We start from the raw sequence: 57,671 nt of genomic DNA, 5'->3' as shown, positions 1-57,671 counted from the left end.
TCGCCGCGTACGGGGGTGCCGAGCTTCTGGCCCACCTGTTGGACGAGGTTGTGCATGGCGAGCGACATGACCTCCGCGTCGACCTCCTGCGAAGCCACCACGGCCAGGTGCGTGCCCTGGCCGGCGGAGGTGATGAACAGCCAAAGGTCGGCCAGTTCGACGATCACCTGGTGCACGACACCGCCGTCGAAAAGCTGGCCCACCCCCCGGGCAAGGCTCTGCTGCCCTGTGGAGATGGCGGCCAGCCGCTCGGCGTCCGCGCGGTCGATGGTCCGCGAGTGGCTCACGACCAGGCCGTCGTCGGACAGCAGGACCGCGTTCCTCGTCTCGGCCACCGAGTCCACCAGGCCGTCGAGCAGCCAGTCGAGGTCCTGGTGGGTGGCGGTAGTTCGTGTCATGACCGGTCTTCTTCTCTCGTGAGTGGCCGCGGTGCGGTGGGATCGGTGGGTGCAGGCGGCGCGCCGGTCGAACGGGCGGCGCGTGACCGGCGCTGGAACGCGCCGATCGTCGCCCCGGCCCGGCGCGGGACGGGACGCAGCAACGGGTCGTCCTGCCAGCGCGGCGGCCGGGCGGGCGCCGGGCGGGTGGCGGGGTCGACGCGCAGTTCGTCGGCCAGGCTGGCCTGGCGGACCCGGCGCGGCAGCGGGGTCTCGGCAGCGTCCGGAGACGGGAAGCCGGGCAGGGTGCCGCTGTCGGTGCCGGGGGCGGTGCCTGTGCCGTATCCGCCATCGGTGCCGGCGGCGGAGCCGGTGCCGTATCCGCCATCGGTGCCGGCGGCGGTCCCGGTGCCGTATCCGCCATCGGTGCCGGCGGCGGTCCCGGTGCCGTATCCGCTGTGGGGCTGCAGCGGCGTCACGTACTGCCCCGTGAAGGCGGAGTGTTCCGTCCCGGCGGGTGCGTCGGCCGCGCCGGGCGCATCGTAACGGCTCTCGGCCCGAGGGTCGGACGGCTGCGGTGCCGCGGCATACAAGTTCACGGCGTGGAACGTGTCCGCGTGCGTGTACGCGTCCGGTGTCGCAGCGAAGGCCTGGGTGGTGTCACCGGGTTCCGTGTACGGGTCGGTGTGCCCCGCGAACGGCGGTTCCTGAGGCGCCGCTCGTGAGCTGAGCAGCGCGCTGACCCTGGCCATGGCCTCCCCCTGCCTGCGCGGCGGCAGCGCGTCACCGGGGCCGGTGGGTTCCGCTGCCGGCCCGGCCCCGGGAGCAGCCGCCGCGGCGGCGGGCACACCCACCGGACCTTGCTGCGGGGCGGGGACGGTCAGTTCGCCGGGGACCAGGACGACCACTCGGGTGCCGCCGTACGCGGAGGACCGGAACTCGACGCGCAGACCGTAATGGGCGGCGATCCGCGCGATCACATGCAGACCCAGGCGGATGTCCTCGGAGTGGGCGAGGATGTCGAGCCTGGGCGGTCGGCCCATCAGTTCGTTGGCCGCGGCCAGTTGGTCCTCGTCCATCCCGAGGCCGCGGTCCTCGACCTCGATGGCCAGACCACGGCCCACCACGGCCACCCTGACCTCGACGGGGCTCGGCGGGCGGGAGAAGCTGAGCGCGTTCTCCATCAGTTCGGCCAGGACGTGCGAGACCGGGCCGACGGCCCGTGGTGCCAGCCAGTGGCTGCCGTCAATCTCGAGCAGCACCCGCTGGTAGTCCTGCACCTCGCCCTGGGCCGCTCGCATCACGTCGAGCAGCGCCACCGGATTGCGCCAGCGCCGGTGCGGTGTGCCGCCCGCGAGGATGACCAGGTTCTCCTCGTAGCGCCGCAGCCGGGCGGTCAGGTGGTCGAGGTCGAAGAGGCCGTCGAGCACCTCGGAGTCCTCGTGCCGGCGCTCCATCTCGTCCAGCTTCTTGAGCTGCTGCCCGATCAGTTGCTGGGTTCGCCGGGCGATGCGCTGCAGCAGTCGCTCGAACCCTCGGTGCTGGTCCGCCTGCTTCACGGCCGCCTGCAAGGCGCTGGTGCGTGCGAGGTTGAGGGCGTCACCGAGCCGGGTGAGCTCGTCGGACACCCGGCTGCCGGACTCCTGCCGGATGGCGCGTGCCTCGGTCTCGACGTCGATGCGTTCGCCCTGGGCGAGTCGCTCGACGACATCGGGCAGGACCTTCTCCAGCACCTCCGCCTGTTCCTGCAGACCGCTGATGCGTCGCCGGAGGCTGCGGGTGAGGCGCCAGGTGGTCCAGATGACGGCGACCACGGCTGCCAGGCCCACGACGGTGGTGAGCACCATCTGGAACAGCAGTGACATGACACTGCCCTTGCCCTCTTCGACCACCAGCGCGGTCCGGTGCTCGAGGAGCTTCTCCAGTTCGGGCGTGAGCGCGTCCATCGCACCGCGCCAGGTCTTGCGCTCGGCTCCGAGACGTACGTGGCCGCGCGCGTCGGGTTCGGCCGGCCGCAGGACCGTCTGTTCCACGCGGGTCTTGGCCTTCCACGCCGGGCCGGCGGTGATGCGCTGCCACATGGCCAGTTCGTCGTCCGGCAGGTAGGGCGCGACCTTCGTGGAGTGCAGGAAGGACTGCCCGGCGACGGCCTGCCGGACCTGCTGGAGGTCCTCCGTGCCGAGTTCGCCGCTGCCCCAGCCGCGGGCCAGCAGCGCGTCCGAGCGGGAGATCATCTCCTTGGCCCAGAACAGGTCGACGAGCGGCTGGGAGAGCGTGGTGATCCTGCCGTTGTCCACATGGCTGAGTGCCGTGAAGAGTTGGAGGTCGACGGCGATCAGGTCCGTGTAGTAGCGGTACACGGCCTCCTGCTGGTCCCGGTCGCCGTCGTCCACCAGGGAACGCTGGGCGGGCAGTTGGCCGATCGCCTCACGCGCCTCGGCGACCGCGTCCCGCACCTCGGCCGGGGCGTCGTCGGCGGAGGTCACGTCGTCGGACAGTGAGCGGAAGGTGGCCACCGCCTCGTCGGTCGACTCCCGCTGTCGTGCCAGCGCCTGGGGCGCTCCTTGCTGCCCGGCGAGCACTTCGGCGCTGAGCCGCCGCTCCTCCTGCAGGTTGTAGTACACGACGTTGGACGGCTTGCCCGCCTTCTCGGCCAACAGGCCCTGGGCCGCCTGGCGCTGGAAGTCCAGGAACGTCTGGCCGCTGGTGACGGACCACAGGGCGACCAGTGCGATCCCGGGGACGAAGGCGAGAACGAGGAGAGCGGTCCGCAAGGACATGGACGTCGAGCCGGTCCGCCGTGACGCGCGCGTGCGCAGGGCATGCTCCCTTGACGAGTGCCGGCCGCCCGGCCGGTCAGATCTGTTCAGAACTACAACGCGTGAATATTAATCACACTGCGAAAGCGACAAGAAGGCGGCCCCACACGAGCAACACAAGTCGCTCACATCTCCGTCGCCCCGCACCGCGAATCAGGTGTCAGTGGCACATGCGAGGGTGTCGGTATGAACAGGACACCTGACGGGCGGACGGTCCCGCCCCCGCACGCCGGCGAGCGGGACATGCTGGAGAGCTGGCTGGACTTCCACCGTGCAACTCTGGCGATGAAATGCGCCGGGCTCGACGACGACCAGGTGCGTCGCACCTCCGTGACGGCATCGTCGCTGACCCTGCTGGGTCTGGTCCAGCACATGGCCGAGATCGAACGCAACTGGTTCCAGCGGGTCTTCGCCGCACAGGACGTCCCGCCGGTCTACGGGGCCGAGGGGGACGCCGGTTTCGCCCTCGTACCGGACCGCGGTCTCGACGAGGCGCTGGCGACATGGCGGACGGAGGTGGAGCGGGGCCGCGAACTGACCGCCGACGCCTCGCTCGACGCCCCCGGCAGACTCTCGAAGGAGAACGCGGCCGTGGTCGGCGACGACCATGTGTCCCTGCGCTGGATCCTGGTCCACATGATCGAGGAGTACGCGCGCCACAACGGCCACGCGGACCTGCTCAGGGAGAGCATCGACGGCGTCGCGGGCCCGTAGGGCGTCATGGGCCGCGGAGCGTCACCGCCCCTGTCGTGCGCCGCGGAGCCGGCCGTGAACACCACGGTCCGCCGCGCCGTCAGCGGACCGCCACCGTCCACCGCTTCGTCACCGGACCGCCACCGTCCGCCGCGCCGTCAGCGGACCACCACCGTCCACCGCTTCGTCAGCGGACCACCACCGTCCACCGCTTCGTCAGCGGACCACCACCGTCCGCTGCGCCGAGAAGTCGCCCCACTTGCCGTCCGGCAGCTTCGCCCGCAGTTTGAGGCTGTAGCGGGTGCCGGGCGCGTCGGTCACGGTCATGGTGTACGCGGCCCTCCCCACGGGCGGCTCCGCGCCCCACACGATCGTGGTCGCCAACTCGCCGTTCAGGAACAGCTGGTGCTCCTTGACCGGCGCTCCGGTCTCCGGCGGGGTCCATGTCAGCTCCACGGCGCCCTTGCGCGCGGTCGCCTCGAGGCCAAGGGGAGCGGTGCCCGGGCTGTCGTCACCCGGAGCCGCGGGGGTCGTGAGGTCGACGGAGTCGCTGTCGGGCGAGGAGTTCTCCGAGGCGTCCCGCGCCCGTACGGTGAAGGTGTAGACGGTGCCGGGCCGCAGCCCGGTGACGCGTGCGGTGGTCGCGGCGCCGCCCACGCTGTGGATGCGGGAGTCCTCCTGGTAGATGTCGTACGAGGTGACACCCGTGTCGTCGGAGGCCGGCCGCCAGGTCAGGGTCACCGCCGTGCCGCCGTCCACGCGGCCCTCGAGCTGACCGGGCCGGGTGGGTGCCCTGCGGTCGTCGGGTGCGGGGGCCGGCGTGGTCACGGATGCCACCGCGCTCGGCTCCGACAGATTCCCGGCCGCGTCCCGCGCCCGCACCGTGAAGCTGTACGCGGTGCGGGGGGTCAGCCCGTCGATGTCGACCATGTGCCTGCTTCCCGGCAGGGACTTGACCTTGGTGCCCTTGCGGTAGACCTCGTACCCCGTGACGCCCTTGTCGTCGGTCGAGACGTCCCACATGACGTGCACGGACGTGGCGCTGCCTGCCTGTGCGGTCACATTGGACGGAGTCGACGGCGGCCTGCCGTCCTTCCTCTCACCCCCGCAGGCGGTCAGGAGCGTGAGGGCGGTGAGCAGGATCGCGGCCGAACGGGCCGACGCGGTGATGGTGGGGGGACGGTGCACGGTCGGGCCTCCGCGTAGCGACGACGGGCATTGGTCCAGACCTGTATGACACAGTCCGGTGCTCCCCACAAGGGACCGAGTGCCGCGCGACGACGCGCGGGGACGTACTCCCCCGCGTACCTTGGCTGCACCTGATGACTTCCTTATGGCTTCTTGAAGAAGCCCCGACATGACGGCCCTCGCGGCCGTACCGGCCTACGATCTCGAACAACCCCCCACCGTGGCACCGGTGGGCGCGCGACAGCGCCCCACCGGTACCACGAGTTTCGAAGTCGTCCTCCCGAGGTGCCGTACGCATGGGTTCCCACAGAGCCACCCGCCCCCACGCCGGTTCACACGCTCGCCCCAGGGGCGGGCGGGCCCGCAGCGCCGTGCTGGCGCTGGGCGTCATCACGGTCACCGCCGGAGTCGGGGCCACGCTGGCCGGCGACTGGGACAAGGACGGCGCGGCGGGCAGGGTCGAGACCGACGCCGCCGGCGATCTGCCCACCACGGGCGACGAGGATTCAGCGGCGGGCGGTGCGTCACCGCTCGCGACACCCACCGGCATTCCCGGTGCGACCGCCTCGCCGAGCCCGGGCGCCACCACCTCCGCCGCGCCGAAGCGGAAGCAGACGCTGAGCCCGGCGGACGCGTCGAGGACCGCGGCACGGGCGGCGACGCAGAAGGCCGGCGGCGGCACCAGCGGCGGTACGGGAGGTTCCGGGACCGGGTCCGGGTCCGGGTCCGGCGGGCCGGCTTCCGGGACGACAGGCGGTTCGGGCGGCTCCGACACCGACGATCCGAGCAGTCCGGAGGCCCAGGTGCTCGCGCTCGTCAACCAGGAGCGCGCGTCGGCCGGCTGCTCACCGCTGAAGGCGAACGCGAACCTCACTCAGGCGGCCGACGACTACAGCGACGTCATGGCCCGCAGCGGCGTCATGTCGCACACTGGCCCCGACGGCTCCACGATGACGAGCCGCGTCGAGGCCGCGGGATACCGGTGGTCGACGCTCGGCGAGAACATCGCCAGGGGCCAGTCGGACGCGGCCGCCGTGATGAAGGCGTGGATGAACAGCCCCGGCCACCGCGCCAACATACTCAACTGCTCGTTCACGGAACTCGGCGTCGGCGTCCACTTCGGCGACGGCGGCCCGTGGTGGACCCAGAACTTCGGCGCCGGCCGCTGAAGGGCACACCGCTGAGGGCCTTCCCCGGCACCTGATCAGCCGTCCGGCGCGCGAGCCCATGTCAGCGTCCCACGGCCTGGGGCTCGCCGTCCTGGGCCCGCGCCCGGCGGAACGTCCGGCCGCGCCCGGCGCCGACCGCCAGTGCCCGGCGCACGATCCGGGTCAAGTGCCCCTCGCGCCCCGGGCACCGTTCACGCCAGCGCGAACGACACCCGCACCCGCGCCCCGCCCATCGGCGAGCGGCCGATCTCCAGCTCCCCGTCGGCGGTCCCCGCCGCCCTGGCCACGATGTCGAGGCCGAGCCCGGTGCCGCCCGCTCCGCCCACGCTGACGCCCCGCGTGAGCGCCGCGCCGGGGTCGTCGATGCCGGGCCCGGCGTCGTCCACGACCAGCGACACGTGCCGTGGGCCGCGTTCCACCCGTACGGCGAACGCGGTGCCCTGCGGCGTGTGCCGGAAGACGTTGCCGATCAGGGCGTCCACGACGGCCGCGAGGTCGTCCTCCGGGAAACGCACGGGTGTCGGGCGCGGCGTGGAGGAGCGTTCGCAGAGTCTGCCCTGCTGCGTGGCCAGCACCGACCAGAACTCGAGCCGCATCGCCACGACCTCGGCCACGTCACAGGGCCGCGTCGCCGTCTGGCCGGTGGCCGGGCCGGCGGCGAGCGGGGTACGGGCGGCGGCGATGATCGAGTCGAGTTCGCTCTCCAGTTGCGCCACGGCCGCGGTGACCCGGCGGGCGCTCGGAGTCGTACCCATCAGGTCCGCTTCGAGGTACAGGGCGGTCAGCGGGGTGCGCAGGCGGTGCGAGAGGTCGGCGACCATCTCGCGTTCGATTGCGAGCAGTTCCACGACACGGTCGGCCATGGTGTTGAACGCGGCCCCCGCCTCCTGCAGTTCCGGTGGTCCGTCCGGTTCCACCCGTACGTCGAGATCCCCGGAACCGAGCGCGAGCGAGGCGCGCTTCAGGCTCTGCGAGGAGCGGACCACCCGGCCGCCCAGCCGGTCGGCGACCAGCACCGAGCCGCCCACGAGTCCGAGGGCCAGCAGCGACATGACACCCCAGGACGCCCATACGCCGCGGGTCAGGTCCGCGCCGGGTACGAACGCCTCGACGACCGCGACCCGGTCCTCCGGCAGTACGACGGGCTGGAGGTAGACCCACCCCTCCGCGGTGTCCAGGGCGAGCGTCTCCCGCTTGCGCACGGCGCGGTCGAGCGCCTCCCGCGGGGCGTGCGGGGTGCCGACGAACCCGCCGTCCGGCAGACGCACGGCCAGCTGGTCGCGGAAGTCCAGCTCCGCGACGGCCTGCTGGACATCGCCCCGCCTCGTGGTGAGGGCAAGGACCGGGGACAGCGCCGACGCACGCTGCTCGGCGGCCGTCGTCACCCGGTCTCGCGCCTGGTCACGGACCAGCAGGGCGAGGGGGATGAGGAAGGACAGCGCCACCATGGACGTCACGGCCAGCGCGATCCCGGCGAGGGCACGTCTCATGAGGGTGATGCGACCAGTTTGATGCCTATACCGCGCACTGTGTGCAGATAGCGCGGATCCGACGGCCTTTCGCCCAACTTGCGTCGCAGGGCGGAGAGATGGACGTCCACGGTCTGATCCTCCAGATAGGGCTGCTGCCACACCTCCGCGAGGATCCGCTTGCGCGACATGACATGGTCCGCGTTCGCCGCGAGATAGGCCAGCAGGTCGAACTCCCGCCGGGTCAGTGCCAGCTCCCGGTCGCCCAGGAACGCCGTGCGGGCGAGCGGGTCGATCCTGAGGTCCCCGACCTGCACGACCGGCTGCCGGTCGGCCCCCTCCGCCACCGGGGCGGACCGGCGCAGCACGGCGGCGAGCCGGGCGGCGAGCTGACCACCGGAGAAGGGCTTGACCATGTAGTCGTCGGCCCCCGCGTTGAGCAGCCTGATGATCTCCGTGTCGTCGTCCCGGGCGGTGGCGACCAGGACCGGCACCCGTGAGATGCCGCGAATCATCCGAAGCACGTCGAGCCCGTCCAGATCGGGCAGTCCGAGGTCGAGCACCACGATGTCCGGCAGGCACTGGGTGACTTCGCGCAGCGCCTCGAAGCCCTGGTGGGCGGTCTTCACCGCGTATCCGTGCCCGGTGAGGACCTCGATCAGCGCGGCCCGGATGACTGGGTCGTCCTCGACGACAAGTACGGAGGCCATGAGCAGGCACGTTAGCCGGTCCGTCAGTATGGTGTCGTGTCCCGCCTCCCGCGTTATCTGCTCATCTGGCTCTCGTGCACCGCGGCCAGCGTCACGGCCGTGATGCTCACGGTCCATTTCGTGGTGGGTTCGACCAGACCGACGGCGCCCGTCGCGCAGTCGGCGCCGAAGGACTTCACGCCCTCGCCGCAGTCGTCGTCGCCCGCGGTCGACCCGTCCCCCTCCCCCAGTGCCACCCCGAGGCCCAGCACGCGCCCGCCGTCGCCCACACCGTCGAGGACGACCGGGAAGCCGCGTACGGCGACGCCGACGCCCGCGTCCCGTACGACCCTTCGCCCGCCGGACGAGGCGCCCACCGCGGGCCTGGAGGGGAACCAGGGCTGCGAGGAGGGCGGCTCGGGGGTGCAGACGATCTCCTCGCAGGGCGGCAAGGCGACCGTGCGCTACGGGAGCGGCGGGGTGTGCCTGATCTCCGCGGTGCCGAACCAGGGCTTCACGGTCTCAACGTCCCAGACCGCCCCGGAGACGCTGACGGTCACGTTCTCGGCCGCCCGCCACCGCTCGGAGATCACCGCGACGACCGAGCCCTCGGACCGGGCGAGCGTACGGGAGACGTCGTTCTAGCGCCCCTCCCGGCAAGCTGTGCCCTGTCGCGCCGCCCGCACGCACCCGCTCCCCCATAGCCTTCGGGCACGGGAGGTGCCCCCGGCACCGGACGACGCTACTTCACGGGCGGACATTGCCGGTCGCGGCAGTAGGTGCCGGGGAGACGTCGTTCCCGGCGGGGAAAGGTCCGGCCAGCAGCTCGGGGAGCCGGCGCATGTCGTCGAAGACGACGGTGCCGGGGCCCTCCAGGCGCGCCGCCGGCGTCAGGCCGCCGCAGTAGCCGAAGGCGCGCATACCGGCCGCGCGGGCGGCCCTGACCCCGTACACGCTGTCCTCGACCACCGCGCACCGGGCGGGGTCGGCGCCCATGGAACGGGCGGCGTGCAGGAACAGGTCAGGGGCCGGTTTGCCCCGGGTCACGTCGGCGGCGCTGAAGATCCGGCCCTCGAAGTGGTCGCTCAGCGCCGTGAGCCGCAGGCTGCGCCGGATGCCGTCGTGGTCCCCGTTGGACGCCACACAGACCGGTGCGGCGAGGCCGGCCAGCGCCTCCGCGACGCCGTCGACCGCGGTCAGCTCGGCCGCGATGGCGGCGTCGTAGAGATGCTCGTACCGCTGCTGCCAGCCCTTCTCCAGACGTCGCCCGAGGCGCTCCTCGATCACCGCCGTGCAGACCTCCGCGGACGAGCCCACGAACCGCTCGATGATCTCGGCCTCGGTGAACGCGGCTCCGAGATCGGCCGTGACGATCGCGTCGATCTTCACGCATATCCGCTCGCTGTCGACGAGAACGCCGTCGCAGTCGAAGATCACAAGGTCGAGGCTCTCGGCGGTCATGGGCGGCAGCCTAGTGCCGTGACCGGCGAGGTCTGCCCGTGAAGGAGCGTCGTCCGGAGCGAGGGGCACGTCCCGCGCCGGAGGCTGCCGGGGAGGGCGTGCCGGGCGGCGCGACGGGGAAGGCATGGAGGGGCACAGGGACGTCACCCGATGCGTGTGCCGGTCCCCGTCACCCGTACCCGCTTGTCGCCCTCGCGCAGTTCCACGGTCAGCGTCCCCGGCCGGCCCATGTCGGCGCCCTGGTGGAGGGTGAGCACCGACGCCTCGGCGATCAGGCCCAGTTCGCGGGCGTACGCGCCGAACGCTCCGGCCGCCGCGCCCGTCGCCGGGTCCTCTACGACACCACCCACCGGGAACGGGTCCCGCACATGGAAGACGTCCGCCGACTCGCGCCACACCAACTGCACGGTGGTCAGATCGAGTCGGCGCATCAGGGCCTCGAGACGGTCGAAGTCGTACGCCAGATCCGCCAGCCGCTCACGGGTCGCGGCGCCGAGCACCAGGTGCCGGGCACCGGCGAAGGCGATACGGGGCGGCAGCGCGGGATCCAGGTCGGCGGCCGGCCAGTCGAGCGCCGCCAGCGCCTCCGCCAGGTCCGCGTCCGTGACGTCCTCGGTGTGCGGCTCGACCGTGGTCAGCGTCGCCCGCACCACTCCGTCCTCCTCGCTGACCGTCACCGGCACCGTCCCGGCAGGCGTCGCGAAGACCAGGTCGCCGGTGCCGATGCGCTCGCCGAGAGCGATGGCGGTCGCCACGGTGGCGTGCCCGCAGAACGACACCTCCGCCTTGGGGCTGAAGAAGCGGATGGTGAAGGTCCGTCCCGCCTCTCCTTCGAGCCCTTCCGGCGGCGCCGTCAGGAACGCGGACTCGCTGTATCCGAGCTCAGCGGCGATGGCGAGCATGTCGCTGTCGCTCAGCCCGGCGGCGTCGAGGACGACCCCGGCGCGGTTGCCTCCCTCGGGGTCGGTGGAGAAGGCGGTGTAGCGCAGAACCTCGTTCTTCGTTGTCATGATCACCGGAACGCCGGGCCGGCGGGAGTTGTTCCCGCCGAGGCCGGCCCACCGCACGGCCCCCTGGTCGTCAACTGCCGTGCCACGCACGTCCGTTCCGGGCGAACGGCGTGCCGCACCCTGGCGGCGGTCCCGCCCTCGCTCCTCGGGCCGGGGGTTCATGGAACGCCCCTGGAGCCCTGTGGTCGGACCACAGAGCAGGTGTGACATACCCTCGGAGCTTACGAGGAGCAGGTCTGGAAGGTGGGGCGATGGCAGCCGAGTGGCGTCCCGTGCGGCAGTCACGGACACATGAGCTCGTACTGGAGAGCATCGAGGAACGGGTGCTGTCCGGCGAGCTGAAGGCCGGCGACCGGTTGCCGCCCGAGCGCGAACTGGCACCCGTGCTGGGAGTGAGCAGGTCCGCGCTGCGCGAGGCCCTTCGGGTCATGGAGACGATCGGCGTACTGACCGCGCAGGTCGGCCGCGGCCCCGACTCCGGGGCCCGGATCGTCCGCAATCCCGACGACGCCCTGGGCCGGCTGCTCCGCCTGCACCTGGCGCTCGGGAGCTACGACCTTCAGGACGTGCTCGAGGCCCGCGTCGTGCTCGAGCGGTCGAGCTTCGAGGCGGCGGCCCGCTCCGCGTCCGAGGAGGATCTCGCGGAGGCCGGACAGATCCTCGACCGGATGCAGCGGGACGACGTCGATGTGGCGGAGTTCAACGAACTGGACACCCGCTTCCATGTCCAGATTGCGCGCAGCTCAGGCAATCAGCTGATCTCCACACTCACCTCCGCGGTCAGGGAGTCCGTGCGCACACTGATCCTGGACGCGGAGGAGGCGGACGAGGACTGGCCGGCCAGCGCCGCCGCGCTCAATGCAGAGCACACGGAGTTGCTGCGACTGGTCCGCGAGGGCGAGGGGGCCAGGGCTGCCGAGCTCGCCGAGCGCCACATCCGCGGCTTCCACGGCAAGCTCGTCACGGAGTCGGAGTCGGAGTCGGAGTCAGAGACGGAGTTGAAGCCCGACTCCGACTCCGACTCCGATTCCCGGTCGGAGACCGCGGAGGGGCCGGGAACGGAGTAGCGCCGCCCCCGGCCCGCGCCTCCCCTACGGCAGCATCCAGGACAGCACCGGCAGCGACTGCAGGTAGACCAGGGCACAGAGCAGTGCGAGCATCCCGAGGCTGTATCCGGCGACCTTGCGCAGCAGGATCCGTTCGCTGCCCGGCTGCTCGACCGCGGTCGCCGCGATCGTCAGGTTCTGCGGGCTGACCAGCTTGCCGACGACGCCGCCGGAGGTGTTGGCCGCCACGAGCAGCTGCGGATCGATGCCGGCCTTCTGTCCGGCGGTCTGCTGAAGCGTGGCGAAGAGAGCGTTGGCCGAGGTGTCGGAGCCGGTGACGGCCGTGCCGAGCCAGCCGAGCGTGGGCGAGAGCAGGGCGAACAGGCCACCGGCCGCCGCCAGCCAGGTGCCGACGGCCACGGTCTGGCCGGACTGGTTCATGACGTAGCTCAGGGAGAGCACGGTGGCCACGGTCGCGATGGCGACGCGCATGTTCTTGACGGTGCGCCCGGCTGCGGCGAGGGCCATTCCGCCGGTCATCGGGAAGCGGTCGCTGGACGTGAGGCGGTAGATGAGCGTGACCACGATTCCGGAGAGGATCAGCAGGGTGCCGGGATTGCCGAGCACCTCCAGCCTGTAGACCGCGCTGCCGGCCGGCGATCCGTCGGGGGCGAGCAGGTTTCCGTACAGACCGGGCCACTGGATCTCGAGGTTCGACGCGCCGAGCGCCGCGGGTGCGTCGATGCCGCCGGTCTTCAGCTTGGCGAGCCCGAAGATCGCGATGACCAGCAGATACGGCAGCACGGCGAGGCCCACCCGACGGGCTGTGAGGGGCTCCGGCTCCACCTGGGAGCGCTGGTCCTCCGGGGTGGTGGGGTGCCAGAACCGCAGCATCAGGACGGCGGCGGCGAAGCCGGCGAGGGCGGCCACGACATCGGTGAGCTCGTACGCGAAGTGGGCCGAGCACCAGAACTGCGCGACGGCGAACACCGCGCCGGTGACCAGGGCGATCGGCCACAGCTGGCGCAGTCCACGGGTGCCGTCGACCAGGAACAGCAGCAGCAGCGGGACGAACAGGGCGAGCACCGGACTCTGCCGGCCGACGACCGCGGCGATCTCGTCCGCCGGGATGCCGGTGAGGTTGCCCGCGGTGGTGATCGGGATGGCCATGGCTCCGAAGGCCACGGGCGCGGTGTTGGCGACGAGCACGGTGACGGCGGCGCGCAGGGGCGGCAGGCCGAGGGCCATGAGCATCGCGGCGGTGATGGCGACCGGGGCGCCGAATCCGGCGAGTGCCTCGAGGAGTCCGCCGAAGCAGAAGGCGATGAGCATGGCCTGGACCCGCAGGTCCCCGCGGCCGACCGCGCTGAACGAGCGCCGCAGGTCCTCGAACCGCTTGCTGATGACGGTGAGTTCGTAGAACCAGATGGCCGCGACGACGATCAGCATGACCGGGAAGAGCCCGAAGACCAGGCCCTGGCCGGCGGACAGGGCGGCCTGGCCGACCGGCATGCCCATGGCGAACACCGCCACCAGGAGCGCGGTGAGCAGTGCGCCGAGTGCGGACTGGAGCGCCGGCCGCTTGGCGACCATGAGCAGCACGAAGAAGGCTGCCAGGGGCACGAGGCCGAGGAGGGCCGTGGCCGCGAGACTGCCTCCGACGGCCTGGACGTCGGGTGTGTAGCCGGCGAGCGCGGCTGGGGATGCTGGGGCCACGGGAGTTCTCCTCATCGAGCGTAAGAGCGCAGTCAGTAGCGCACTGGCCCCGGCCGTATGTCAATAAGGTCTGACCAAAGTGTTGTCTACCGATGAACAATTCCCTGATGCACGCTAGTATGGTCCGACCTTACGAAAGTGGAGGCCTTCCCGTGCGCATCGGACTCTTCGCCACCTGCCTGGGAGACACGCTCTTCCCTGACGCGGTGAAGGCCACCGCACTGCTGCTCAGCCGCCTCGGCCACGAACTGGTCTTCCCGCCGGGACAGACCTGCTGCGGGCAGATGCATGTGAACACCGGCTACCAGCGCGAGCCCGTCCCCCTGGTGCGGACCTTCGCCGAGCAGTTCGGCGACAGCTCCATCGAGGCCGTCGTCATGCCCTCCGGATCGTGCGCCGGTTCCGTACGGCATCAGCACGGGCTGGTCGCCGAGCGGTACGGGGACGCGGCGCTGCGGTCGGCCGTCGCCGGCGTCAGCGCCAAGACCTACGAGCTGTCCGAACTGCTGGTCGACGTACTCGGCGTCGTGGACGTCGGCGCGCACTTCCCGCACCGGGTCACGTACCACCCCACCTGCCACTCACTGCGCATGCTGCGCGTCGGCGACAAGCCGCTGCGGCTGCTGCGCGCCGTCGACGGCATCGACCTCGTGGAGCTGCCGGAGGCGGACGCCTGCTGCGGCTTCGGCGGCACCTTCGCCCTGAAGAACGCCGAGACGTCGTCGGCGATGCTCGCCGACAAGGTCGCGGCGGTGACCGGCACCGGCGCGGCCGTCTGCACCGCGGGGGACTCCTCCTGCCTCATGCACATCGGGGGCGGGCTCTCCCGTATCAAGGCCGGGGCCACGACCCTGCACCTCGCCCAGATCCTCGCCGCCACCCGTACCTCGCCCCACCCCCTGACGGAGGTCGCACGATGAGCCGCAGCACCTTTCTCGGCATGCCCTCCGCGCCACCGCGCGCTCCGTACGGCGAGGGGAACCTCCGCGGGGAGCGGAAGTTCCCCGCGGCCGCGCACGGTGAGCTGCGCAACGAGCAGCTGCGCGGAAACCTGCACCGGGCCACCCACACCATCCGCGCCAAGCGGATCGCCGTCACGTCCGAGGTCGACGACTGGGAGCAGTTGCGGGACGCGGGCTCCGCGATCAAGACGGACACGATGAACCGGCTGCCGGAACTGCTCGAGCAGTTGGAGGAGAAGGTCACGGAGGCCGGCGGCACGGTCCACTGGGCGCGGGACGCGGCCGAGGCCAACGCGATCGTGACCCGCCTGGTCGCGGCCACCGGCAGCGAGGAGGTCATCAAGGTCAAGTCGATGGCCACGCAGGAGATCGGCCTCAACGAGCACCTGGCGGAACACGGCATCACCGCCCACGAGACCGACCTCGCCGAGCTGATCGTGCAGCTCGCGGACGACAAACCGTCGCACATCCTGGTGCCGGCCATCCACCGCAACAGGGACGAGATCCGCGACATCTTCCTCAAGGAGATTCCCGGCGTCGACCCGGAGCTCGACTCCGTACCGGCTCATCTCGCGGCGGCCGCACGGGCGTATCTGCGCGAGAAGTTCATGACCATTAGGGTCGCCGTGTCCGGGGCGAACTTCGGCATCGCGGAGACCGGCACCCTCTCCGTCGTCGAGTCCGAGGGCAACGGCCGGATGTGCCTGACCCTGCCGGACACCCTGATCACCGTCATGGGCATCGAGAAGGTGCTGCCGCGCTACCAGGACCTGGAGGTCTTCTTCCAGCTCCTGCCGCGTTCCTCCACCGGCGAGCGCATGAACCCGTACACCTCGCTGTGGACGGGCGTCACACCCGACGACGGCCCGCAGGACTTCCACCTGGTGCTGCTCGACAACGGCCGCACCGCCGCGCTCGCCGACGCCGTCGGCCGCGAAGCACTCAACTGCATCCGCTGCTCGGCCTGCCTGAACGTCTGCCCCGTGTACGAGCGGGCCGGCGGGCACGCCTACGGGTCGACGTATCCCGGCCCGATCGGGGCCGTGCTCACCCCGCAGCTGGCCGGCATGCACGAGGCGAAGAACGACCCCAACTCCTCCCTGCCGTACGCCTCCACGCTCTGCGGGGCCTGCTTCGACGCCTGCCCGGTGAAGATCGACATCCCGTCGCTGCTGGTGGAACTGCGGCATCAGCACACCGAGCAGACGGGCAGGACGGTGGAGAAGGCCGCCATGAAGGCCGCCGCCGGGGTGATGGCCAGGCCCAAGCTCTACACCGCCGCGCAGAAGGCCGCGGGACTGGGCCGGATCGCCGCCGGACGGGACGGGAAGATCTCGCATCTGCCGCCGCCGTTCAGCGGGTGGAGCGACAGCCGGGACACCCCGGCACCGCCCAAGGAGACGTTCCGGACGTGGCTGGCCTCGGCCGAGGGCGTGAACGCGCTGCGCACGGCGGCAAAGGACGCGCGGGACCGGGCCGAGCAGGGCCCCGGCGGCGAGAACGACTCGAACGAGGAGCAGCGATGAACGCACGGGAGACGGTCCTCGGCCGCGTACGGGACGCCCTGACGCTCGCCCCGAAGCCACCCGTCACGGTGCCGAGGGCCTACCGCACCGGCAGCACCCTGCCCGACGGGGAACGCCTCGCGCTGTTCACCGACCGCCTGGTGGACTACAAGGCGCGGGTCCACCCGTGCACCGCGGCCGACACCGCGGACACCCTCGCACGGGTGCTGCGGGAGCGGGGGGCCCGCACCGTCGGCGTACCGGCGGGGCTCGACCGGTCGTGGCTCGCCGCCTTCGACGGCACGGTCCAGGAGGACTCCGCCGACATCCCGGCACCCGGCCTCGACACGCTGGATGGCGTGGTGACGGCATCCGCCGCGGCGTGCGCGGAGACCGGCACCATCTTCCTCGACGGCTCGGCCGACCAGGGCCGACGGGCCCTGTCCCTCGTACCGGACCTGCATGTCTGCGTGGTCGACCTGTCCGTGGTCGAGGTCGGCGTACCGGACGCACTGGCCCGCCTGGTGCCGACGCGGCCCACGACCATGATCAGCGGCCCGTCCGCGACCTCCGACATCGAGCTGGAACGCGTCGAGGGGGTCCACGGTCCGCGCACGCTCGACGTGGTGATCAGGACGGACGCGTAGGGTCTTTCGTTCGGACCGTGCAGGCCCGCCGAGGACACCACCCCGGATTGACATCGCCGGCGCGTCAATCGTGACGATCAAGGTGTTGGCGCCGGTGGCGGCCCCGCTGCGAAGCTGGCCGCCTCGAGCCGGTGGCAAGGACCTGGGGGTTTTCCGTGGACGTCTTCCGTACGCAGGACGGGCCGGTGCGCGGGCGGCCCGTAGCCGACGGTGTGGTGGCGGTGCTCGGAATGCCTTACGCCGCACCGCCGTTCGGCCCCGGCCGGTTCGGGGAGCCGCGGCCCGCCGAACCCTGGCGGGAGGTGCGGGAGTGCACGCGCTTCGGGCCCGTCGCTCCGCAGTCGGCGCAGTTGCCGGGGGCGCCGTCGTGGACGCCCGGCGACAAGGACGTACTGACCCTCAACGTATGGGCGCCGCACGGCGCTTCGGCACTGCCCGTGCTGGTGTGGATCCACGGCGGGGCGTACGTCTTCGGCTCGTCCGCGCAGCCCGATTTCGACGGCACCGTCCTGGCGCGTGACGGCCGGCTGGTCGTGGTGACGGTCAACTACCGGCTCGGGTTCGAGGGCTTCGGGCACGTGCCCTCGGCTCCCCACAACCGCGGCCTGCTCGACCAGGTCGCCGCGCTGCGCTGGGTGCGGGACAACATCGCCGCGTTCGGCGGCGACCCGGACAACGTCACCCTGGCCGGGCAGTCCGCCGGCGCGACCTCCGTCGCCTGCCTGATGGTGACGGACCGGGCCCGGGGGCTGTTCCGCCGGGCGATCGCGCACAGCGCGGTCGGCCCTTGCCACTCGACCGGGCTCGCCGAGGAGATCACGTCGCGGGTGGCGGCGTCGGCCGGGGTGCGGCCGACGGCGCAGGCGCTGGCCGCCACGTCGCCCGAGGCCCTGGTCGCGGCATCTGACGAGGTGGCGGACGGCTACCGCCGCGACCCGGCGTCGGGTCACCTCCACTACGACCCGGCCCTCTACGGCCCCGTCGTCGACGGTGACGTCCTGCCGATGGACCCGTCGGCCGCGATGGCGGGGGGCGCGGCCGCGGGTGTGGACCTGCTGGTGTGCCACACGACGCAGGAGTACTGGCTGATGGACGCCGTCGGCAGCAGCGCGAAGGTCACGACGGATGGACAACTGCGCCGGTTCGCCGCCGACTTCGGCCTGCCGGCCGACCTCCCGGCACGCTACCGCGCCCACCTGCCGGACGGCACCCCCGTCCTCGACCTCTACCTCTCCCTCTTCGGCGACCTGCTGTTCGCCGAGTACAGCCGGCGGCTCGCCGAGTCGCACGCACGGGCGGGCGGCAGGGCGTTCATGTCCCGCTTCGACCGGCGGCGCACCGGACCCGACGGCGCCGAGGTGCGCTCATGGCACTGCGCGGACGTGCCCTTCGCGTTCGGCAACCACACGGTGTCCGCGGTCGAGTTCCTCATCGGCGGCCCTCCCTCCCCCGCGGACGACCGCCTTTCACAGCGCATGATCTCGGCCTGGTCGTCGTTCGCCACGACCGGCACCCCCGGCTGGCAGCCCCTCGACCCGGGCGGCTCGGGCCCCACCCACGTCTGGTCCCCCGACGACACCCACCCGCGACCGCCACTGCCGGACACCCGGTCGCTGTCGCGGGAGTTCGACTACCGGCCGCTCGGCCCCTGACCCTGACCCTGCCCCTGCCCCTGCCGCGGGCACGGAAATCCAGTGCCGTGAAGAGTCGTCCCCGTGGCACGCTCTGCCGGTGCAGCAGACGACTCCTTACGACGCCGACCGCGCCGCCTACCCCCGCCGGGCGCTCGCGCGCCTGGTCCTGTCCGACCACGCGGCCGGTGTGTCCGCGACCGCCGACTCCCTGGCGGTCACCAGGTTCGACGTGTACTCCGGGCCGGGCGGCCGGGTCAGCGAGGCGCAGGCGCTCGCGTGTCTCGCCCAGGAGGTGCTGTCGGACGCCGTGATCTACGAACGTGAGCGCGGCACCTCGTGGGAGGACATCGGCCGATACCTCGGCATCGACGCCGCGGCCGCGAAGGAGCGGTTCACGCCGGCTCTCGACCGCTGGACCGACGCGTTCGAAACCCCCTACGCACTGGACGAGACCGGACGCAAGCGCGTCGTGCGGCTGCCCAGCGCGGCCTACGACCCCGCCGACGCCTGCCGGCGGCTCGACCTTCGGGCCCACCTGCGCCTCGGCCTGCGGCAGGACGACCGGGCCGTCAGCGGCGCACTGCTCGCGGAATCCGCTGCCGACGGGGTGCCCGATCCCGAGGTCCATGAGATGAGCGGCCGGATCCTGAGGGGCAACCTCGGGCCCTTTCTCGACCTGCTGGAGGAGTACGTCCTCTTCCACGACTTCGACGAGCCCGACCGGGACACCACCGCTTGGGGCCTCGACGACACCGACGACGCGACGCCGGGCCGCTGGTACACCCGCCGCCTGGACGGGTCACTCCACGCACTGGACGTCCATCTGGCGCGCACGGCCGACGGGCGCGAGCTGTCGGTCCGTGTCGCCGGCGCCGTCTCTGCCGAACTGCGCCTGCGGATCGACACCCTCTTCTCCGCCTTCGCGGCGCAGGACGACGCACATCGAATCGCATCAGCACCGGACGGCGGGCGGTAGCGGGACCGAACGACCACCGTCTCCGCCGTTCCCTGTCAAGTTCTCCGTGTTGAGACTCGGTGCTCTCCACCCGCATCCTGCTGGACTTCCTCGGCTGGCCGGGCCGCGTCCTGACCGCCGGCGGGCTGCCCGCCCGGACCGAGCGATCCGAGCGCCTCGCCGACCTCACCGCCGCAGCTGGTGCCGGCACGTATCTGTGCGGGACCGGCGGGGTGACGTATCTCGACCCGGCCCCGTTCGCCGCCCGCGGCATCGCTGTGACCCCGTTCCTGCCCCCGGCCGCAGGGATCTGGGCTCCGCCCGGCGCGTCACCTCCCTGTGGGCCCTGGCCCGCCTCGGCCCCGTCGGCCTTGCCGCCCGGCTACGGGCCCTCGCCGGAGCCCCGGACCGCTCGAAGCCGCGGCCTGAGCACGTATCGCTGTACTTCCCCCCTTTCGACGCGGCCTTGCAGGGCGTGAGCGGTGCGCAAGGCGGACGAACTGCTGGACGCGGGAGTCATCTTGATCGAGACGAGAGAAGCACGGAGGATCGTGTATGTGGAGGCGCACAATGACAGTCGTCCCTACACGGATCGGACGTCTGCCCGGGATCTTGAGGAGCAGTACGGGATCCTCCGAGCACAGGCGCTCACTCCGCGCGAATCGCTGGCCTTTGTCGAGAAGTTGCTTGGAGAGAGATGAACGTCGAAGCGACAGTGCAGACCGTTCCGGAGTCAGCCTGGTTCAAGAGCAGCTACAGCAGTGGCGAGGGTGGCGAGTGCGTCGAGGTCGCGACCGGCCCCGGCACAATCCACGTCCGAGACTCGAAGTTCACGACGGGGCCGAACCTGCGTGTGACCTGCGAAGGCTGGACGGCGTTCGTGGAGTTCGCCGCGCAGGGCTGAGCGTGCAAGAGGGGCGGCGCCCCGTCACCGGATTGCACCGGGAACGGGGCGCCGTGGTGTACGCGCCTGTACGCGAGCCGGGTGAGGTCAGGCGGTCCGGGACGGTGACGGGCTGATCATCTCGGACAGCACGGAGTGCAGGTCCTCGCCGGGCAGCGGGCGCAGCGCGGCGGAGAGCCGGTCCGCCCGGTAGCGCCAGCGGCGGGCGAGGTCGGGGTGCGCCTTCTCGTCGAGGACGATCTCGCTGCCGCCGCCGAGGAGTCCGACGAGTTCGGCGGCCAGGTCCGCCCAGGACACGTGTCCGCCCACCGCGTTGGCGACTCCGTGGACCGGTGAGTCGAGGCAGGCGGTCACGGCCCGTGCGAGGGCCGCGGCGTGCACCCACGGTGTGCCGTACCAGGCGTGGCCGCCGGCGCCGGGGGCCGGCAGGGTGATCGGGTCGCCTGCCAGGGCGGCCTGGTAGAGCATCCCGGTCGCGCCCCAGCGCAGTTGGTCGCGCAGCCGGTCGTGTGCACCCCAGACGATGGGCGCGCGCACGGCGCTCGCGCCGCCGCGGCCCTCGGTGCCGGCGGCCCGCAGCAGCAACTGCTCGCAGTCGAGCTTGGCCTGACCGTACGGACTCAGCGGCTGCCGGGACGCGGACTCCTCGGCCACCTCGTCCTGTGCGGGCTGTCCGTAGGCGTCGACGCTGCTGACGAAGACGAACGGGCCGCCGCGCCAGGCGTCGACCATCGCCTCCATGGCCGCGACGTCGATCTCGGGGCGGGTGAACGTGCAGGCCGCGTGGATCACCGCGTCCGCACCGGCGACCGCGGCCCGCAGCCCGTCGAGGTCGCTCAGGTCGCCCTCGACGACCTCGATGCCGTCCCCGGTGACCAGATGAGCCGACTCCGGGCGGGCCAGAGCCAGCACCGGACGGCCGGTGGCGGCCAGTTCGCGCAGTACGAAGGCGCCGACGCCGCCGGTGCCGCCGGTCACCAGGACCGTGCCCTCACGCGTACCGCTCCTGCGCGCGGGCCGCTGGGCGGCCGTGGCCGCGGCAGCCGCCCGCTCCGACGCACGGCCGTCCAGCAGGGCCGTGACGGCGCGCGGGGTGCGGGCCTGCATGATGTCCAGTCCGGTCATCGGCAGCCGCAGACCGGTCCGCAGCCGCTCGGCGAGCTGAACGGCGGTCAGTGAGTGACCGCCGAGGGCGAAGAAGTCGTCGTCCGGACCGACGGCCCGGTCCAGCAGCGCCGTGAACGCCGCCGTCACCGCCTCGGCGTGCGGTCCGGACGGGGCCGCCGGCACAGGAGCGCCGGGCAGCCGGCTCACGTCCACCGCGCCGTCGGACGTGCGCGGCATCGCGTCCAGCAGGGTGACCACGCGAGGGACCAGGTCCCGGTGCAGGCCGTCCCTCAGATGTGCGCGCAGTTGTACGGGCGACGGGCCGCCGATCCGCCGCAGGACGGCGTAGGCGATCAGAGGTCCACCGGCCGGATCGGGTACGTGGGCTTCCGCGACCTGCGGGTGCGCCGCGAGCCGGGTCTCGGCAGGATGGCGGTCGGTGTCCTTCGCGCCCGGTTCCTGGGCCGGCGGTGCGTGCCTCTCGCCGGGCAGTTCGGAGAGCCTGAGTCCGGGATCGCCCGCGACGGCGGTCAGCAGTGCGGCGAAGGACCGTCCGAGCGACTCGCCCACCGTCTCGTCCAGCGCGGTGGGGGCGTACCGGACGAGCGTCGCCGGGCTCCCGGTTTCCAGGAGGCCGAACGACAGGTCGAACTTCGCGCCGCCGCCGTCCACTTCGACGGCGTCCGCCCGTGTGCCCGGCAGCCGCAGCGCCGTGGGCTCGCGCAGGACGTCGGAGGTCACCCGTACCAGGGCCGTCCCGTCGGCGGCCCGTGCCGCGGCGCCGAGCCGCTCCATGATCAGGTCGAACGGCACGTCGCGGTGCGCCTGTGCCTGGAGCAGCGCGTCCCGTACGCGCTCCACGAGCGTCGCGAACTCCGGGTCGCCGGACAGGTCGACCCGTACGGGCAGGGTGTTGACGCACAGGCCCACCAGAGCGCGCATGGCCCGGCCTTCGCGGTGGGTGGCCGCGCAGCCGATGACCAGGTCCTCCTCGCCGGTGAGCCGGTGCAGCGCGGCGAACGCGGCGGCGAGTGTCACGGTGAAGACGGTGGCGCGGCGCTGCCGGCCCAGTTCGCGCAGGGCGGGCAGTACCTGTTCCGCCAGCGGCACGGTACTGGTGGCCGCCGGGCGGGAGACCGCGTCGGAGGGCTCTGTGGCGGGCCGGGGCAGGCGCGGCGGGGTGGCTCCGGTCAGCAGCTCGGTCCAGTGGCCGAGGCCCTGCTCGAGCCGGTCGGCGGCGGCGTGCTCCCGGCGGGCGAAGTCGGCGTACTGCGGGGGCTCGGGCAGCTCCGGCTGCTCGCCGCCGGTGGCGTTGCCGTACAGCAGCGCCAGCTCCTCGGCCACCGTCTCCAGCGAGCCTCCGTCGATGGATATGTGATGGAACATCAGCAGCAGTGTGTGGTCCTGCGGACCGTGTCGCAGCACCAGGGCCCGCGGCAGGGTCGAGACGCCCAGGTCGAACGGGCGGTCCGCCTCCGCGGTGAGCAGTGCCGTGCCGTCGTCCTCCGCGGCGAGCTCGACCACCGGCACCTCGACGGTGTCCGGAGCGGGAAGCACCTCCTGGTACGGCTCGCCGTCGCGCTGGTCGTACCGTGTGCGCAGGATCTCGTGGCGTCGCACCAGCGCGGTGAGCGCCGTACTCAGCGCGGCCGCATCGAGCGGTCCGCGCAGGCGGGTGGCGAACGGTACGCCGTACAGGGCTCCGCCCCGGCCCAGCCGCTCCATCAGCCACATCCGGCGCTGCGCGTGCGAGAGCGGGGCCGGGCCGCCCTGCTCACGGGTCTTCTCGGGTGCCGGGGAGGTGCCGGTTCCGCGCGCGGCGGCGCGGGCCCGGCGCAGCAGTGCCTCTTGCAGTGCGGCGCTCGTTTCAGCGGCCATCGGTGTCCTCCAGGGCATCGGGGTGCAGATCGTCGTGGGTGGCCAGCAGTACGCGTTCGACCAGGGCTGCCTGCTCGGCCACGGTCGGGGCGGTGAAGAACTCGGCGAGGGTCAGTTCGACGCCGAGGTCCTCGCGCAGGTCGTCGACGATGACGAGGGCGAGCATGGAGTGGCCGCCGAGGGCGATGAAGTCGGCGTCCGGCGCGGTCACTTGTGAGCCGAGCGAGCGGCTCCACACGTCGGCGACGGCCTGCTGGAGCGGGGTCATCCGCGCGGCGGCGCCGGCGGTCGCGTCGGCCGTCCCGTGGGCGGCGAGCAGGCGGCGGTCCACCTTGCCGGTCGGGGTCAGCGGCAGGCGCTCGACGAGGGTCAGTTCGTCGGGGACCAGATGGGCGGGCAGCAGTCCGACGAGGCGGGTCCGCAGGGTCTCGGGCCGGGGTACGGGGCCGGGTGCGGCGACCACGAAGGCCGCCAGCCGGGCGTCGTCGGCGCTGGGACGCCGCACGGTCACGGCCGCGTCGTCCACCTCCGGCTGCTCGCGCAGTACGTGTTCGATCTCGCCCGGTTCGATCCGGAAGCCGCGTACCTTGACCTGGTCGTCCATGCGGCCGTGGAAGTCCAGGAGTCCGTCCGGGCGTGTCGAGACCAGGTCACCGGTGCGGTAGAGCCGGCCGAACGTCGGGTGGTCGACGAACCGTTCGGCGGTCAGGGCGGGCTGTCCGGTGTAGCCGTCGGCGAGCCGGCTGCCGCCGATCCACAGCTCTCCGCGTCCGCCGTCCGGGACGGCTTGTCCGGTCGCGTCGAGCACATGGGCGGTTGCCCCGGCGACGGCGCGGCCGATCGGTATCTGCTCGTCGCAGTCGGCGTCGGTCACGGGGTGTGTGGTGGCGAAGACCGTCGTCTCGGTCGGTCCGTAGGCGTTGATCAGTTCCAGCCAGGGGAACGCCCGTCGTACGGAACGGGCGTGCCCGGCGGCCAGTGCCTCGCCTCCGACGACCAGGGTGCGCAGCGGGGTGAACACCCGTGACCGGCGTGCGGCGAGCTGGTGGAACAGTGCCGTGGTGAAGAACGCGACGGTGACGCCGTACCGCTCCACGTCCTGGGTCAGGTCCTCGAACGAGGGCCGCTCGGAGGTGCACACCACCACGGCCGCGCCGTTGGCAAGGGCGCCCCAGACCTCGAACGTCGAGGCGTCGAACGTCGTCGGTGAGTGGAACAGCACGCGGTCGCGCGGGGTGATCGTGACGTAGGCCCGGTCGGTGACCAGACGGGCGACGGCGGCGTGCGGAACGGTCACGCCCTTCGGCCGGCCTGTCGAGCCGGACGTGAACATGATGAACGCCGGCGCATCGGACGCCGGGAGGCACGGTGTCAGCTGTCCGTCGGCCGAGGGGGCTTCGGCCAGGTCGTCGTGGTGGAGTACGTCGTCGGACAGCACCATCGCCGAGCGTGTCCGGTCGGCCGCCTCGAGCAGTTTGGCGTCTCCGACGGTCAGGCCGGCCTCGGAGTCGGCGAGCATCGCCTCGATACGCGGCCGTGGATGCGCCGGATCGAGCGGCACGCAGGTCGCGCCGGCCCACCACAGCGCGACCTGGGCGACGACGGTCTTGGCCGAGCGGGGAAGGAGCAGCGCCACACGGTCACCGGGCCGGACGCCCCGCTCGTACAGGTGCCCGGCCAGTCGGCGGGCGCAGGAGACGAGCTGTGCGTACGTCAGGGTGGTGTCGCCGTCGGCGACGGCCAGGGCGTGCGGGTTCCGTTCGGCCTGCAATATCAGCAGGGTGGTCAGTCGCGTCGTGCTTTGCGGCGTGCCTTGCGTCGTGCCTCGGGGCGTGCCTTGCGTCGTGTCTCGCGTCGTGCCTTGCGTCGTGTCTCGCGGCGTGTCTTGCGTCGTGCCTTGCGCGGACCTGGTGGCGGGGGGCACGGCGGGCTCCTTGCGGTCCTCGGCCGGGGGCTGCGGGAGGTGGGTCGTCATGTCAGGCCCCCGCGGTGCGCGACGCGGAGCGGCGGGTGTCGAGAAGAGCCGCGACGGCCCTCAGGTCAGGCTGACGCAGCAACTCCACCGCGCGCAGGCGCAGTCCGGTCTCCCGCTCGAGGGCCGCCAGCAGCCGGGCGGCGTCGAGCGAGGTGCCGCCCAGGTCGGTGAAGTTGTCGGCCGGCGCGGCCTCGGGCCGGTCCAACAGGTCGCGGACAGTTGCCAGTACGAGGCGCTCGCTTTCGGTCGCGTCCTGCGACAGGCCGTCCTCGGGGACAGAGCCGGTGTCCGCGTAGGCGGCCGTCTGGGCCGATTTGAGCAGCGCGGCCCGGTCCACCTTGCCGTTGGCGTCCAGCGGGAAGGCGTCCACGACGCGTACGGCAGAGGGCACGGCCTGCTCTGGCAGCCAGGACCGTACAGAGGCAAGGAGCTCGTCCTCGGCGGGCGCGGCGCCCGGAGCAGGCAGGACGTACGCCACGAGGCGGGCGTGTCCCCGGTCGTTCGACGGGGCGGTGACGACGGCGCTGCGGACGGCGGGGTGCTGCTCCAACGCGGCCTCCACCTCGGCCGGTTCGATTCGCACGCCGCTGATCTTCACCTGGTCGTCGAGGCGGCCGAGGAACTCGAGCCGCCCGTCCGCCAGCATCCGGACCCGGTCGCCGGTGCGGTACAGCCGCTCGACGCCGGCAAGGGCGGGGTCCGCGCCCGGGGCGGTGAACCGCTGTGCGGTCAGCTCGGGGTCGAGGTAGCCGAGGGCCAGGCAGCTGCCGCCGATGCGCAGTTCGCCGTCCTGCCCGCGGGGGACGACGGTGCCGTCCTCGTCGGTGACGACGACGCACGCGCCCGGGATCGGGTGGCCGATGGGGGGCGCGGTGTCCTCGGCCGCGTCGTCGTCGGCACGCATGGCGTGGGTGGTGGTGATCACGGTGGCCTCTGCCGGACCGTAGGCGTTGTGCACCGTGGCGGTCACGTCGGGGCCCGGTCGGCGGCGCATCCGGTCACCCCCGACCATGATGTGACGGAGCTTCAGGTCCCTTGGCCAGGGCCGGTCCAGGATCGGTTCCGTCATGGGGGTGGCCGTCACGGCGACGGTCACGGCGGCGTCGCGCCACCAGTCCGTGAGCGCGGCCGGGTCCCAGCGGACGTCGTCCGGGGCGGGTACGAGGGTCGCGCCCGAGGTCAGTGCCGCCCACAGCTCCAGCACATGCGGGTCGAAGGCGACACCGATCAGCAGTGTGTGCCGGTCACCGGGAGCGAGCCCGGTCTCGTCCCGGTACCAGTCGAGGAGCGCCGCGAGGGCCGGCTCGGCGACGGCCACCGCCTTCGGCCGGCCGGTGGAGCCGGACGTCAGCACGGCGTACATCGCCTCCGGCGGGGCGGGGCGCGCGCCGGGTACGGACGGGGCGAACGCCGCGACGACGCCGGCGACGGCGTTGACCTCCCCGCGGGGCAGCGGCAGTTCGATCCACTCGCCTTCGCGGTGGGCGGCGGGCAGGACGTCCGGGTCGCCGATCAGGCAGACGACGTCGACGTCCTCGGTGACCGCGGCGATGCGGCGCTCACCGGGCCGTGGGCCCAGCGGCAGATACACCGCGCCGATCCTGGCGAGCGCGATCGCGGTCACCACCAGGGCGGTCGAACGGTCCAGGCAGACGCCGACCAGGTCTCCGGGGCCGACCCGGCCCCGCAGCACCCGCGCGAGCTCGTCGGCTGCCGTGTCGAGCTGCTCGTAACTCCAGGGGCGGGACCCGTCGATCAACGCGGGCGCCTGCGGCGAGCGGGCCACCCACTCGTCGTAGCGGGAGAGCACGCCGGACGTGGCGTGGCCCTCGAGTGCCGGACAATGCACGACAGCGGCGGTCGTGTCCTGCCCGCTCGTGACGTGTGCGCTGTGTGTGCCGGTCATCATGACTCCGAGGAAGCGGTCGCAGGGGTACGGGCGGGAGTGTGTGCGGTCGGCCGAGGGCCTGCGGCGAGGGCCGCGACGGCGCGGGCCTGGTCGGCCAGCACCGGGTTACGGAAGAGCAGCCGCAGCGGCGGCCGGTCGCCGAGGCGCGCCTCCAGCCAGACGGCCAACTGCGCGGCGAGCAGCGAGTGTCCGCCGACCTGGAAGAAGTGCGAGGTCTCCTGGAAGCGGCTGTGGCCAAGCACCTCGGCCCAGCCCTCGGCGAGCAGGGCCACCGAGGGATCGTCGTACTCGGCCGGCGCCGTGCCGGCTGCCGGGAGACCGGCGTCGTCCCCGGCCGGCTCGGCCGGTTCGGCCGGTTCGGCCGGTTCGAGCTCGGCGGCCATCCGGGCCAGCCGTGCCCGGTCCGGCTTGCCTCCGGCGAGGGTGGGCATGGCGTCGAGGCGTACCCACTGCGCCGGCACGAGAGCGCCGGGCAGTCGGCGGCCGAGCTCGGTGTGCAGGGCCTGCCCGTCCCACTCGGGCCGGTCCGCCGCGTTCTCCGCGTTCTCCGCGTTCTCCGTGGCCTGCGTGGCCTGCGTGGCCTGCGTGGCCTGCGTGGCCTGCGTGGCCTGCGTGGCCTCCAGGAAGCCGACCAGCCGGGGTCCGCCGCTCGCCTCCCGGTCGAGGACCACGGCGCAGGAGCGGCCGCCGAGCACGGCGGAGGCGGCGGCCTCCACCTCTTCCAGCTCGATGCGGTATCCGCGCAGTTTGACCTGGTTGTCCTTGCGACCCAGGAAACGCAGCAGCCCGTCCCGGCCGCGGTAGCCGAGGTCGCCGGTGAGGTAGACCCGTTCGCCGCCCAGCGCGCCGACCGTCGTGAAGCGCGCCGCGGTGGCTTCGGGGTTGTCGACATACCCCTCGGCCAGTCCGGCACCGGCGACGGCCAGTTCGCCCACCGCTCCGGCGGGCAGCGGTCGGAGTCCCTCGTCCAGGACGTGGACGCGCTCGCCGGGCAGTTCGGTGCCGAGCGGGATCTCCGCCCCGTCCACCAGCTCCTCCCTGTCGATCTCGTGGACGGTGGAGCTGATCGCCGCCTCCGTCACGCCGTACACGTTCAGCACCGTCGCGTCGGTGTCCTCGAGGAAGCCGCGCATGGCTTTCGCCGGGAGGCGCTCGCCACCGAGCACGACCGTCCTCGGCGTCCAGCGGCCCTCCCTCAGCGCGGGCCTCAGGTCCTCGCGGACGGCGAGGAAGTAGCTGGTGGGCAGGTTGGCGACGGTGACCCTGGCGCCGGCCAGGAGATCGGCCACCTCGGTCCCGGTGGGTACGTCCTGCTCGGGCACGACCAGGCAGGCGCCCGTGTGGAGGGCGGGCAGGACCTCTTCGAGCGCCACGTCGAACGACGGCTGGGCGAACAGGAGGACCCGGTCGCCGGCCGTGAGGGCGAACCGCTCGGCGACACCGGTCATATGGTTCTCCAGCGCCGCCCGTCCGACCGCGACGGGCTTGGGTACACCGGTCGATCCCGAGGTGTGGATGATGTACGCCGTGTTCGCCACGACCCGCGACGCTGCGGCCGCGGGCAGCACGGCCGTGTCGAGCGTCGCCGTCGGAAGACCGGCGGGGAGGACGACAGGGGTGCCGGTGGAGGTGAGGACCAGCGCGGGAGACAGCCGTTCGAGCAGCAACTCGAGGCGGGCGGGCGGGTCGAGCGGCGACAACGGGCAGTACACCGCTCCCGTCCGCAGGCACGCCAGCAGCGTCACCACCGACTCCGCTCCCCGCGGGAGCACCGCTGCGACGGGCCGGCCGGCCGTCACGCCGGCGGCGAGCATCCGGCTCGCGAGGGAGGCGACCTGTGCGTCCAGTTCGCCGTAGGTGATGCGGCGGGCGCCGCTCAGCAGTGCGGGCAGGGACGGGTCCTGGGAGGCGACCGGGTCGAGCGGACCGCGCCCCGGCACGGCGGAGGCAGTGGCAGTGGCAGCGGCAGCGGCAGCGGCAGCGGGAGTGGCAGCGGCCGGCCGGTGCACCGCCGGCTCCGGCACCGCAGGGAGGGCGAGTTCGGCGAGCACGGTTTCGGGCGCGTCCAGATAGGCCCGTAGCAGGTCCAGGAACCGCTCAGCGAGCAGTCGCACCACGTCTTCGTCGAACAGGTCGGCGTCGTAGTCCCAGACGAGCGTCATGCCGGGCGCCCCGTGGCGGGGCCCGACCCCGCGCCGGTCGTCGGGCAGCAGCACCACGTCGAGGTCGAAGCGCGTCGTGCCCGTGTTGAACCCTTCGAAGAGGGTGATGTCCAGACCGGGCACCTCGATCTCGGGCAGTGGCGCGTCATGCGCACTGAACATCACGCTGAACAGCGGGTTGTCGGCGCCGGAGGTGTGCAGTCCGAGGGTGCGGGTCAACTCCTGGATCGGTACCGCCTGGTGCGGCAGGGCACGGATGAGCGTGTCCGTCACGTCGTCCATGGTGTCCTGGGCGGGCGCGTCGGGGTCCAGTCGGAGCTGTAGCGGGATCGTGTTGACGAACATGCCGACGGCGTCCTCGAAGCCGCGCGGGCGGTTGCCCACGGCGGTGCCCACCACCATCCGGGAACGGCCGCTGTGCCGGCGCAGCAGTTCGGCGAAGAGCCCGAGCAGCGTCGCGAAGGGGGTGAGGCCGCGGTCCCGGGTGTGGGCACGCAGACGCTCGACGAGGTCCGCGCCGATCGACTGGCGCAGCTGCCCGCCGTGGTGGCGGCGCTGCACGCCGGGGCGGGCCAGGCCGGGCAGCGGCATGTCGTAGGAGGCGTCGCCCAGTTCCGCCGCCCAGTAGTCCAGGCTCGACCGGGTCTGGTCGGCTGCGGTCCCGGCGGCCCGGTCCGCGTCCGCCTGGGCGCGTATGTGGTCGGCGTACGAGGAGGCGGCCGGAAGCGCGGTGGACTCACCGAGCACGTGGGCGCGGTACACGCTGAAGACGTCGGCCAGCAGGATCGCGAACGAGTGGCCGTCGTGGATGAGATGGTGCTCCACGTGGATCAGCCGGTGCTTGTCGTCACCGAGCCGCACCAGTGTCCAGCGCAGTAGCGGTGCCTCGGTGGTGTCGAGCGGGGTCTCGGCCTCGGTCCGCAGCAGCGTGTTGAACGCGGCCTCGGGGTCGGCCTCCCCTCTCATGTCCACGGTGCGCAGGCGGGGCGGGCACGACACGGCGACGCGCTGCGCCGGTATCGCGCCGGCGACGGGCACGAGCTCCAGTCGCAGCCCGGGATGTCTCTCGAGCGTGGCGGCGAGCCCGCGGCGCAGGGCCTCCTCGTCGAGGGTGCCCCACAGGTCGAGTACGGCGGTGAAGTTGTAGGCGCGGCTGCCCGGCTGCACTTGTTCGTGCAGCCAGACGATCTCCTGGGAGGAGGAGAGGGGAAGCATGGGCGATCCCTGAGGTTGTCGGGTCTCGGGTGGGCCGAGGGGCACGGTCGTGCTCCTCGGCGGTGAGGTGTCGGGCCGCTGCGCGGATCACGCGGTCGGTCGGCCGGGCTTCGCGGCCACGGGTGTGGCCGTTCCTTCGCTGACGTGCTGTTTCGAGGGGCCGGGGCGGCGTACGCGCCGCACCGGGGAGTCTCAGGTGCCGGCGGGGGCGCCGGTCGGCAGTGCGGTGGGCAGCGCTGAGCTGAGCAACGCCGAGCCGGGCAGCGCTGAACGCAGTGCTGTGAACGCCTCCTCCGCGGTCCGGTCGTCCACGACGGTGCGGTCCCACGCCATGCGGACGTGGAGTTCGGTGCCCTGATCGACACCGACCACGAAGGGCGCCTGTATGCGGCGGCCTCCGACGTGCGTCTCGCGGCCCACCGCACCGCCCAGCCGCAGCGGTGGGAAGCGGCGGGCGTCGTTGACGGTCAGCAGTCCGTCCAGCCGTCCCGACCACTGGGACCCGGTCGACCGGGCGGCGTGCACCACCTCGTCGAACGGTGTGTCGGCCCGGTCCAGGTCGTCCCACCAGCCGTCGGCGGTCGCATCCGGGTCGGGTGCGGCATCCCCCGTGTCGGCGGGGTGTACGACGGTGTTGAGGAAGCATCCGAGTACCGGCGCGGCAGCGGCGGGGCGCCCACCCCAGGGATATCCGATGGGCGACACCTGTCCGGTTCCGTGGAGAACCGCGGCCGCCGCCCGGCAGGCGTCGAGGAGAGCCGGGAACGGCACACCGGCCCCGGCCCCGGCCCCGGGCGCGGGCATCCGGGTCTCGGCCGTGCCGGTGGATGGCGTACCGGCGCGGTGGAGGTCCGCACGGGGTGCGGGGGCCTTCTCACGCACCGCACGCAGCCGCTCGCCCCAGTACGCGAGCGCAGCGGGCGAGCTCGCGCGGTGTTCGGCGTCGAGCTGCAGCAGGACCGCCTCGCGGTACGCCGTCAGTTCAGCGGCCGCGTCGGCGGGCGAGACGTCCTCAGGTCCCGAGTCGTCGCGGTAGGCGGCGCCGAGCCCTTCGACGAGAAGGGCGAGGGACTGGCCGTCGCAGGCGGCGTGGTCCAGGACCACGGCGAGCACCTCCTCCTCGGTGTCCCGGCCGCCCCGGGCCAGATACAGCCGCAGCGGCGCGCCTTTCGCGGTCCATTCGCCGAGCACGCGGCGCAGCGCCCCGGTCGTGTCCTCACCGGGTGCGCACTCGACCTCCGCCACCGGCACGTCCGGCTCCGCCACGCGGAGCACGGGAGTGGCACGCACCACGGACGGACGGGAACGCAGCGCGGGGTGCAGGGCGGCGAGATGCTGGGCGGCCGTTCGCAGCCGCACCGGATCGATGGTGCCGCGCGGGAAGGCGAAGAACAGCGGGACGATGTCCGGGCGGCCGGCGGGGTCGAGGGAACGCGCCAGCACGAAGCGCCGCTGGGCCCCTGTGACGGGCAGCAGGATCGTTCCTGCGTCGCCTGTGCCCAGGCGCTGGTAGCGCTCCAGGTACTGGGTGGTGATGCTGGCGGGCACGTGACTCCATTCGTACGGCGGGAACGGCCGGAACGGCGGGAAGGGCGGGAAAGGGGTGACGGGCGGGAAAGGGGTGACGGGCGGGACGATCCGGTGAGACACCGGGCCCCGGTCAGCCGGCGCTCACGCTCTCCGCCGGACCTTCGTCGTCCACCGGGGCGGGCAGTTCCCGCATCCGGCGCAGCGGGGACAGCAGCAGCGGGAGCGGAACGGCCAGGAAGCCGGCCGCGCAGACGAACAGTGCGGTCCGCGTCCCGAACGCGCCCGCCACGGCGCCGCCGGCGAGCGCGCCGAGCGGCAGGGTGCCCCACATCAGGAAGCGCAGGGTGGCGTTCATCCGGCCCAGCAGCCTTGGCGGGCAGAGCGCCTGACGGAAACTCACCTGGGCGATGTTGTAGACGACCGCGCCGAAGAAGACCGCGCCGGAGGCGATCGCGAACATCACGGCGGACGCCCCCCGGCCCGACAGCGGCCACAGCAGCGCGAACGGGCCGGTGACGAGTGGGGACAGCCAGATCATGCGGGCATGGCCGAACCGGTCGGCCAGCTTGCCGGCACAGAGCGCACCGGCCAGACCTCCCACCGCGGACGCCGAGAGCATCAGGCCCACGGCGAGGGGCTCCAGGCCGAGCACCCTCACCAGGAAGACGGTCTGAGTGGCCATGACGATCGCGGTGAAGAAGTTGCCCAGGCCGGTCGCCACGGCTATGACCCGCAGCAGCGGGTGCCCGAGTACGAAGCGCAGGCCCTCCGCCACGTCTGCGCGCAGCGAAGCGCCGGGCAGCGCCTCCGGCTTGCTCTCGGGCTGTCTGATCCCCCGGAGGAACAGGGCGGACACGGCGTAGCCGATCGCGTCGGCGACGATGGCGAAATGCGCTCCGACGAGCTGCACCAGGCCGCCGCCGAGGCCGGGGCCCGTCACCTGCGCCGACGAACGGACCGTCTCCAGGGCCCCGTTGCCCGCGACCAGCTGCTCCCTGGGCAGCAGCTGAGGCAGATAGCTCTGGTGGGCCACGTCGAAGAAGACGGTCGCCACGCCGGTGACCAGAGCCACCGCGTACAGCTGAGGCATCGTCAGGACACCTGCGACGGCGGCCGACGGGATGCTCGCCATCGCCGCGGCGCGCACCAGGTCGACCCTGATCATCAGTGACAGCTTGCGCATCCGATCGACCCATGCCCCGGCCGGCAGCCCGATGAGCAGGAACGCGGCGGTCTCGGCCGCGGTGAGCAGGCCGACCTGGAAGGCGGTCGCCTCGAGTTCGAGGACGGCCACGAGTGGCAGCGCGACCAGGGTGACCTGGGCACCGACCTGCCCCGCCGCGGCACCGGCGAGCAGAAGACGGAAGTCACGCATACGGAACAGGCCGCCGGAAGCGGCCCTAGACAAAGGGGGCATACACGCAACCTTCACCGGAGGTTGATCAAAGAACCAAAGCACGAAGAGTGATTTCAGCCAGATTTTGCGGCTGATCCCCACTCAAGCGCCAAATAGCCAATCAAAAATGGCCGACCGTCGGATGAACTTCGGTGCCCCGCCCGCCCGGAAGCCCGTCGCGACCCTCGGCGGATCGGCGTGACACGGGCCGCCCCTGAGAACGGCACGCCTCCTGTACCCACCGATCGTACGGTTGACTGGAAATCAACCCTCGCCTGCCGGTCATCGCCCTCGAAGGCCACGTCAGCGCCTTGCCGACGCCCGGTGGGCCGACTTCACGCCACGGCCTGCTGCGGCGGCCGAGGTGCGGTACGGGTGGTGGGTGCGGAGGACTTCCAGGATCCGTCGGCGTCCTGTCGGTGCGCATGGGCGAGCATGTCCTCGATCCAGCGCTGGTCCGGCTCCTCGGCGAGGACCGTGGCACGCGCGCAGAGCGGGACCGCGTCCTCGGGCACCGACTCCCCGCGGGCCGGAAGCAGTCTGCGAGTCGGGGGCCTAGGATCCGGTGCCGAGGCAGGAAAGAAGGCCGCGTGGCAGGCACCGGTCCACATCGATCCGGGGGGATCAGCAGCACATGCGTATCGGGGTCTATCTCGCACATCCACGTCCCGGCAGCTTCAACCACGCCGTCTTCGACGCCGTCCTCGACGAGTTGGACGGATGTGGAGCCGACGTCGTCGCGCACGATCTGTATGCCGAGGGGTTCTCGCCGGTGCTGACCGCCGACGAGACGGAGACGGTCCAGGCGGCGGAGGACACCCTCGATCCGCAACTGGCCGTGCACCGCGCCGAGGTGGCCACGTTCGACGCCGTGGTGTTCGTCCATCCCAACTGGTGGGGCATGCCGCCTGCGGTCCTCACCGGCTGGGCGCAGCGGGTGCTCGTACCCGGCGTCGCCTACAAGCTGGGCAGCGCCGAGGGCGAACCGGTGGGGCTGCTGCGAGCGGGCCGGGCGCTCGTGCTGAACACCTCGGACACTCCGGCGGAACGCGAACACAGCGAGTTCGGGGACCCGTTGGAGCGCATCTGGTCGGCGTGCGTCCTGCCGTACGTCGGTGTCGACGACGTACGCCGGGTCGTCTTCCGCACGGTCACCGACTCGACGGACGAGCAACGCGCGGACTGGCTCCTCGCGGCGCGCCGGGAGGCCGCGGCGCTGCTCGACGGCTGATCCCGGCGAGTCAACGGCGGGGCGCGGGCCCGGGAGCGGGTGCGGGCCCGGGAGCGGGCGCGGGTGCGGGCCCGGGAGCGGGTGCGGGCCCGGGAGCGGGCGCGGGAACCGGTCCGGGCCCGGGCGCAGGTGCCGGTCCGGGCCCGGGCGCGTCGAGGAAGCGGTGCAGGGACTCCTTCACGGCGCTGACGAACGCGTCCCGAACCGGGCCCGGTACGCGGTCGAGGGAGAGGTACGGGTTGAGGTCCTCCAGTTCGACCAGCAGCAGTTCCCCCTCCCGGGTCCGGCAGGCGTCGACGCGCTGGATGCCGTGGTGGAGGGTGTTCCAGTCGATGAAGCGACGTGCGAAGGACAGGTCCGCCCCGGTCGGCTCGTACGGCTCGAGGACCCAGCGCCGTCCGGGGTCGGGGGCGTACAGGGCGTACTGGAAGGCGTCGTCGACGAAGTAGAAGGACACCTCGTGGCGGAAGTCCACCCGCGGCTGGACGAGCAGGTCACCGCGTGCGGCGAGCCCGGGGAGAGCCTCCTGCGGTACGAACTCGAGCCCTATGGAGTCGGCGCCCGCCTTGGGCTTCACCACGTACTCGGCCGTCTCGGGGAGACGGGTCAGATGCTCAGGCCGGTCGACGGTGGGGATGACCGGGTATCCGGCGACGGTCAGGTCCAGCAGGTACTGCTTGCCGGCCATGTCGCCCCGCCCGGACAGCGGGTTGTAGACCCGAGTCCCCCGCGCCGCGGCCTGCTCCCGGAAGGCGTCGTACTCGGCCTGGTGGTGCAGTACGGGGCCGCTGTTGCGGACGACGACCGCGTCGAAGGCGTCCATCAGCGCCGTGGTGTCCTGCGGGTGGCACAGCGCGATGCCGAAGTCCTCCCGCAGCCTCGCCGTGAGGAGGATGTCCTCGTCGCAGTAGCGCCGCCCGCGAGCCGGGTAGGCGAGGTCGGTCACGTACAGCAGGCGGGGGCGGGCGGCGGCGGGCACGTCTTCTCCTCCGGCGGTGGGCTCGGACCGGCATCAACCTACCCAGTCGGCTCCGGCGCCCCGGACGCGGGATGGTCGCCCGCGATCGGTGAAGCGGAACGGAGTGTGTGAGGTCAGTGCCGGGACCCGGGGCGGGACAGCGCCGCGTGTGCCGTCTTCCGCGCGTGGCCCGCGGCGTCCGCCACCGTACGGTCCGGGTGGTGGGCGTGGAGCGTGTCCAGGATGCGCAGCGAGGTGCCCGGGTCGGCGTCGGCCAGGGCGTCGGCGAGCGCTGCGGCGCCGCCGGGCCAGCCGGCCGCGGCCGTGTCGAAGGCCGGGAGGAGAGTCGTGGGCGGGATGTCGACCGGATGCGGGACGCCGGTGCCCCCCGTGGTGTCGCGGCGTTTGACGTGGACCAGCATGTCGTCGATCCAGCGCTGGTCCAGCTCCTCGACGAGCACCGTCGCGCGTGCGGTGAGCGGGACGGCGTCCTCGGGGACGGACTCCCCCCGTGCCACGAGCAGCCGGCGGGCGGTCGCCCCTGTCACCGGGTCGGCGAGGGCCGCGTGGAGCGCGGTGCCGGGGACGGCGGCGAGGTCGAGACGGGCGAAGTACTCGGACGTGCGGGCGGCGTTGGCGTCGTCCGATCTGGCCGCGGAGACTGCTCCGAGCAGTTCGCCCCACGCCTGGTCGGTGCCGCCGTTGCGGGTCGCCCACGCGGCGAGCGCAGCGGAGGCGAGCTGGGTGGGCCAGTGCCGGATCGCGGCGATCGTCGTGGCCGCGTCCCAGCCGGTGACGGTGTCCTGGTCGGGGGCCGCCACATGACCGGCGGTGATCACGAAGCGCATGACGGCGGCGCCGAGCGGGGTCAGACCGTAGGCGTCCCCGGTGCGGAACACACATCCGGTCTCGGCGAGCCGGTCCACGACGCCCGCCAGACCGCGCGCCGGTGCCTCGAGTTCGGCGCGGTCGGCCTCGGTGCGGCCGGGCATCCCGAGAAGGGCGGAGAGCTCCCTCGGCGACGGGAGCTCGTAGGCGACGGGGGCACTGCCCGGTACGGGTGCGGGCGCGTCCTCGAGCTCGGGCGGTACGCCGTCGTCCTTCGCGTCGCAGACCTTGCGCACCACCGAATCGGGGGTGCAGCCCCGTTCGTAGAGCGAGTAGAGGATGTGCGCCGCGTCGAACGAGTAGGCGTCGTCCGGGCCGTCGGCCGGGGGAAGCCGTTCGGCCTGTGCGGCCAGGATGTCGGCGGCCAGCTCGACGAGTTCCCGCGGGGTGCCGTCGGTCCACACGGCGGTGGCGGGGCCGGGGAGCCCGCAGCGTTCCGCGACTTCGCGCAGCTCGTCGTCGAAGGTCCCGGCGGCCAGGGCCGCGGGCAGCGGTGCGGTGCTCAGCAGCCCCCGGATCTCGTCGGGCGCGGGGAGGGAGGACGGCGGCGGCAGGGGGACGGACGAGTCGCCGTAGTAGTCGAGATGCTCGTCGAGCATCCGGTCGGCGAGCGCCGTGTGCGGCATCGCCTCGGGCCCGGGAGCGAGTGAGGCGTGCGGCCCGGAGAGCGCCTCGCTGAGGCCGACCGCCGACCAGCGGTCGGTCAGCGCGGCGGCGACGCGGTCGAGTTCACCGGTGAGCGCGTCGTCCGGACGGTCGGCCGCCAGCGGGGGTGCGGGCAGCAGGGGGCCGGCGGGCGACGCCTCGCGGGTGTCGCGGGCGAACGCGGCGACGAGTGCTTCCGCGAGACGGGCGCGTACGGAGAAGGTCCGGTCGGCGAGGTCGGAACGGTGCAGCGGCTCGGGGAGGGCCGGCCGGTCGGCGTGCGGCATGCTCTCGTGGGCGTCGAGCCAGGCCCGTACGGCGGCGGCGTCGTCGGCGTCCACCCCGTCGGCGGTCAGCAGCGACGCGTACCAGCGGTGCCAGGTCAGGTTCGCCGGGTCGGCCATCGCACGGCGGAACTCGGGGACGGCCTCCTCGACGGCGGCGAGCAGCCGGGCATGGCGCTTGGCGTTGAGGCGGTCCGCCGCGCGGACCCGGTCGGCGAGGGCGGCGAGGGCGTCCGGTACGGCGTCCAGTTCGTCCTCCGCGGCGAACAGCAGCAGCGGCAGGTCCTCGTGCAGCACCTGACGCAGCAGCGCGGGCGTCGGTTCCGGCACGCCCGCCCGGCGGTCGGCGCCGCGCAGCGCGAGCATCGTGAGCACCGCGTCCGTGGCGCGCACGGGCAGCGGGACGGCTCTCTCCCGGGCGGCCCAGGCGAGGAAGTCGTCACAGCCTGTGTTCAGGGTGTTCGCATGAGTCACTGGTGCAGCATAGGGGGCGGGCGGATACGGCAGAACCAGTTCACCCCCCTGGGCTGCGGGCCGCGCCTCACCTGCCGGTGCACCATCCTCCGCATCCGCGCGGACGCGTTCGCCCGACGCCCGCCTCCGCGCGGCCGTCGTCGACCGACTCACCTTCAACGGCGTCGTCATGGCCTGCGGGCCGGACCCGGAAACGGCGGGCGTGCCGCGACTGCGCCGCGTGCGTACGCTCAGCTCAGCTCAGCTCAGAGCACAGAAGGGCCTCTGCGGGAGGCTCGTTCGCCGGTGACTTTTGGAGGACATTGTGCCGCGCCAGAACGCCCGCGACGTGCTCGTGTTCGATGTCAACGAGACGCTCAGCGACATGAGCCCGCTGGGAAGCCGCTTCGAGGAGATCGGCGCCCCGCCGTCCTTGTTCCGTCTCTGGTTCGCAGGCGTCCTCCGTGATGGCTTCGCACTCACCGCGGCCGGAACGTTCGCGGAGTTCTCCGCCGTGGCGCGAGAAGGACTGCGGGGATTGTTGCCGAGCGTGCCAGGGTGGTCCGGAGACGTCGAGGAGGCGGCCGGTCACGTGCTGGACGGGTTGTCCCGCCTGGAAGTGCACCCGGATGTGCCCGACGGCGTACGTGCTCTTCGAGAGGAGGGATTCCGGCTGGTGACCATGACCAACGGCAGCTCGCAACTCAGCGAACGACTCCTTGGCCGGGCCGGGCTCACGGACTGCTTCGAGAGCCATCTGGACGTGAGCGGGCCACGCTGCTGGAAACCGGCCCGAGCCGCCTACCGGTACGTCGTGGAACAGGCTGGAGTACGTCCGGACGAAGCGGTGCTGGTGGCAGTTCATCCGTGGGACATCGACGGTGCGCAGCGCGCGGGACTCCGGGGCGCATGGCTGCGGCGGGGAGCGGCGCACTATCCGCAGGTCATGCTGAGTCCCACGTACACGACCGAGGACCTACGGGAACTCGAGCAGACACTCGCGTAGCCCCCCGCCTCCCCCGCCGACGTGATGCTCCCCGACTTCCCACCCCCGGGGACCGCCACCGAGCGGGTTCCACCACTGTCGTACGACGGATCCGCGACTGCCGATGGTCGGTGGAGCAGGTCCGCGGGCTGGGGAGCCGGCGGCCCGGGAACTCGACGTGGCGGCCGTGGCCAGGCGTCGCTGAGACCGGGCAGGCGCATCATGGGAGCATCGGGGTGCGACTCTCGTCAGGGCTGACGGCGGACCTGGTGACCGAAAGCATCGGTGGTGCGCATGAGTCAGGACCGGCCAGTCCGGCCAATGGACACCGTCGGTTTCGATGCCTTCGACTCCACGCCCATGGCCGTCGTCATCACCTACGGGCCCGAGCACCGGATCGCCTACAGCAACGCGGCCTACCGCAGACTGTTCGGCGACCGCCCCCTGCACACACCGGTGCGCGAGGTGTTCCCCGAGCTGGCCCGGACCTCGTACTTCGAGCTCTTGGACCAAGTGCTGGCCACGGGCCGTGGCGAGGTGCTCACGGCTGCCCCCACCGGTCTGCCGGGGGCAGGCGGCGAGGAGACGCCGAGATACATCACCTGCAGCGTGTCGCGGCTGACGTCGGCCGACGGCACCCAGGGCCTCCTCGGACTGTGCGTGGAGGTCACAGACCAGGTGACCGCCGCGGAACGGATCCGCGTCCTGTCCGAAGAACGCCGACGCGCCCTGCTGCGGTACGCCAGCCTGGTCACCGCGGGCTCGCAGGTGATCTGGGTGATGGCCGCCCAGGGCGGGGTCATCGAGCGGAGCCCCGGCTGGGAGCAGGTGACGGGGCAGAGGTGGGAGGAGTACCGGGGCGACGGCTGGGCGGAGGTGATCCACCCCGCTGACCGGGAGCGCGTCGTGCGGGACTGGTACCGGGCCCTGGCCGAGGTGCCGCCGCGGTTCACCACCTCCTACCGGGTGTGCACGGTGGACGGGAGCTACCGGCACGTCGCCGTCGAGGCCGCGCCGGTCATCGACGGTGACGAGGTGCTGGAGTGGGTGGGCACCTGCAGGGACGTCGAGCAGGAGTGGCAGGAGACACGCCGCGAGGAGCTTCTGGCCCGCGCCAGTGCCGCCACCGCCGGGATCGTACGGCTGGAGGAGATGCTCGTCGCGCTCACCCATGTGGTCGTGCCCGACGTGGCCGACAGCTGCGCTGTCTACCTCTTCCCCCAGGCGCTGCCGCACCCCGACGGCATCCGGTCGGCCGAACGCGTCGCCGCCACCACCCGGCCGGACCTGCCGGAGCTGCCGCCGCACCGCGAGGAGCACCTGCACCCCGGCAGCCCCCTGGCACGCGCCGTCGAGCAGCGCACCCCGCTCCACGCCGTCTTCCCGCCCGGCTCACCCCCGTCCGAACTCGGCTCGCCGGGTACGGAGCCGTGGCTGCCGCCCGGAGCGAACAGCGTGATCCTGCTGCCCGTCGTCGTCGAAGGCACCGTCGCGGCCCTGGTGACGGCCTCCGCGAGCGGAAGCCGCCCACCGCTGGGCCAGCCCGAGACCGAACTCCTGGGGCTTCTCCTGGAACAGGCCCACGAACCACTCAGCAGCGCCCTGGAGTACCAGCGCACCAAGCAGGTGGCCCTCGCCCTCCAGCGCAGCCTGCTCCCCGACCCACCGGACCCGCCCGACCTGGACCTCGCGGTGCGCTATCGCCCGAGCAACGCCGCTGCCGAGGTCGGCGGGGACTGGTACGACTCCTTCGAACTGGCCGACAGAACCCTGGTGCTCAGCATCGGAGACGTCACCGGGCACGACCTGCCCGCAGCGGTCACCATGAGCCAGCTGCGCAACATGCTGCGCGGGCTCGCCCTGGACCGCCAGGAAGCCACCGGCGACGTCCTGTGCCGTCTGGACCGCTCGGTGCAGGCCCTCTACCTGGAGTGCACCGCGACCTGCATCCTGGGCCGGGTGGAACGAGAGGCCACCGGCCTGTTCACGTTCCACTACTCCGTGGCCGGGCACCCGCCACCGCTGCTGGTGGAGGCCGACGGCACCGCGCGCTTCCTGACCGCGGCCCACGCCCCGCTGCTCGGCCTCGTTCCGGAACCCCACTACGACAGCGCGGTCGAAACACTGCCCGGCGGTTCCACGCTGCTGCTGTACACCGACGGACTCGTCGAGCGCCGCGACGAGGACATCGACGTCAGCCTGGAACGACTGCGCAGCCACGCCTCCGACACGGTCCGGCTGCCGCTGGGTGCCTTCTGCGACGCACTCCTGACCACGGTCCCCACCGCCGACAGCGACGACGACGTGGCCATCGTGGCCCTGCGAGTGCCCCAGGTTCCGTGACCGGCCCTGCCACGGGTATCCGCAGTCGTCGAGGACATGGGAGAGACAGCGGTCGAGGCCGGGCTCCGCCCGGCCTTTGTTCCTTTGGTGACCATCACGTGCGGGTTGTCGGTCCGCCGGCCGTCGCGATGGTCAAGGCATCGCTGCAGCACTGTCCCAGGAGGCGGGGTCCAGCGGCACGAGGTGGGTCGTTTGCCGAGCCGGACCGTCTGGGCCACCGGGTTCACGTCGCAGATCCGCAGCAGGCGGATACCCGAGCCGTGGCCTGAGGAGGAGCCTCGTCGGCGCGACGCTCCGTCGTCAGGGGTGCGGGACCACGGCCACCGGACAGCCGGCGTGGTGGAGGGCGGCGTGGGCGACGGAACCGATGCGGGTCCCTACCGGGGCGCGGCGCGCACGGCGGCCCACCACCAGAAGCCCGGCCTGCGAGGCGGCCGACAGCAGGACCTGCCCCGGGCTTCCGATCTCGACATGCTCTGTCACCGGTACGGCAGGGAACCGCTCACGCCAAGGCCTGAGCGCCTCCTGAAGCGCCTTCTCCTCGAACGGCACGAGCCCTCCCGCCTCGTCGGCGAGCCTCATCGAGCCCGGGCTGTAGCCGAAGACCGGCGGCAGGCTCCAGGCCCGCACCGCGCGAACGGAGGCACCGCGTGCGGCAGCGGCTTCGAAGGCGAAGCGCAGCACCGGCTCGCTGTCCTCCGGCGTACCCTGCTGGCCCACGACGATTTCACCTGTGTCGGCCCGGGGCATCTCCTTGTCCCGGGTGCGTACCGACACGACGGGTTTCGTCGCTGCGGCGATCACCTGCTGGCCGTACGAACCGAGAAGGAAGCCGATCAGCGCGCCGTGCCCCCGTGAACCGATCACCAGCATGTCGGACCTCTCCGTCTCACCCAGGAGAGCGGAGACAGGCACGTCCGGCACGACTGCTCCAGTGACGGAAAGCCCTGGGTACCGGCCGAGCACGTGCGTCTCGGTCTCATGCAGGATTCCGCAGGCGGACAGGGCCTGCGCTTCCCGGTCCTGGACGACGGGTACGTCCAGGGGCTGCCAGAGCCAGGCATGCACGATGCGGAGCGGGATCCCACGGAGCACGGCTTCACGTGCTGCCCAGTCGGCTGCCGCCAGGCTCTCCGGTGATCCGTCCACACCGACCGATATCGCGCGGGCCATGAGGTGCCTCCGTACGGTTTCCACGGGCACGGCCGGACAAGCCCGCCCTCTGTCCGTTCAGCATCCGGGAGCGATGCGCGGTGCGCGAGGGCCGATCGGCCCTGCATCACGGACGCACGGGCCGATGGCCGCTGCGAGGGAGGGCACGAGCGCCTCGGGGACGGCAGGCGGCCGCACGGTCCCCGTCCATGGGCCGGCCGGCCCATGCGTTCGCCAACCGGCAGAGCGACTCCGGTCGAAGACCCGTCATTGCACACCGCCAAGAGGAAGGGCGACGTCATGAAGGCGCTCGTGTTCCAAGGTCCTGGACAGACGTCCTGGCAGGACGTTCCCGGCCGCGGGATCAAGGACGCCGACGACGCGGTGATACGCGTCGACGCGGTCACCGGCTGCGGCACTGACCTGCACATCGTCAAAGGCGACGTTCCGGAGGTGAGCCCGGGCACGGTCCTGGCCATGAGGCCGTGGGTGACCGGGGCGGCCATGCCTCGGTCCTGCTTCAGCATCGGCCGGCAGCCTGCGGGACCGGTGACGTACGGACCGGTCGCCGTACTCGTCAGGTGATGACCAGCACGTCGGACACGGGCCTGCGAAGGGTTGCGGAAGCCTCAGGGCCGTAACCGAGGCGGATCATCATCTGCGCGTACCCCGTGGCGGATTCCGGATCGCGCAGCGCCCAGCGCAACTCCGGCCATTCCATTGCCTGCGAGTTGAGCGAAGTGGCGAGGTCGTCCTGCGTCGCCCGCAGCAGTACGCGCTCCATGGCCTGACCCGCGCGGAGCCAGTCCTCCCTCGTGTCCACACGCGTGCCGAGAACCGCCAGACAGGGCGACTGTTCGAACACAGCGGATCCGCGGCCCTCCACGCGTCGGCCCCGGGCGAAGTCACGTACCGGAGCCCGGCCGTCGTAGCGACGGGGCCCCAGGGCGTGAACCGGGATCCCTTCGGGCCTTGCACTGTCCGTGACCGCGGTCCATCGGGCGATCTCCTCCCGCACGGCAGGGGAGAGTTCCTCCGCGTGCTCGGCGTCCCGGACGAGATCGAGCACGGCCTGGGCCTGCCAGTCGCCCGGCAGGTCGAGCCGTGCCCCTTCGGACAGCGCAGCACCGCGCAGTCCGTCGAGCAGAGCATCGGGAACGGCCTCATCGCTGAAGGGTTCCCTGCTGGTGTGCCGCCTGCCAATTGCCGGATACAGGTCGGCGATGTCGTCCCGCCCGGTGTTGGGGACAAAGGTGATCACGGCGAGGGCGTCCGTGTCCCTGGCGTCCGGCAGCAGTCTGACCTGCGGTTCCCAGCCCGCGTGCGCCGCTGCGACCCGGAGGTTGAACAATGCGGCACCGCACCCGAGGTGCAGCCCGCGTGCGGAGGGGTCCGTGTGCGGCATCCCGCGACCGGGGTCGATACGCATCGACAGCACGCCGTCGGCCTCCGCGTAGCGGAACCGCCAGGGCTGTGCGTTGTGCATGGACGGTGCCCTGGTGGCGTCGGCGATCCACGAGGTCAGCGATGTCGAATCAGGTGTACGGACAGGCATTGCGGCCACCTCCGGGAATGCGGTCACCTTCAGGGTTGCCGGTGAGGGAGCGAAGAGGGGGGGCCAAGGGGGGCATCACCGGGGCCGAACGGCCCTGGGCCCGGGGTTCAGGGCCCGACGCCGCGGTCAGGAGGTCGGGGGCCGTATCGACGAGCGGGTCTCCGGGCTCCTGTGGCGCCTGCTGCCCGGGTGCCCGGTGACCGTTGGCGAGAGCGGTTGCACTCCGCCGTCGCACAGCGCAATGAAGCTCAGTCGCCACAGCGGCCCCAGAATTCGAGGCGGCGACCAATCCGCTTCGCCCAGGGCTCCGAATGCCCCTGTGAGCCGCTGCTTTGGCTGCGGTCGGACGTAGCAGCCAAAGCAGCGGTGGCACCAGTGCTCCATCGCCAACGGCCCGCTCCCATGGGGGCCTCGATGAAGGGAATGAGCAGCGTGATAAGCCGTCGCATCTCACGGACGATTGCACTCGCCGCATTGCCGGCCGCCCTTGCACTCGGCCCGGCAGGCCACGCGTTGGCCGCCGAGAACCAGAGCTACCAGATCGACCTGCAGCAGCTGAACGACTCGGGTGCCTCCGGCACGGCCATGGTCAGCCTGGAGGGGACCGAGCTCACGGTGAAGATCGAGGCCGAGGGCCTGGTGCCCGGCGCCCCGCACGCCCAGCACATCCACGGCTCGACGAAGGGCAAGAACTTCCACTGCCCTGACGCGAGCGCCGACAAGAGCGGTGACGGCATCGTCTCCACCGTCGAGGGCTTGCCCGACTACGGGGACATCAACATCTCGCTGACCACCAAGGGCGATACGAGCAAGGAGAGCGGCCTTGCCGTCGACCGGATGCCAACCGCGGACAAGAGCGGGAAGCTCTCCTACGAGCGCACCATCACGGTCTCCCGGGCGGTCGCGGATCACTTCAAGAACCTGCACATCGTCCAGCACGGTATCGACGTCAACGACAACGGCACGTACGACATGGACGCCGGCAAGAGCGAACTCGACCCCAAGCTTCCGTTGGAGGCCACCGCGCCCGCCAACTGCGGCATGGTCCACGGTGCTTCTATCGGCGAAATGCCCGAAGGCGGGGTCGAAACCGGCACCGGACCGGTCGACAACGGGACGTCCACCCAGCTCATGGCCCTCGGCGGCACGGGCCTGCTCGCCGCTGCGGCCGCAGCGACGATCGCAAGGCGGCGCCAGGGCAACGGGCACTGAGGATCGTCGTGAACCGTGATCCCTCCCCCCGACGGCTTCTGGCCGGCGGACGCCGCGGCATCCTGACGGCCGCCGGGGGGCTTGCCGCGCTGTCGCTCCTCCTGCTGGCCGTGGGGGGACTGCTGCGACACGAGTCCATGTCCGTACCGGCCGCGCCGGCCCCGCCGACGGCCACGGCCGGCGAAACGGAGGCTCATGAGCAGGCCGCGGGCCGAGATCCACACCGTCCAGATCCTCAGGACGGCTCGGCCGTCACCCCGCTGGGGCGGTCGGTTCCAGTCAGCGTGGCCGTACCGTCCCTCGAGATCACCTCCTCGCTGGAGAAGCTCGGCCGAGACCGTACCGGGGCCATGGAAACACCGAAGAACACCGACCTGGCCGGGTGGTACGCACCGGGCCCCAGTCCCGGTGAGCAAGGTCCTGCGGTCATCGCTGGACACGTCACCTGGAACGGTGAGCCATCGGTCTTCCACCGCCTTGGCGAACTTCGGTCGGGCGACGCCCTTCACGTCACCCGGACCGATGGCACCACGGTGATGTTCACCGTGGACCGAGTCGAGCAGTACCCGAAGAACGAATTCCCCACGGTGGAGGTGTACCGCAATCTCGACCATGCCGGTCTGCGTCTGATCACCTGCGGGGGCGACTACTCCACCCAGGACCGCCGCTACACCGACAACGTGGTCGTGTACGCGTCCCTGTCCAGGGTCGTCCTTTGAGTCGCCTCAGTCAGCAGGGGCCGAACGGCCCTTCGAACCCAACGAGGGCTGGATGTCCCTCCGCTGTGCCCTATCGGCCTCTCCTCCCAGCGCGATGGCAGTGCGACGGTTGCCGTAGGTAAGGATTCGGCACCAGCACAAGCAGGTGAAGACCATGTGGTTGCCCTTGGTTGTGGGAGTGGATGGAGCCTCGTATGCCTCGGCCGCCTGAGGACGTTGTCGTGAAACGATCGGTCAGTCGCTCAGGATGCGCTCCCACAGCAGCCCGTCCTGCCAGCTCCCGTCGAGGAAGATTGATGAGTGCGCGACGCCGTAGGGGCTGAACCCGTTGCGGCGCAGCACCCGTTGCGAGACCGGCCAGCCTATGTGAGCCGCAGGAGCCGGGACTTGTTCTGGACTTTCCGGTCGCCTGGCGATGGCGGCCTTCGGGCCCCGCCGCTACGGCGGGGGCCGTCGTCGTCAGGCCTCTCCGCGCAAAGAGGCTCTCGCAGCGTCGATGAAGCGCAGGCGTGTGAACGTGAGGTCGTGGCGGAAGTAGGCCCGCGCGGCGCTCAGAGTCTCGGCGTCGTAAGGGGAGCCTGCCTCCTCGGCGGCCAGAAACTCCATCACCTTGTCCCGGCCCACGGAGACGGTGAGGTGCAGGTGCTCGCCCGCCATGGTCACTGCGGCGGGTGCCTCCACTTCGAGCACGGCGACGTGAGTGGTCATCGTCGCATCGTCGGTGCCGGTGATGATGTCGCGTGCGTTGCTGTAGCGCCCGCTGTCAATCTCTTCGTAAGCCTCCTCGATCCGCCGGGCGTAGAGGTTCGCCCCGGCGAGGAAGTTGGAGTAGGCGGTCTGCAGGAGCTCCCGCAGCCACTGCCGGTGCTGGGCGGCGACCTGAGTGTCCACCTGGTAGCGGGCACCGTGGGCTGCGTGGCGTGCGGCGGCGACGGCGCCGGCCGCGCCGATCCCCGCGCCGCATAGTGCCGCCGCGGCCGCGATGATGCCGATGGCCGGCTCGCTGCTCATGGAAGACCCCCCGTCCCGGTGCCACTGGTCGGGCACCGGGGTGCATTCTGCCGTGCGCCGGCCGGTGCGTGGGTATCGCCGCTGCCTTCCTGGGAAGCGTTGATGTCGTGTCGCGGAGGTTCGATCCGCCCGCCACATGCACCTGTCACGCGTGCGCCGTCCGGACGCCAGGGCCCGCATCTTGATGCGCGCCCGGCTCTCCTGCGCCGAGACGGCCTGGTCGAACGGACTGATGACCTCGTCCAGCACATCGGCGGCCGACTGCGAGAGCAGCGTCAAAAGGATCGGGTGCCTGCGCTGCGGCTCACGCCGGTCCAGCGACTGCGCGGTCAGCCGACGACCGACCGCCGCCAGAAACCGGCGCCGCACCAAAGCCAGCTACGCGGCGCGGGCCTGGAGCCCTGTTCCTGCAAGCACTTCATGCGGGCGTGTGTCGAACGGGGGACCGGGTGGGCCGGCAGGGACCGGCGGCGGTGGAGCACCAGGTCGGCGGTACCGTCGAAGGCGATCCGGTGTTTGCCGCCGAGCAGCAGGGTGCCCTGCTCGCGTACCCGGTCGACGCGCTCGTCGGTCCGGTCGGTGTCCACGGTGGCCGGGTCCTCGCCTTCCAGGCCGAGGACGACGGCCTTGTCGGAGCCGTGGCCGTGCCGGGTGGCCCCGAGCGAGCCGAAGAGTTCCGCCCGTACCCGCTGCACGGAGTCCAGCAGGCCTTCATGGTCCAGGAGTTCGGTGAACCGGCGGGCCGCCCGCATCGGCCCCACCGTGTGCGAGGAGGAGGGGCCGATGCCGGCGGAGTACAGGTCGAAGACGCTCAGCGCCATCAGAGTGCCCCCAGGGCCTGGAACTCGCGCATCGCGTCCAGCAGCCGCCGCGCCAGGTGGTCGGCGAACGAGGCGCGGGGCAGCAGCCGGTAGACGGGTTCGTCGTCGATCTGCCAGAGCAGCACCGGGACGGGTCCGACCGTGGTGGCGACCGCCTGGCCGGGGCCGAAGGACCGGGGGTGCAGGTCCAGCGGGCAGCCCTTCTCGAGCACGTGGCGGGCGGCCTGGCCGCCGAGTTCCAGCGTGGTCCGGTTGGCGGAGACGTCCACGGCCGAGCCCGGCTCCGCGGCGAGCGCACCGGTGAGCTCCGCGACCAGGCCGGGGGCGTCGGTCCGGGAGACGACGAGCCACTCGTCGGGGCCGAGCCACAGCGCCTTGTGCGGTCCGTGGCCGGAGGTCACGCCGCAGTGCTCCGGCAGTGGTGATCCCAGTACGGAGCTGATGCGGCGCGCGGCCGGCGAGGCGGGGTCGACCCGCAGGCTCACCATGGTGATGAACGGCCTTTCACACAGGGTGAGTCGGCGGGCGGCACCCGACGAGGCGGCGTTCATACGGTCGGGCAAGTGGGCGAGCGGGCTGCGGCGCAGCGTTGCCGGGCCGGCGGTGGTCGGGTCAGCCATCACGCCTGCTCCCTTCGGGGTCGTAGAGCACGGGGTCGGCCACCAGGACCGGGACGAGGGCGTTGCCGACCGGCGCGAGGAGGGTGTCGCCGATACGGTCCCGGCCGCCCGCGACGAGGGCGAGCGCGAAGGGCCGGCCGAGGGCGGGGCTGTGATAGCTGGAGGTGACGTGGCCGAGCATGGAAACGGGGCCGGCTTCGGGGGTGACGGGGACCCCGGGGGCGATGATCTGGGTGCCTTCCGGCAGCCGGGTCGTGCGGTCCTCGGGCAGGAGTCCGACCAGGTGTTTGCGGTCGGGTCGGGCGGTGTCGGGCCGGGCGTGGGAGCGCCTGCCGATGAAGTCCTTCTTCCGGGAGACCGCCCAGCCCATACCGGCGTCCTGCGGCGTCACGGTGCCGTCGGTGTCCTGGCCGACGATGACGTAGCCCTTCTCGGCCCGCAGCACGTGCATGGTCTCGGTCCCGTACGGGGTGATGCCGTACGGGAGGCCCGCGGCATGGACCTGCTCCCACACGGCCAGGCCGTACCAGGCGGAGACGTTGATCTCGTAGGCGAGCTCGCCGGAGAAGGAGATGCGGCAGATCCGGGCCGGGATCCCGGAGGCGAGAACGGTCTCGTGGAAGGCCATGAAGCCGAACGTCTCCGCCGAGAGGTCCAGGTCGGGTGCCAGCTGGGCGACGACGGCCCGTGAGCGGGGTCCGGCGACCGCGACGGTCGCCCACTGTTCGGTGACCGAGGTGCATCGCGCGTCGAGGTCGGGCCACTCGGTCTGCAGCCACTCCTCGAGCCAGTCCAGCACTCCGGCGGCGCCGCTCGTGGTGGTGGTCATGAAGTAGCGGTCCTCGGCGAGCCGGAGGGTCACCCCGTCGTCGAGAATCATCCCGTCGGCCTTGCACATCACGCCGTAGCGTGCGGAGCCGACGGGCAGCTTCTTGAAGGCGTTGGTGTAGACGCGGTTCAGGAACTCGCCCGCGTCGGTGCCCCAGATCTCGATCTTGCCGAGGGTCGAGGCGTCCATGACGCCGACGCTCTCGCGCACGGCGCGGCACTCGCGTGCCACCGCGGCGTCCATGTCCTCTCCCGGCAGGGGGTAGTACCACGGCCGCTTCCACTGGCCGACGTTCTCGAACTCGGCGCTGTGGGCGACGTGCCAGGGGTGGATGGATGTGGTGCGCTCGGGGTCGAACAGGTCGCCGCGGTCACGGCCGGCCAGGGCGGCGAACGCGACGGGCCGGTAGGGGGCGCGGTAGGAGGTGGTGCCGATGTCGCCTGGCGATGCCTGGTCGCCCAGTGCGGCGGCGATGACGCCGATGGCGTTGATCCCGGAGGTCTTGCCCTGGTCGTTTCCGGTGCCGATGGAGGTGTAGCGCTTGACGTGTTCGACGCTGCGCATACCGGCACCGGTGGCCCGCCACACACCGGCGACGGTCTCGTCGCGCTGGAGGTCGACGAAGTGGCTGTCCCAGTCTGCCGGTTCCCCGGTGAGGCCGGGCACCAGCCACAACGGGCGCACCGGCCCGGGTCCGGGTCCCGGGTCCTGGGCCGGCGTCACCCGCAGCACGGCCTCCGGCGTTTCGAACCCCGCCGCTTCGGCGGCGCGGATGCCCGCGAGCGCCCCTTCGGTCAGGCAGTCGGCGAGGTCGTACGTTCCGCCGGCGGCCCCGGCGGTCCGCAGGCCGCGTACGGTGCCGTCCGGTACGAAGGCGGCGAGGGCGTCGTCCCAGCGCAGGGAGCCCTGGCGCTGGCTGTGCAGGTGCACGACCGGGCTCCAGCCGCCGGAGACGGCGAGCAGGTCGCAGTGCAGGGATTCGGTGGCGCCGGTGAGCCGTCCCTCGTCGTCCAGGGCGCTGACAGTGACGCCGGTGAGGCGGGGGGCACCCTCGGTGCCCACGACGGCGCTGCCGGTCAAGACCCTCAACCGGGTTGCGTCGGCGACCTCGGCGGCCCGCAGGGAGAGTTCCGGTCGGGCGTCGACGACGGCTGCGACCTCGATGCCGTTCGCGTGGAGGTCGGCCACCGTGTCGTAGGCGCTGTCGTTGGTGGTGGCGACGACGGCTCGCGAGCCGGGGGCTACGGCGTACCTGTTGACGTAGTCGCGGACCGCCGAGGCGAGCATGATTCCGGGCCGGTCGTTGTCCTCGAAGACCAGTGGCCTTTCATGGGCGCCGGTCGCCACGACGACCTGACGGGCGCGGATGTGCCACAGGCGCTGGCGGGACAGGTGCTCGGGGGCGGCGGCGCCGAGGTGGTCGGTGCGCCGTTCCAGGGCCAGGACGTAGTTGTCGTCGTAGCAGCCGAAGGCGGTGGTGCGGCGCAGCAGGACGGTCTCGGGCGCGGACTCGAGTTCCGCGGTGGCGGACACGACCCAGTCGGCGGCGCTGCGTTCGGCCACGTTCCTGGTGTCGTCGGGGCGGGCCGCCCCCGGCGGGCACGACAGGAGCGCGCCGCCCGGTTCCGGCTGGTCGTCCACGACGATCACCCGGGCACCGGTGCGTGAGGCGGCGACGGCGGCCGCGAGTCCTGCCGGGCCGGCCCCGACGACGAGGACGTCGGTGTGCGCGTACTTCTTGTCGTACTCGGCCGGGTCGGGTGTGGGATCGAGGCGGCCGAGTCCGGAGAGGGTCTCCGCCGCCAGTCCGTCGTACAGTTCCACCGTGGTCGCGGGAAGCATCGACTCGGCGCACGGTCCGGCGATGCGCACCAGCGCGTTGGGCTCCTCGGGGCCGGCGGTCACGATGCCGCGGGGGCGGCCGCGGTAGAGGGACGGGCCGACCTCGACGAGACCTGACGCGAGCATCGCCGAGGCGAGGGTGTCGCCTCGGTGCCCTGTCATCTCCCGTCCGTCGACGGTGAAGCGCAGCGGGGTACGGCGGTCGATGCGGCCGCCGCGCGGCAGTCGGTGGGGCTGCTCGTTCATCGGTTCGCTCCGGGCTGTGCGGGGTGGTCGCCGGTGTCGGGCCGGGGTTCGTCAAGCCGGTAGACGGCGAGCACCTGGTGGGTGGCGGTGTCCCGGACGGCGTTGAACCAGCGGCGGCAGCCGGTGCTGTGGACCCACCGCTCGGCGAAGGGGCCCTGGGGGTTGTCGCGGTAGAACACGTACTGCGCCCATTCGTGGTCGTTCATGTCGCCGGCGTCGGCGGGGAAGGGGACGTGGGCCTGGCCCCCGTAGTGGTATTCGGTCTCGTCGCGCGGGCCGCACCACGGGCAGGTGATCAGCAGCACGGGTCGCCTCCTCTCAGTGGTGTGCGGGGGCTCAGTGGGCGACGGCGGCGGCGCCGTGCTCGTCGATGAGGGCCCCGGTGGTGAAGCGTTCGAGGGCGAAGGGGGCGTTCAGCGGGTGCGGTTCGCCGGTGGCGATGGTGTGGGCGAAGGTCCAGCCGGCCGACGGGGTGGCCTTGAAGCCGCCGGTGCCCCAGCCGCAGTTGACATACAGGTTCTCCACCGGGGTGGCGCCGATGATCGGCGACGCATCGGGGGAGACGTCGACGATGCCACCCCAGGTCCGCAGCACGTGCGCGCGGGCGAAGATCGGGAACAGCTCGACGGCGGCGGCCATCTGCTGCTCGATCACGTGGAAGGAGCCGCGCCGGCCATAGCCGTTGTAGGCGTCGACGCCGGCGCCCATGACCAGTTCGCCCTTGTGGGCCTGTGACACGTAGACGTGCACATGGTTGGACATCACCACGGTGGGGTGCACCGGCTCGTGCAGTTCGGAGACGAGGGCCTGCAGCGGGTGCGACTGCACCGGCAGCCGGAACCCGGCGCGTTCGGCGAGGACACTGCTGTGGCCGGCGCCGGCGAGCCCGACCTTTCCGGCGAGGATCCGTCCGCGGGTGGTCTCCACGCCGACGACCCGCTCGCCGTCCTTGACGAAGCCGGTGACCTCGCAGCCCTGGATGATGTCCACTCCGAGCCGGTCGACGGCGCGGGCGAACGCCCAGGCGACATGGTCGTGCTTGGCGATACCGGCGCGCGGCTGGTACGTGGCGCCGAGCACCGGATAGCGCATGTCCTGCGAGACGTTGAGGATCGGACAGATCTTCGCGACCTCGTCGGTGTCGAGCCATTCGGCGTCGACGCCGTTCAGCCGGTTGGCGTTCACCCGGCGCACGCTCTCGCGGACGTCCTGCAGGGTGTGGGCGAGGTTGAGCACGCCGCGCTGGCTGAACAGGAAGTCGTAGTCCAGTTCGGCGGGCAGCTGTTCCCACAGCCTGAGGGCGTGCTCGTAGATCGCGGCGCTCTCGTCCCAGAGGTAGTTGGAGCGGATGATCGTGGTGTTGCGGGCCATGTTGCCGCCGGCGAGCCAGCCCTTCTCCAGGACGGCGATCCTGGTCATTCCGTGATTCCTGGCCAGGTAGTAGGCGGTGGCCAGGCCGTGGCCACCGCCGCCGACGACGAGGGCGTCGTAGGACGGCCTCGGTTCGGGGGTGCGCCAGAGGAAGTCCGGGTGCTCGGGCAGCGGCTTCGCGGTCATGCCCCCACTCCGTCCAGGTGGGGGTACAGCGGGAACTTGTCGGCGAGGGCGGCGACACGGTCACACAGCAGCCTTGTCCGTGTCTCACTCGCCTCCTGCGCGAGGGCAAGCGCGATGACGTCGGCCACCTCGCGGAACTCGGGCTCGCCGAAGCCCCGGGTGGCCAGGGCGGGCGTGCCGATCCGCAGACCGGAGGAGACCATCGGCGGGCGCGGGTCGAAGGGGACCGCGTTGCGGTTGACGGTGATGCCCACCTGGTGCAGTCGGTCCTCCGCCTGCTGTCCGTCGAGTGCGGAGTTACGCAGATCCACGAGGACCAGGTGGACCTCCGTGCCGCCGGTGAGGACCGAGACGCCGGCCTCCGCGACATCGTCGGCCAGGAGTCGGCCCGCGAGGATGCGGGCCCCCGCGAGGGTGCGCCGCTGCCGCTCGCGGAACTCCTCGGACGCGGCGATCTTGAAGGCGACCGCCTTGGCGGCGATCACATGCTCCAGCGGCCCGCCCTGCTGGCCGGGGAAGACCGCGCTGTTGATCTTCTTGGCCAGCCCCGCCCGGCTGAGCACCACCCCCCCGCGGGGTCCGCCGAGGGTCTTGTGGGTGGTGGTGGTGACCACGTCTGCGTGCGGCACCGGGGAGGGGTGCAGGCCCGCCGCCACCAGCCCGGCGAAGTGCGCCATGTCCACCATGAGGTAGGCCCCGACCTCGTCGGCGATCCGCCGGAACGCGGCGAAGTCGAGCTGCCGCGGATAGGCCGACCAACCGGCGACGATCATGCGCGGGCGGAATTTGCGGGCGAGCGCCGCCACCTCGTCCATGTCCACGCGCAGGTCCGACTCGCGTACGTGGTACGGGACCACGTCGTACAGGCGGCCCGAGTAGTTGATGCGCATGCCGTGGGTCAGATGGCCGCCGTGGGCCAGGTCGAGGCCGAGGATGGTGTCCCCCGGATCGAGGAGCGCGAACATCGCGGCGGCGTTGGCCTGGGCGCCCGAGTGCGGCTGCACGTTGGCGGCCTCCGCGCCGAACAGCTCCTTGACCCGGTCGATGGCCAGCTGCTCGACCACGTCGACGTGTTCGCAGCCTCCGTAGTACCGCCGGCCGGGATACCCCTCCGCGTATTTGTTCGTCAGCACCGACCCCTGGGCCTCCAGCACAGCCGCGGGCGCGAAGTTCTCCGACGCGATCATTTCGAGGGTCGACTGCTGGCGCAGCAGTTCGGCGGAGATCGCTGCCTCCACCTCCGCGTCGACGGCCCCCAAGGGCCGGTCAAGGATCTTGGGCACGGTGTCACTCCTCGGGAGAAGACTCGCGCAACCTACCGATCGGGGGTTGCGTGAGCAGCAACATAAATTCATCTGACGCAACGGTCAATCCCTCACGCATCCACACCCCGACCGCAGCCAACCGCAGACACAGCTGGCCTTTCCTGGTGTCGATGGATTTCTCGCACGAGGGTTGACAGCCCGACCAACCGAGCCCCACTTTGGGCAACACAGTTGCTCTGAACGCAACGCACATATCCGGGAGCCGGTTCTATGAGCGACCACCCTGCAACTGCGCCACCGTCCGCATCCGCCGCCTCGTCGCCGCCCCGCGGCGTCGATCGCACCACGCGCCGCCGAGTCGTGGCCGCCAGCTTCATCGGCAACTTCGTCGAGTGGTTCGACTACGCCGCCTACGGCTACCTCGCCGCCACCATCTCGACCGTCTTCTTTCCGGCGACCGACCGCACCACCGCCCTGCTGGCGACGTTCGGCGTCTTCGCGGTCTCGTTCTTCGTCCGTCCCCTGGGCGGCTTCGTCTGGGGTCACATCGGTGACCGAGTCGGACGGCGCAGCGCGCTGTCACTGTCCATCGTGGTCATGTCGGCGGCCACGTTCTGCCTCGCCTGGCTGCCGAGCTACGCGTCGGCCGGAGTGGCTGCCCCGCTGCTGTTGCTGCTGATCCGGATCGTTCAGGGCTTCTCCGCGTCCGGGGAGTACGCGGGCGCCTCCGCCTTCCTGGTGGAGTACGCACCCGAGGGCCGGCGCGGCCGCTACGCCGCCGTGGTCCCGGCGAGCACCGCGGCCGGTCTGCTCCTCGGTTCCCTGATCGCGGCGCTGCTGACCGCCGTGCTCTCCGACAGCCAGATGCACTCGTGGGGCTGGCGGCTGCCCTTCCTGCTGGCAGCACCGATGGGGCTGATCGGGCGGTACATCCGGCTGCGGCTGGAGGACACACCGGTGTTCCTCGCGATGGAGGAACAGCAGGAGGCCTCCGGGGCCACTGCTCAGAAGGCCGCCCCGGCCCGGGAGATGCTCCGGGCCAACCGCCGTCCGCTGGTGCTGGCGATGGCGGTCACCGCGCTCAACGCCGTCGGCTTCTACATTCTCCTCAGCTACATGCCCACCTATATGTCGCAGGAGCTCGGCCTCGGTTCGGCGGAGTCCTTCCTCACCACCACCGTCTCACTGGCGACGTACGTGGGGCTCGTCTCTTTCGCCGGTCTCGCCTCCGACCGCTTCGGCCGCAAGCGGATGCTGATCTCCGCCTCGGTGCTGTTCGCGCTGTGCAGCGTGCCGGCCTTTGCCCTGCTCGACGGCGCGGGCTTCCTCACCGTCGTACTGATCCAGGTGCTGCTGGGCGCCATGCTCACCCTCAACGACGGCACACTGCCCAGCTTCCTCGCCGAACTCTTCCCGACGCGAGTCCGCTACAGCGGCTTCGCGGTCAGCTTCAACCTGGCCAACGCCCTCTTCGGCGGTACCGCGCCGTTCGTCGCCACGCTCCTCATCGCGTGGACCGACAACCGGCTCGCGCCCGCCTGGTATCTCGCGGGCGCCGCCCTGGTCTCGCTGTGCGCCGTGCTGATGTCCCGCGAGACGTCCCGCGAACCGCTGCGCGAGCGCTGACGCCCTCGACCGCCTGTCCCGTCGTCCATCCGAGCAATCCGGAGAACCGGAAGAACCAGAAGAACAGGAGCACTGCCCATGTCCGTCACAGAACTCGAGCGACTGAAGCTGATCCGCAACGGTGTGAAGGAGCAGCAGACCTTCTCCGACGCCGAGATGGAGCGGCGGCTCGCACACCTGCGCAAGGTGATGGCCGACCAGGGCATCGACGTCGCCCTGCTCACGTCGTACCACAACATCAAGTACTACTCCGACTTCCTGTACACCTCCTTCGGCCGCCCCTACGCACTGGTCGTCACGCACGACGAACAGATCACCGTCTCCGCCAATATCGACGCCGCCATGCCCTGGCGGCGCACGTTCGGCGACAACGTCGTCTACACGGACTGGCAGCGCGACAACTACATCCACGCGATCCGTGAGGCGCTGCGCCGCCGCGCCGTGACCCCGGGGACCATCGGCGTGGAGGACGACAGTCTTCCTCTCGATCTGCGCAACAAGTTCCAGGCCGCCTTCGCCGATGCCGAGCTGGTCGACATCGCGCAGGCCGCCATGCGGGGACGGATGCTCAAGTCCGCCGAGGAGATCGCCCTGATCAAGGAGGGCGCACGGATCGGGGACCTCGGCGGTGAGGCCGTCCGCGCGGCGATCACCGAAGGCGTCCCCGAGTACGAGGTCGCCCTGGCCGGCACGCGGGCCATGGTCCGCGAGATCGCCCGCGCCTTCCCGCACACCGAGATCCGGGACACCTGGGTGTGGTTCCAGTCCGGCATCAACACCGACGGCGCGCACAACTGGCCCACCACCCGCCAGGTACGGCGCGGCGACATCCTCAGCCTCAACTGCTTCCCGATGATCTCCGGCTACTACACGGCCCTGGAGCGGACGCTCTTCTACGGCGAGCCGGACGCCCGCTCGCTCCGGCTGTGGGAGATCAACGTCGAGGTGCACCGCCGCGGCCTGGAGTTGATCCGGCCGGGCATCAGCTGCGCCGAGATCGCCCGCACCCTCAACGAGATCTACACCGGACACAGCCTGCTGCCGAACCGCACGTTCGGCTACGGCCACTCCTTCGGCGTGCTCAGCCACTACTACGGGCGCGAGGCGGGACTCGAGCTCCGCGAGGACATCGAGACGGTGCTGGAGCCGGGCATGGTCGTCTCCATGGAGCCGATGATCATGGTGCCGGAGGGGCAGCCGGGCGCGGGCGGCTACCGCGAGCACGACATCCTGGTCGTCACCGAGGACGGTGCGGAGAACATCACGAAGTTCCCGTTCGGCCCCGAGCACAACATCCTGGGCGCCTGACGGCGCGGACCGGCGCGACGGACGACGCCATGCGGGCCCGGCGGGCCCGCATGGCGTCGTCCGTCTGCCCGTACGGCAAGATGGGATCACCATGGCAGGCACCAGAACGGACGAGAACGGCGACGGCACGACCGCGGGCGAGAACCGCGGCATGTCCGTCCTGCACAACGGCGTCTCCGTGCTCCGCGCGTTCAGCGTCGAAGAACCCCTGCTCGGCGTCACCGACATCGCCACCCGGGTCGGACTGCACAAGAGCACGGTCTCGCGCATCCTGGCGACCCTCGAACAGGACGGCCTCGTGGAACGCGACGAAGCCACCCGGCGCTTCCGCCTCGGTCTCGGGGTGATCGCCATGGCGGGACCGCTCCTCGCCGACCTCGACGTGCGCAGGGTCGCCTATCCGGTGCTGCAAGAACTCAGCCACCGCACCGGCGAGACGTCGGCCCTGATGCTGTGGAACGGCACCGAGTCGGTCTGTGTCGAGCAGGTGGCGAGCCGTCACGAGGTCAAGCACAGCACTCCGCTCGGGACGCGCTACAACACGGCTGCCAGCTCCTCGGTGCAGATCTTCCTGAGCCGTTTCCCGGCTCACCGCGCCCGCAACCTGCTCACCAACGGCACCCTGGCCTACCCCGGCCTCGACGACGCCGCCCTCGACGCATACCTGATCCGCCTGGCCGACGCCGGCGAGCGGGGCTACGCCGT

At 71.9% G+C, this 57,671-nt stretch carries 46 protein-coding genes and 3 pseudogenes (2 of these 49 cut by a window edge); 21 read left to right on the top strand and 28 right to left on the bottom strand.

The features are described 5' to 3' along the window. Positions 1-398 carry the 5' portion of a roadblock/LC7 domain-containing protein gene (locus ACFYV1_RS03090; protein WP_389393591.1) on the bottom strand. It extends 40 nt beyond the left edge of the window, so 398 of the gene's 438 nt are visible here — the first part of the coding sequence; it begins with the start codon at positions 396-398; its stop codon lies off the left edge, out of view. Beyond that, a complete protein-coding gene (locus tag ACFYV1_RS03085) occupies positions 395-3,157 on the bottom strand; it encodes a nitrate- and nitrite sensing domain-containing protein (protein ID WP_389393590.1) in 2,763 nt (920 codons plus the stop codon). Before ACFYV1_RS03085 ends, ACFYV1_RS03090 begins: the two co-directional genes overlap by 4 nt. A 225-nt stretch (positions 3,158-3,382) precedes the next feature. Between ACFYV1_RS03085 and ACFYV1_RS03080 the strand changes: the two genes are divergently transcribed. Continuing rightward, the gene (locus ACFYV1_RS03080; protein WP_389393589.1) at positions 3,383-3,910 is read left to right on the top strand and encodes a DinB family protein; all 528 of its coding nucleotides are present in this window, start codon (positions 3,383-3,385) and stop codon (positions 3,908-3,910) included. Between the two features lie 195 nt (positions 3,911-4,105). Here ACFYV1_RS03080 and ACFYV1_RS03075 read toward each other — a convergent pair whose 3' ends face one another. Beyond that, on the bottom strand, positions 4,106-5,077 hold the full coding sequence (locus ACFYV1_RS03075) for a fibronectin type III domain-containing protein (protein ID WP_389393588.1): 972 nt from the start codon (positions 5,075-5,077) through the stop codon (positions 4,106-4,108). 296 nt (positions 5,078-5,373) lie between these two features. On the opposite strand from ACFYV1_RS03075, the gene ACFYV1_RS03070 reads away from it, so the two are divergent. Continuing rightward, positions 5,374-6,246, top strand: coding sequence for a CAP domain-containing protein (locus tag ACFYV1_RS03070; RefSeq protein WP_389393587.1), 873 nt, complete (start codon positions 5,374-5,376; stop codon positions 6,244-6,246). 191 nt (positions 6,247-6,437) lie between these two features. Here ACFYV1_RS03070 and ACFYV1_RS03065 read toward each other — a convergent pair whose 3' ends face one another. Genes ACFYV1_RS03065 through ACFYV1_RS03055 form a run of 3 tightly spaced genes read right to left on the bottom strand, consistent with a single transcriptional unit; the run spans position 6,438 to position 8,781 of the window. After that, positions 6,438-7,736 carry an ATP-binding protein gene (locus ACFYV1_RS03065; RefSeq protein ID WP_389393586.1) on the bottom strand — a complete coding sequence of 433 codons (1,299 nt, stop codon included), beginning with the start codon at positions 7,734-7,736 and terminating at the stop codon, positions 6,438-6,440. Next, entirely contained in the window at positions 7,733-8,425 is a 693-nt protein-coding gene (locus ACFYV1_RS03060) for a response regulator transcription factor (protein WP_389393585.1), read from the bottom strand. Before ACFYV1_RS03060 ends, ACFYV1_RS03065 begins: the two co-directional genes overlap by 4 nt. 53 nt (positions 8,426-8,478) lie before the next feature. Further along, positions 8,479-8,781 (bottom strand): hypothetical protein, encoded by a 303-nt coding sequence (locus ACFYV1_RS03055; RefSeq protein ID WP_389393584.1) that lies wholly within the window; start codon positions 8,779-8,781, stop codon positions 8,479-8,481. Positions 8,782-8,827: 46 nt separating this feature from the next. Here ACFYV1_RS03055 and ACFYV1_RS03050 point away from each other — a divergent pair, with 46 nt between their 5' ends. Beyond that, positions 8,828-9,049, top strand: coding sequence for a hypothetical protein (locus ACFYV1_RS03050; protein WP_389393583.1), 222 nt, complete (start codon positions 8,828-8,830; stop codon positions 9,047-9,049). Positions 9,050-9,151: 102 nt separating this feature from the next. On the opposite strand, the gene ACFYV1_RS03045 is transcribed toward ACFYV1_RS03050, so the two are convergent. After that, entirely contained in the window at positions 9,152-9,865 is a 714-nt protein-coding gene (locus ACFYV1_RS03045) for an HAD family hydrolase (RefSeq protein WP_389393582.1), read from the bottom strand. 143 nt (positions 9,866-10,008) lie between these two features. Next, positions 10,009-10,875: a PhzF family phenazine biosynthesis protein gene (locus ACFYV1_RS03040; protein WP_389393581.1), complete on the bottom strand. Its 867-nt coding sequence runs from the start codon at positions 10,873-10,875 to the stop codon at positions 10,009-10,011. A gap of 251 nt (positions 10,876-11,126) precedes the next feature. Between ACFYV1_RS03040 and ACFYV1_RS03035 the strand changes: the two genes are divergently transcribed. Beyond that, positions 11,127-11,942 (top strand): FadR/GntR family transcriptional regulator, encoded by an 816-nt coding sequence (locus ACFYV1_RS03035; protein ID WP_389393580.1) that lies wholly within the window; start codon positions 11,127-11,129, stop codon positions 11,940-11,942. A 24-nt stretch (positions 11,943-11,966) separates the two neighbouring features. Here ACFYV1_RS03035 and ACFYV1_RS03030 read toward each other — a convergent pair whose 3' ends face one another. Further along, entirely contained in the window at positions 11,967-13,637 is a 1,671-nt protein-coding gene (locus ACFYV1_RS03030) for an L-lactate permease (protein WP_389393579.1), read from the bottom strand. A 152-nt stretch (positions 13,638-13,789) separates the two neighbouring features. Between ACFYV1_RS03030 and ACFYV1_RS03025 the strand changes: the two genes are divergently transcribed. From ACFYV1_RS03025 to ACFYV1_RS02990, 8 genes and pseudogenes are all read left to right on the top strand, one after another. Continuing rightward, complete coding sequence (locus tag ACFYV1_RS03025) at positions 13,790-14,557, top strand: (Fe-S)-binding protein (protein ID WP_389393578.1); 768 nt, start codon at positions 13,790-13,792, stop codon at positions 14,555-14,557. Next, on the top strand, positions 14,554-16,125 hold the full coding sequence (locus ACFYV1_RS03020; RefSeq protein WP_389393577.1) for a lactate utilization protein B: 1,572 nt from the start codon (positions 14,554-14,556) through the stop codon (positions 16,123-16,125). Before ACFYV1_RS03025 ends, ACFYV1_RS03020 begins: the two co-directional genes overlap by 4 nt. After that, entirely contained in the window at positions 16,122-16,751 is a 630-nt protein-coding gene (locus ACFYV1_RS03015) for a lactate utilization protein C (protein WP_389393576.1), read from the top strand. Before ACFYV1_RS03020 ends, ACFYV1_RS03015 begins: the two co-directional genes overlap by 4 nt. A 155-nt stretch (positions 16,752-16,906) precedes the next feature. Continuing rightward, the gene (locus ACFYV1_RS03010; protein WP_389393575.1) at positions 16,907-18,403 is read left to right on the top strand and encodes a carboxylesterase/lipase family protein; all 1,497 of its coding nucleotides are present in this window, start codon (positions 16,907-16,909) and stop codon (positions 18,401-18,403) included. A gap of 79 nt (positions 18,404-18,482) precedes the next feature. Continuing rightward, the gene (locus tag ACFYV1_RS03005; protein WP_389393574.1) at positions 18,483-19,361 is read left to right on the top strand and encodes a hypothetical protein; all 879 of its coding nucleotides are present in this window, start codon (positions 18,483-18,485) and stop codon (positions 19,359-19,361) included. A gap of 59 nt (positions 19,362-19,420) precedes the next feature. After that, a complete protein-coding gene (locus tag ACFYV1_RS03000) occupies positions 19,421-19,819 on the top strand; it encodes a WbqC family protein (protein ID WP_389393573.1) in 399 nt (132 codons plus the stop codon). A gap of 24 nt (positions 19,820-19,843) precedes the next feature. Then, a pseudogene (locus ACFYV1_RS02995) lies at positions 19,844-20,041 on the top strand (Scr1 family TA system antitoxin-like transcriptional regulator); the annotation flags it as partial. Next, entirely contained in the window at positions 20,038-20,244 is a 207-nt protein-coding gene (locus tag ACFYV1_RS02990; RefSeq protein ID WP_389393572.1) for a DUF397 domain-containing protein, read from the top strand. The pseudogene ACFYV1_RS02995 and the gene ACFYV1_RS02990, both read left to right, overlap by 4 nt. A gap of 87 nt (positions 20,245-20,331) precedes the next feature. Here ACFYV1_RS02990 and ACFYV1_RS02985 read toward each other — a convergent pair whose 3' ends face one another. From ACFYV1_RS02985 to ACFYV1_RS02955, 7 genes are all read right to left on the bottom strand, one after another. Further along, positions 20,332-23,229 (bottom strand): condensation domain-containing protein, encoded by a 2,898-nt coding sequence (locus tag ACFYV1_RS02985; RefSeq protein ID WP_389393571.1) that lies wholly within the window; start codon positions 23,227-23,229, stop codon positions 20,332-20,334. Continuing rightward, complete coding sequence (locus tag ACFYV1_RS02980) at positions 23,219-25,000, bottom strand: amino acid adenylation domain-containing protein (RefSeq protein ID WP_389393570.1); 1,782 nt, start codon at positions 24,998-25,000, stop codon at positions 23,219-23,221. Before ACFYV1_RS02980 ends, ACFYV1_RS02985 begins: the two co-directional genes overlap by 11 nt. A gap of 205 nt (positions 25,001-25,205) precedes the next feature. Further along, the gene (locus ACFYV1_RS02975; RefSeq protein WP_389393569.1) at positions 25,206-27,113 is read right to left on the bottom strand and encodes an amino acid adenylation domain-containing protein; all 1,908 of its coding nucleotides are present in this window, start codon (positions 27,111-27,113) and stop codon (positions 25,206-25,208) included. Next, positions 27,110-30,490 (bottom strand): amino acid adenylation domain-containing protein, encoded by a 3,381-nt coding sequence (locus ACFYV1_RS02970; protein WP_389393568.1) that lies wholly within the window; start codon positions 30,488-30,490, stop codon positions 27,110-27,112. The genes ACFYV1_RS02975 and ACFYV1_RS02970 overlap by 4 nt, the downstream gene beginning before the upstream one ends. Positions 30,491-30,682: 192 nt before the next feature. After that, positions 30,683-32,038, bottom strand: a complete 1,356-nt coding sequence (locus ACFYV1_RS02965; protein ID WP_389393567.1) for a non-ribosomal peptide synthetase — start codon at positions 32,036-32,038, stop codon at positions 30,683-30,685. Between the two features lie 112 nt (positions 32,039-32,150). Beyond that, the gene (locus ACFYV1_RS02960) at positions 32,151-33,437 is read right to left on the bottom strand and encodes an MFS transporter (protein WP_389393566.1); all 1,287 of its coding nucleotides are present in this window, start codon (positions 33,435-33,437) and stop codon (positions 32,151-32,153) included. Between the two features lie 314 nt (positions 33,438-33,751). Next, positions 33,752-33,931 (bottom strand): hypothetical protein, encoded by a 180-nt coding sequence (locus ACFYV1_RS02955; protein WP_389393565.1) that lies wholly within the window; start codon positions 33,929-33,931, stop codon positions 33,752-33,754. Positions 33,932-34,050: 119 nt separating this feature from the next. Here ACFYV1_RS02955 and ACFYV1_RS02950 point away from each other — a divergent pair, with 119 nt between their 5' ends. After that, positions 34,051-34,647: an NAD(P)H-dependent oxidoreductase gene (locus tag ACFYV1_RS02950; RefSeq protein WP_389393564.1), complete on the top strand. Its 597-nt coding sequence runs from the start codon at positions 34,051-34,053 to the stop codon at positions 34,645-34,647. Between the two features lie 10 nt (positions 34,648-34,657). Here the strand turns inward: ACFYV1_RS02950 and ACFYV1_RS02945 are convergent, their stop codons facing one another. Next, positions 34,658-35,626, bottom strand: a complete 969-nt coding sequence (locus ACFYV1_RS02945; RefSeq protein ID WP_389393563.1) for a hypothetical protein — start codon at positions 35,624-35,626, stop codon at positions 34,658-34,660. Positions 35,627-35,739: 113 nt separating this feature from the next. Then, positions 35,740-37,896, bottom strand: coding sequence for a hypothetical protein (locus ACFYV1_RS02940; protein WP_389393562.1), 2,157 nt, complete (start codon positions 37,894-37,896; stop codon positions 35,740-35,742). Between the two features lie 304 nt (positions 37,897-38,200). Between ACFYV1_RS02940 and ACFYV1_RS02935 the strand changes: the two genes are divergently transcribed. Together ACFYV1_RS02935 and ACFYV1_RS02930 are read left to right on the top strand one after the other, a co-directional pair. Next, positions 38,201-38,881, top strand: coding sequence for a haloacid dehalogenase type II (locus ACFYV1_RS02935; protein ID WP_389393561.1), 681 nt, complete (start codon positions 38,201-38,203; stop codon positions 38,879-38,881). A gap of 300 nt (positions 38,882-39,181) precedes the next feature. Beyond that, positions 39,182-41,203, top strand: a complete 2,022-nt coding sequence (locus ACFYV1_RS02930; protein ID WP_389393560.1) for a SpoIIE family protein phosphatase — start codon at positions 39,182-39,184, stop codon at positions 41,201-41,203. A 300-nt stretch (positions 41,204-41,503) separates the two neighbouring features. Here ACFYV1_RS02930 and ACFYV1_RS02925 read toward each other — a convergent pair whose 3' ends face one another. After that, a complete protein-coding gene (locus ACFYV1_RS02925; RefSeq protein WP_389393559.1) occupies positions 41,504-42,376 on the bottom strand; it encodes a universal stress protein in 873 nt (290 codons plus the stop codon). 279 nt (positions 42,377-42,655) lie between these two features. On the opposite strand from ACFYV1_RS02925, the pseudogene ACFYV1_RS02920 reads away from it, so the two are divergent. Continuing rightward, positions 42,656-42,849: pseudogene (locus ACFYV1_RS02920) on the top strand (alcohol dehydrogenase catalytic domain-containing protein); the annotation flags it as partial. Between the two features lie 83 nt (positions 42,850-42,932). Here the strand turns inward: ACFYV1_RS02920 and ACFYV1_RS02915 are convergent. Further along, on the bottom strand, positions 42,933-43,910 hold the full coding sequence (locus tag ACFYV1_RS02915) for an Acg family FMN-binding oxidoreductase (protein WP_389393558.1): 978 nt from the start codon (positions 43,908-43,910) through the stop codon (positions 42,933-42,935). Positions 43,911-44,333: 423 nt separating this feature from the next. Here ACFYV1_RS02915 and ACFYV1_RS02910 point away from each other — a divergent pair, with 423 nt between their 5' ends. Further along, positions 44,334-45,122 carry a CHRD domain-containing protein gene (locus ACFYV1_RS02910; protein WP_389393557.1) on the top strand — a complete coding sequence of 263 codons (789 nt, stop codon included), beginning with the start codon at positions 44,334-44,336 and terminating at the stop codon, positions 45,120-45,122. Between the two features lie 8 nt (positions 45,123-45,130). Next, positions 45,131-45,841 carry a class F sortase gene (locus ACFYV1_RS02905; RefSeq protein ID WP_389393556.1) on the top strand — a complete coding sequence of 237 codons (711 nt, stop codon included), beginning with the start codon at positions 45,131-45,133 and terminating at the stop codon, positions 45,839-45,841. 234 nt (positions 45,842-46,075) lie between these two features. Here the strand turns inward: ACFYV1_RS02905 and ACFYV1_RS02900 are convergent. From ACFYV1_RS02900 to glyA, 8 genes and pseudogenes are all read right to left on the bottom strand, one after another. Beyond that, positions 46,076-46,192 (bottom strand): annotated as a pseudogene (locus ACFYV1_RS02900) (GNAT family N-acetyltransferase); the annotation flags it as partial. Between the two features lie 108 nt (positions 46,193-46,300). Next, positions 46,301-46,852, bottom strand: coding sequence for a hypothetical protein (locus ACFYV1_RS02895; protein ID WP_389393555.1), 552 nt, complete (start codon positions 46,850-46,852; stop codon positions 46,301-46,303). 329 nt (positions 46,853-47,181) lie between these two features. After that, positions 47,182-47,673 (bottom strand): serine dehydratase beta chain, encoded by a 492-nt coding sequence (locus ACFYV1_RS02890; RefSeq protein ID WP_389393554.1) that lies wholly within the window; start codon positions 47,671-47,673, stop codon positions 47,182-47,184. Then, positions 47,673-48,293 (bottom strand): sarcosine oxidase subunit gamma, encoded by a 621-nt coding sequence (locus ACFYV1_RS02885; protein WP_389393553.1) that lies wholly within the window; start codon positions 48,291-48,293, stop codon positions 47,673-47,675. Before ACFYV1_RS02885 ends, ACFYV1_RS02890 begins: the two co-directional genes overlap by 1 nt. Next, complete coding sequence (locus ACFYV1_RS02880) at positions 48,286-51,210, bottom strand: sarcosine oxidase subunit alpha family protein (protein WP_389393552.1); 2,925 nt, start codon at positions 51,208-51,210, stop codon at positions 48,286-48,288. Before ACFYV1_RS02880 ends, ACFYV1_RS02885 begins: the two co-directional genes overlap by 8 nt. After that, positions 51,207-51,515 (bottom strand): sarcosine oxidase subunit delta, encoded by a 309-nt coding sequence (locus ACFYV1_RS02875; protein ID WP_389393551.1) that lies wholly within the window; start codon positions 51,513-51,515, stop codon positions 51,207-51,209. Before ACFYV1_RS02875 ends, ACFYV1_RS02880 begins: the two co-directional genes overlap by 4 nt. Positions 51,516-51,546: 31 nt before the next feature. Beyond that, positions 51,547-52,767, bottom strand: a complete 1,221-nt coding sequence (locus ACFYV1_RS02870) for a sarcosine oxidase subunit beta family protein (RefSeq protein ID WP_389393550.1) — start codon at positions 52,765-52,767, stop codon at positions 51,547-51,549. Then, the gene (glyA, locus tag ACFYV1_RS02865; protein WP_389393549.1) at positions 52,764-54,050 is read right to left on the bottom strand and encodes a serine hydroxymethyltransferase; all 1,287 of its coding nucleotides are present in this window, start codon (positions 54,048-54,050) and stop codon (positions 52,764-52,766) included. Before glyA ends, ACFYV1_RS02870 begins: the two co-directional genes overlap by 4 nt. A 252-nt stretch (positions 54,051-54,302) precedes the next feature. Between glyA and ACFYV1_RS02860 the strand changes: the two genes are divergently transcribed. The 3 genes from ACFYV1_RS02860 to ACFYV1_RS02850 all read left to right on the top strand — a co-directional run. Next, entirely contained in the window at positions 54,303-55,658 is a 1,356-nt protein-coding gene (locus ACFYV1_RS02860) for an MFS transporter (RefSeq protein WP_389393548.1), read from the top strand. Between the two features lie 78 nt (positions 55,659-55,736). Further along, positions 55,737-56,966 (top strand): M24 family metallopeptidase, encoded by a 1,230-nt coding sequence (locus ACFYV1_RS02855; protein ID WP_389393547.1) that lies wholly within the window; start codon positions 55,737-55,739, stop codon positions 56,964-56,966. Between the two features lie 91 nt (positions 56,967-57,057). Continuing rightward, a protein-coding gene (locus tag ACFYV1_RS02850) for an IclR family transcriptional regulator (RefSeq protein ID WP_389393546.1) crosses the window boundary here: on the top strand, positions 57,058-57,671 show its 5' portion. 211 nt of this gene lie beyond the right edge of the window; only the first 614 of its 825 coding nucleotides appear in the window; the start codon lies at positions 57,058-57,060; the stop codon falls past the right edge of the window.

This window comes from Streptomyces sp. NPDC003023 (genome assembly GCF_042888225.1).
Classification (GTDB): domain Bacteria; phylum Actinomycetota; class Actinomycetes; order Streptomycetales; family Streptomycetaceae; genus Streptomyces.
Note: the sequence above shows the minus strand (reverse complement) of the source record. Positions and strands in the feature narration are given on the sequence as shown.

Coding starts and splice junctions, on each gene's coding strand:
- ACFYV1_RS03045 (WP_389393582.1), bottom strand. CDS start 9,865: ATGACCGCCGAGAGCCTCGACCTTGTGATCTTCGACTGCGACGGCGTT.
- ACFYV1_RS02880 (WP_389393552.1), bottom strand. CDS start 51,210: ATGAACGAGCAGCCCCACCGACTGCCGCGCGGCGGCCGCATCGACCGC.
- ACFYV1_RS02860 (WP_389393548.1), top strand. CDS start 54,303: ATGAGCGACCACCCTGCAACTGCGCCACCGTCCGCATCCGCCGCCTCG.
- ACFYV1_RS02985 (WP_389393571.1), bottom strand. CDS start 23,229: ATGGCCGCTGAAACGAGCGCCGCACTGCAAGAGGCACTGCTGCGCCGG.
- ACFYV1_RS02975 (WP_389393569.1), bottom strand. CDS start 27,113: ATGATGACCGGCACACACAGCGCACACGTCACGAGCGGGCAGGACACG.
- ACFYV1_RS02870 (WP_389393550.1), bottom strand. CDS start 52,767: ATGACCGCGAAGCCGCTGCCCGAGCACCCGGACTTCCTCTGGCGCACC.
- ACFYV1_RS03085 (WP_389393590.1), bottom strand. CDS start 3,157: ATGTCCTTGCGGACCGCTCTCCTCGTTCTCGCCTTCGTCCCCGGGATC.
- ACFYV1_RS02915 (WP_389393558.1), bottom strand. CDS start 43,910: ATGCCTGTCCGTACACCTGATTCGACATCGCTGACCTCGTGGATCGCC.
- ACFYV1_RS02990 (WP_389393572.1), top strand. CDS start 20,038: ATGAACGTCGAAGCGACAGTGCAGACCGTTCCGGAGTCAGCCTGGTTC.
- ACFYV1_RS02910 (WP_389393557.1), top strand. CDS start 44,334: ATGAGCAGCGTGATAAGCCGTCGCATCTCACGGACGATTGCACTCGCC.
- ACFYV1_RS02890 (WP_389393554.1), bottom strand. CDS start 47,673: ATGGCGCTGAGCGTCTTCGACCTGTACTCCGCCGGCATCGGCCCCTCC.
- ACFYV1_RS03040 (WP_389393581.1), bottom strand. CDS start 10,875: ATGACAACGAAGAACGAGGTTCTGCGCTACACCGCCTTCTCCACCGAC.
- ACFYV1_RS02960 (WP_389393566.1), bottom strand. CDS start 33,437: ATGCCCCCTTTGTCTAGGGCCGCTTCCGGCGGCCTGTTCCGTATGCGT.
- ACFYV1_RS02950 (WP_389393564.1), top strand. CDS start 34,051: ATGCGTATCGGGGTCTATCTCGCACATCCACGTCCCGGCAGCTTCAAC.
- ACFYV1_RS02895 (WP_389393555.1), bottom strand. CDS start 46,852: ATGAGCAGCGAGCCGGCCATCGGCATCATCGCGGCCGCGGCGGCACTA.
- ACFYV1_RS02970 (WP_389393568.1), bottom strand. CDS start 30,490: ATGCTTCCCCTCTCCTCCTCCCAGGAGATCGTCTGGCTGCACGAACAA.
- ACFYV1_RS02930 (WP_389393560.1), top strand. CDS start 39,182: ATGGACACCGTCGGTTTCGATGCCTTCGACTCCACGCCCATGGCCGTC.
- ACFYV1_RS03070 (WP_389393587.1), top strand. CDS start 5,374: ATGGGTTCCCACAGAGCCACCCGCCCCCACGCCGGTTCACACGCTCGC.
- ACFYV1_RS03065 (WP_389393586.1), bottom strand. CDS start 7,736: ATGAGACGTGCCCTCGCCGGGATCGCGCTGGCCGTGACGTCCATGGTG.
- ACFYV1_RS03080 (WP_389393589.1), top strand. CDS start 3,383: ATGAACAGGACACCTGACGGGCGGACGGTCCCGCCCCCGCACGCCGGC.
- ACFYV1_RS03020 (WP_389393577.1), top strand. CDS start 14,554: ATGAGCCGCAGCACCTTTCTCGGCATGCCCTCCGCGCCACCGCGCGCT.
- ACFYV1_RS02885 (WP_389393553.1), bottom strand. CDS start 48,293: ATGGCTGACCCGACCACCGCCGGCCCGGCAACGCTGCGCCGCAGCCCG.
- ACFYV1_RS02855 (WP_389393547.1), top strand. CDS start 55,737: ATGTCCGTCACAGAACTCGAGCGACTGAAGCTGATCCGCAACGGTGTG.
- ACFYV1_RS02925 (WP_389393559.1), bottom strand. CDS start 42,376: ATGGCCCGCGCGATATCGGTCGGTGTGGACGGATCACCGGAGAGCCTG.
- ACFYV1_RS03060 (WP_389393585.1), bottom strand. CDS start 8,425: ATGGCCTCCGTACTTGTCGTCGAGGACGACCCAGTCATCCGGGCCGCG.
- ACFYV1_RS03035 (WP_389393580.1), top strand. CDS start 11,127: ATGGCAGCCGAGTGGCGTCCCGTGCGGCAGTCACGGACACATGAGCTC.
- ACFYV1_RS03015 (WP_389393576.1), top strand. CDS start 16,122: ATGAACGCACGGGAGACGGTCCTCGGCCGCGTACGGGACGCCCTGACG.